Annotated in this window: 48 protein-coding genes and 1 pseudogene (1 of these 49 running past the window's edge); 27 read left to right on the top strand and 22 right to left on the bottom strand. The window is 59.1% G+C overall.

Annotation, left to right across the window (positions count from 1 at the left end):
• A protein-coding gene (locus APH34_RS15905) for a DUF6279 family lipoprotein (protein ID WP_054901986.1) crosses the window boundary here: on the bottom strand, positions 1-646 show its 5' portion. Its footprint begins 215 nt before the window's first position; 646 of the gene's 861 nt are visible here — the first part of the coding sequence; the start codon lies at positions 644-646; its stop codon lies off the left edge, out of view.
• 130 nt (positions 647-776) lie between these two features.
• Between APH34_RS15905 and APH34_RS15900 the strand changes: the two genes are divergently transcribed.
• Positions 777-1,613 (top strand): S1 RNA-binding domain-containing protein, encoded by an 837-nt coding sequence (locus tag APH34_RS15900; protein WP_054901985.1) that lies wholly within the window; start codon positions 777-779, stop codon positions 1,611-1,613.
• Between the two features lie 2 nt (positions 1,614-1,615).
• Here the strand turns inward: APH34_RS15900 and APH34_RS15895 are convergent, their stop codons facing one another.
• Entirely contained in the window at positions 1,616-1,996 is a 381-nt protein-coding gene (locus APH34_RS15895; RefSeq protein WP_054901984.1) for a hypothetical protein, read from the bottom strand.
• Between the two features lie 176 nt (positions 1,997-2,172).
• Positions 2,173-3,642, bottom strand: coding sequence for a nitrous oxide reductase family maturation protein NosD (locus tag APH34_RS15890; protein ID WP_054901983.1), 1,470 nt, complete (start codon positions 3,640-3,642; stop codon positions 2,173-2,175).
• Positions 3,643-3,885: 243 nt separating this feature from the next.
• On the opposite strand from APH34_RS15890, the gene APH34_RS15885 reads away from it, so the two are divergent.
• The 3 genes from APH34_RS15885 to def all read left to right on the top strand — a co-directional run bounded on the left by APH34_RS15885 (position 3,886) and on the right by def (position 5,732).
• Positions 3,886-4,077 (top strand): CsbD family protein, encoded by a 192-nt coding sequence (locus APH34_RS15885; protein ID WP_054901982.1) that lies wholly within the window; start codon positions 3,886-3,888, stop codon positions 4,075-4,077.
• Between the two features lie 168 nt (positions 4,078-4,245).
• Positions 4,246-5,199: a YihY/virulence factor BrkB family protein gene (locus APH34_RS15880; protein WP_054901981.1), complete on the top strand. Its 954-nt coding sequence runs from the start codon at positions 4,246-4,248 to the stop codon at positions 5,197-5,199.
• A complete protein-coding gene (gene def, locus APH34_RS15875) occupies positions 5,196-5,732 on the top strand; it encodes a peptide deformylase (RefSeq protein WP_054901980.1) in 537 nt (178 codons plus the stop codon). The genes APH34_RS15880 and def overlap by 4 nt, the downstream gene beginning before the upstream one ends.
• Here the strand turns inward: def and APH34_RS15870 are convergent.
• The gene (locus APH34_RS15870; RefSeq protein WP_054902052.1) at positions 5,687-6,055 is read right to left on the bottom strand and encodes a GNAT family N-acetyltransferase; all 369 of its coding nucleotides are present in this window, start codon (positions 6,053-6,055) and stop codon (positions 5,687-5,689) included. The genes def and APH34_RS15870 overlap by 46 nt on opposite strands.
• A gap of 354 nt (positions 6,056-6,409) precedes the next feature.
• Between APH34_RS15870 and APH34_RS15865 the strand changes: the two genes are divergently transcribed.
• Positions 6,410-6,667 (top strand): DUF2790 domain-containing protein, encoded by a 258-nt coding sequence (locus APH34_RS15865; RefSeq protein ID WP_054901979.1) that lies wholly within the window; start codon positions 6,410-6,412, stop codon positions 6,665-6,667.
• 83 nt (positions 6,668-6,750) lie between these two features.
• Here APH34_RS15865 and APH34_RS15860 read toward each other — a convergent pair whose 3' ends face one another.
• Positions 6,751-8,133, bottom strand: coding sequence for a PLP-dependent aminotransferase family protein (locus APH34_RS15860; protein WP_371263310.1), 1,383 nt, complete (start codon positions 8,131-8,133; stop codon positions 6,751-6,753).
• A 54-nt stretch (positions 8,134-8,187) separates the two neighbouring features.
• On the opposite strand from APH34_RS15860, the gene APH34_RS15855 reads away from it, so the two are divergent.
• The 5 genes from APH34_RS15855 (at position 8,188) to APH34_RS15835 (ending at position 11,916) form a co-directional block, all read left to right on the top strand.
• Positions 8,188-9,150: a threonine dehydratase gene (locus APH34_RS15855; RefSeq protein WP_054901978.1), complete on the top strand. Its 963-nt coding sequence runs from the start codon at positions 8,188-8,190 to the stop codon at positions 9,148-9,150.
• A 207-nt stretch (positions 9,151-9,357) separates the two neighbouring features.
• Entirely contained in the window at positions 9,358-9,783 is a 426-nt protein-coding gene (locus APH34_RS15850; RefSeq protein ID WP_054901977.1) for a nuclear transport factor 2 family protein, read from the top strand.
• A gap of 43 nt (positions 9,784-9,826) precedes the next feature.
• Positions 9,827-10,171, top strand: a complete 345-nt coding sequence (locus APH34_RS15845; protein ID WP_054901976.1) for a YciI family protein — start codon at positions 9,827-9,829, stop codon at positions 10,169-10,171.
• Between the two features lie 21 nt (positions 10,172-10,192).
• The gene (locus APH34_RS15840; RefSeq protein WP_054901975.1) at positions 10,193-10,678 is read left to right on the top strand and encodes an SRPBCC family protein; all 486 of its coding nucleotides are present in this window, start codon (positions 10,193-10,195) and stop codon (positions 10,676-10,678) included.
• Entirely contained in the window at positions 10,678-11,916 is a 1,239-nt protein-coding gene (locus APH34_RS15835) for an RNA polymerase sigma factor (RefSeq protein ID WP_054901974.1), read from the top strand. The genes APH34_RS15840 and APH34_RS15835 overlap by 1 nt, the downstream gene beginning before the upstream one ends.
• Positions 11,917-11,973: 57 nt before the next feature.
• On the opposite strand, the gene APH34_RS15830 is transcribed toward APH34_RS15835, so the two are convergent.
• Both APH34_RS15830 and APH34_RS15825 read right to left on the bottom strand, forming a co-directional pair.
• Positions 11,974-12,444, bottom strand: coding sequence for a MaoC family dehydratase (locus tag APH34_RS15830; RefSeq protein ID WP_054901973.1), 471 nt, complete (start codon positions 12,442-12,444; stop codon positions 11,974-11,976).
• Between the two features lie 33 nt (positions 12,445-12,477).
• Positions 12,478-13,422, bottom strand: a complete 945-nt coding sequence (locus APH34_RS15825) for an alpha/beta hydrolase (protein ID WP_054901972.1) — start codon at positions 13,420-13,422, stop codon at positions 12,478-12,480.
• 216 nt (positions 13,423-13,638) lie between these two features.
• On the opposite strand from APH34_RS15825, the gene fadD2 reads away from it, so the two are divergent.
• On the top strand, positions 13,639-15,327 hold the full coding sequence (gene fadD2, locus APH34_RS15820) for a long-chain-fatty-acid--CoA ligase FadD2 (RefSeq protein ID WP_054901971.1): 1,689 nt from the start codon (positions 13,639-13,641) through the stop codon (positions 15,325-15,327).
• Between the two features lie 283 nt (positions 15,328-15,610).
• Positions 15,611-17,308 carry a long-chain-fatty-acid--CoA ligase FadD1 gene (fadD1, locus tag APH34_RS15815; RefSeq protein WP_054901970.1) on the top strand — a complete coding sequence of 566 codons (1,698 nt, stop codon included), beginning with the start codon at positions 15,611-15,613 and terminating at the stop codon, positions 17,306-17,308.
• A 110-nt stretch (positions 17,309-17,418) separates the two neighbouring features.
• Here the strand turns inward: fadD1 and APH34_RS15810 are convergent, their stop codons facing one another.
• Positions 17,419-18,726 (bottom strand): FAD-binding oxidoreductase, encoded by a 1,308-nt coding sequence (locus tag APH34_RS15810; RefSeq protein ID WP_054901969.1) that lies wholly within the window; start codon positions 18,724-18,726, stop codon positions 17,419-17,421.
• A gap of 30 nt (positions 18,727-18,756) precedes the next feature.
• On the bottom strand, positions 18,757-20,121 hold the full coding sequence (locus APH34_RS15805) for a glutamine synthetase family protein (RefSeq protein ID WP_054902050.1): 1,365 nt from the start codon (positions 20,119-20,121) through the stop codon (positions 18,757-18,759).
• A 456-nt stretch (positions 20,122-20,577) separates the two neighbouring features.
• Here APH34_RS15805 and hrpA point away from each other — a divergent pair, with 456 nt between their 5' ends.
• On the top strand, positions 20,578-24,483 hold the full coding sequence (hrpA, locus tag APH34_RS15800) for an ATP-dependent RNA helicase HrpA (protein WP_054901968.1): 3,906 nt from the start codon (positions 20,578-20,580) through the stop codon (positions 24,481-24,483).
• Positions 24,484-24,657: 174 nt separating this feature from the next.
• On the top strand, positions 24,658-25,779 hold the full coding sequence (locus APH34_RS15795; RefSeq protein ID WP_054901967.1) for a beta-ketoacyl-ACP synthase III: 1,122 nt from the start codon (positions 24,658-24,660) through the stop codon (positions 25,777-25,779).
• A gap of 104 nt (positions 25,780-25,883) precedes the next feature.
• Here the strand turns inward: APH34_RS15795 and APH34_RS15790 are convergent, their stop codons facing one another.
• Positions 25,884-27,128, bottom strand: a complete 1,245-nt coding sequence (locus tag APH34_RS15790) for a putative porin (RefSeq protein ID WP_054901966.1) — start codon at positions 27,126-27,128, stop codon at positions 25,884-25,886.
• Between the two features lie 261 nt (positions 27,129-27,389).
• Between APH34_RS15790 and APH34_RS15785 the strand changes: the two genes are divergently transcribed.
• Positions 27,390-28,517 (top strand): GNAT family N-acetyltransferase, encoded by a 1,128-nt coding sequence (locus tag APH34_RS15785; protein WP_054902049.1) that lies wholly within the window; start codon positions 27,390-27,392, stop codon positions 28,515-28,517.
• Between the two features lie 83 nt (positions 28,518-28,600).
• On the opposite strand, the gene APH34_RS15780 is transcribed toward APH34_RS15785, so the two are convergent.
• The 4 genes from APH34_RS15780 to APH34_RS15765 form a co-directional block, all read right to left on the bottom strand.
• Complete coding sequence (locus tag APH34_RS15780) at positions 28,601-30,433, bottom strand: ABC transporter ATP-binding protein (protein ID WP_054901965.1); 1,833 nt, start codon at positions 30,431-30,433, stop codon at positions 28,601-28,603.
• Positions 30,434-30,495: 62 nt separating this feature from the next.
• Positions 30,496-31,053: a peptidylprolyl isomerase gene (locus APH34_RS15775; RefSeq protein WP_054901964.1), complete on the bottom strand. Its 558-nt coding sequence runs from the start codon at positions 31,051-31,053 to the stop codon at positions 30,496-30,498.
• On the bottom strand, positions 31,047-31,859 hold the full coding sequence (locus APH34_RS15770) for an alpha/beta fold hydrolase (protein WP_054901963.1): 813 nt from the start codon (positions 31,857-31,859) through the stop codon (positions 31,047-31,049). Before APH34_RS15770 ends, APH34_RS15775 begins: the two co-directional genes overlap by 7 nt.
• Positions 31,860-31,872: 13 nt before the next feature.
• The gene (locus APH34_RS15765) at positions 31,873-32,796 is read right to left on the bottom strand and encodes a LysR family transcriptional regulator (protein WP_054901962.1); all 924 of its coding nucleotides are present in this window, start codon (positions 32,794-32,796) and stop codon (positions 31,873-31,875) included.
• 48 nt (positions 32,797-32,844) lie between these two features.
• Here APH34_RS15765 and APH34_RS15760 point away from each other — a divergent pair, with 48 nt between their 5' ends.
• From APH34_RS15760 to APH34_RS15745, 4 genes are all read left to right on the top strand, one after another.
• Positions 32,845-33,159, top strand: coding sequence for a hypothetical protein (locus APH34_RS15760; protein ID WP_054901961.1), 315 nt, complete (start codon positions 32,845-32,847; stop codon positions 33,157-33,159).
• Between the two features lie 108 nt (positions 33,160-33,267).
• Positions 33,268-33,867, top strand: a complete 600-nt coding sequence (locus tag APH34_RS15755; protein ID WP_054901960.1) for an FMN-dependent NADH-azoreductase — start codon at positions 33,268-33,270, stop codon at positions 33,865-33,867.
• A gap of 162 nt (positions 33,868-34,029) precedes the next feature.
• Positions 34,030-34,905, top strand: coding sequence for a carboxylate/amino acid/amine transporter (locus APH34_RS15750; RefSeq protein ID WP_054901959.1), 876 nt, complete (start codon positions 34,030-34,032; stop codon positions 34,903-34,905).
• A gap of 1 nt (position 34,906) precedes the next feature.
• Positions 34,907-35,842, top strand: a complete 936-nt coding sequence (locus tag APH34_RS15745) for an AEC family transporter (protein ID WP_054901958.1) — start codon at positions 34,907-34,909, stop codon at positions 35,840-35,842.
• Positions 35,843-36,041: 199 nt separating this feature from the next.
• Here the strand turns inward: APH34_RS15745 and APH34_RS15740 are convergent.
• Positions 36,042-36,566: pseudogene (locus APH34_RS15740) on the bottom strand (mechanosensitive ion channel family protein); the annotation flags it as partial.
• A gap of 153 nt (positions 36,567-36,719) precedes the next feature.
• Here APH34_RS15740 and gmtY point away from each other — a divergent pair.
• The 3 genes from gmtY to gmtX all read left to right on the top strand — a co-directional run bounded on the left by gmtY (position 36,720) and on the right by gmtX (position 44,088).
• Positions 36,720-38,084 (top strand): gamma-mobile-trio recombinase GmtY, encoded by a 1,365-nt coding sequence (gene gmtY, locus APH34_RS15735; RefSeq protein WP_245353425.1) that lies wholly within the window; start codon positions 36,720-36,722, stop codon positions 38,082-38,084.
• A 1,059-nt stretch (positions 38,085-39,143) separates the two neighbouring features.
• Positions 39,144-43,445, top strand: coding sequence for a VPA1269 family protein (locus tag APH34_RS28720; protein WP_172455967.1), 4,302 nt, complete (start codon positions 39,144-39,146; stop codon positions 43,443-43,445).
• Between the two features lie 19 nt (positions 43,446-43,464).
• On the top strand, positions 43,465-44,088 hold the full coding sequence (gene gmtX / locus APH34_RS15720) for a gamma-mobile-trio protein GmtX (protein WP_256215676.1): 624 nt from the start codon (positions 43,465-43,467) through the stop codon (positions 44,086-44,088).
• A 149-nt stretch (positions 44,089-44,237) separates the two neighbouring features.
• Here gmtX and APH34_RS15715 read toward each other — a convergent pair whose 3' ends face one another.
• From APH34_RS15715 to APH34_RS15700, 5 genes are all read right to left on the bottom strand, one after another.
• The gene (locus tag APH34_RS15715) at positions 44,238-45,185 is read right to left on the bottom strand and encodes an HNH endonuclease (protein ID WP_082422826.1); all 948 of its coding nucleotides are present in this window, start codon (positions 45,183-45,185) and stop codon (positions 44,238-44,240) included.
• 172 nt (positions 45,186-45,357) lie between these two features.
• On the bottom strand, positions 45,358-46,062 hold the full coding sequence (locus APH34_RS29245; protein WP_146024568.1) for a hypothetical protein: 705 nt from the start codon (positions 46,060-46,062) through the stop codon (positions 45,358-45,360).
• 190 nt (positions 46,063-46,252) lie between these two features.
• Positions 46,253-47,536, bottom strand: a complete 1,284-nt coding sequence (locus APH34_RS15710; RefSeq protein ID WP_054901955.1) for a nucleotidyltransferase — start codon at positions 47,534-47,536, stop codon at positions 46,253-46,255.
• Positions 47,529-48,149: an SLATT domain-containing protein gene (locus APH34_RS15705; RefSeq protein ID WP_054901954.1), complete on the bottom strand. Its 621-nt coding sequence runs from the start codon at positions 48,147-48,149 to the stop codon at positions 47,529-47,531. The genes APH34_RS15710 and APH34_RS15705 overlap by 8 nt, the downstream gene beginning before the upstream one ends.
• A gap of 127 nt (positions 48,150-48,276) precedes the next feature.
• Positions 48,277-48,555: a DUF3892 domain-containing protein gene (locus APH34_RS15700; protein WP_054901953.1), complete on the bottom strand. Its 279-nt coding sequence runs from the start codon at positions 48,553-48,555 to the stop codon at positions 48,277-48,279.
• Positions 48,556-49,005: 450 nt separating this feature from the next.
• Here APH34_RS15700 and APH34_RS15695 point away from each other — a divergent pair, with 450 nt between their 5' ends.
• The 4 genes from APH34_RS15695 to APH34_RS15680 all read left to right on the top strand — a co-directional run bounded on the left by APH34_RS15695 (position 49,006) and on the right by APH34_RS15680 (position 53,945).
• On the top strand, positions 49,006-50,961 hold the full coding sequence (locus APH34_RS15695; protein ID WP_054901952.1) for an ATP-dependent endonuclease: 1,956 nt from the start codon (positions 49,006-49,008) through the stop codon (positions 50,959-50,961).
• Entirely contained in the window at positions 50,958-52,622 is a 1,665-nt protein-coding gene (locus APH34_RS15690; RefSeq protein WP_054901951.1) for a UvrD-helicase domain-containing protein, read from the top strand. The genes APH34_RS15695 and APH34_RS15690 overlap by 4 nt, the downstream gene beginning before the upstream one ends.
• Positions 52,623-52,864: 242 nt before the next feature.
• Positions 52,865-53,122: a hypothetical protein gene (locus APH34_RS15685; RefSeq protein WP_054901950.1), complete on the top strand. Its 258-nt coding sequence runs from the start codon at positions 52,865-52,867 to the stop codon at positions 53,120-53,122.
• A gap of 85 nt (positions 53,123-53,207) precedes the next feature.
• Positions 53,208-53,945, top strand: coding sequence for a hypothetical protein (locus tag APH34_RS15680; protein ID WP_054901949.1), 738 nt, complete (start codon positions 53,208-53,210; stop codon positions 53,943-53,945).
• 566 nt (positions 53,946-54,511) lie between these two features.
• On the opposite strand, the gene APH34_RS15675 is transcribed toward APH34_RS15680, so the two are convergent.
• Positions 54,512-55,543: a hypothetical protein gene (locus APH34_RS15675; RefSeq protein WP_054901948.1), complete on the bottom strand. Its 1,032-nt coding sequence runs from the start codon at positions 55,541-55,543 to the stop codon at positions 54,512-54,514.
• Between the two features lie 149 nt (positions 55,544-55,692).
• Here APH34_RS15675 and APH34_RS15670 point away from each other — a divergent pair, with 149 nt between their 5' ends.
• Positions 55,693-56,187, top strand: coding sequence for a hypothetical protein (locus tag APH34_RS15670; protein WP_054901947.1), 495 nt, complete (start codon positions 55,693-55,695; stop codon positions 56,185-56,187).
• A 366-nt stretch (positions 56,188-56,553) separates the two neighbouring features.
• Here the strand turns inward: APH34_RS15670 and APH34_RS15665 are convergent.
• Positions 56,554-57,671 (bottom strand): TIGR04141 family sporadically distributed protein (locus APH34_RS15665; RefSeq protein ID WP_054901946.1); only part of this gene is annotated, 1,118 nt, incomplete at its 5' end.

The following is a 57,671-nucleotide window of genomic DNA, read 5'->3' as shown; positions in this document are numbered from 1 at the left end:
CATCAGCGCGCTGGTTCATGGCCAGCAGTAGCTGTTGCTGCCAGTGCGCACGGTTGGCGATCCATTGGCGGTTCTGGTCACCCAGCGCCTGCGACCAGGTTTGCACGCGCAAACGTTGGCTGGCGTTGAGTTCGCCGAACCAGGGGGCAAGGCGCTTTTCCATGCGTTCGGCACGGCGAGCGATCTGTTTGGGCAATGGCGTGTCGACGTACTGCTTCTGGCGCTCGCTGATGTCGTCACGGAAGGCATCGCGCATTTGCGCGACCTGGGCATCGTTCATGCCACGCAACAGTTCGGTGGCGGAGGGGGTGATGGCCTCGGCGACGCGGCCGATGGCCTGTCGGGCTTCAAGCGTGCGTTGTTGCAGCGCCTGGTCGGTCACTTGGTCGTCGGCGACCATGCTGCGCACGCGGTCGAGCCAGTCGAGGTAGCCGGGCAGTTGGGTTTTGCAATGCCAGGCCAACTGCTGTTTGAGCCGGTCGTCGAGCAGCGCTTTCTGCTCGCGGTTCATGGCCAGGTAGTCGTTCAGCGACCAGGGCACCAGCCGGTCAAGGTTGCGGTAGGCCAGGTCTATCCGGCTGCAGGCTGCCAGTGCCAGGGCGAACGCAAGTGCGGTGAGCAGGCTTTTCGACAGGCGTAAGAGCATGTGCTGATCCTTGCAATGGCGGGCCACTCGGTAGACGCAAGGGCACCACGACGGTTCCGCCGAATCAGCGGTCGGGCGGCGCGCTGGGTTCAGGTGTAGAATAGCCGCCTTGTCTTGAGGAACATCGGAAATGGCTCTGCTTGGGCGTTACAACAGTTTGCAAATCGTGAAACACGTGGAATTCGGCCTGTACCTGGATGGCGGCGCCGATGGCGAGATCCTGCTGCCCGGGCGCTATATCCCGAAGGACGCCGAAACCGAGGTCGACGACTGGCTGAACGTGTTCATCTACCTGGACAGCGAAGACCAACTGATTGCCACCACCGAAAAGCCCAAGGTGCAGGTTGGCGAGTTCGCCAGCCTCAAGGTCAAGGACATCAACGGTGCAGGCATCTTCCTCGACTGGGGCCTGCCCAAGGACCTGCTGATGCCTTACTCGGAAGAGGCACGGCCACTGAAGATCGGCGACTACTGCGTGGTGCACGTCTACCTCGACAAGCGTACGCGCCGCATCACCGCCACTTCGCGTCTGGACCGTTACCTTGACCGCACACCGGTCGAGTATCAGGTCGGTCAGCCGGTGGAGCTGCTGGTGGCCGGGCAGACGCCCCTGGGCTTCAAGGCGATCATCAACAACCGCCACTGGGGCCTGATCCACAAGAACGAGGTGTTCAAGTTCCTGCGTTCGGGGATGCACGAGAAGGGTTACATCAAGGAAATACGCCCGGACGGCAAGATTGCGCTGAGCCTGCAACCGGTTGGCCAGGCCCTGGCCGAGGGGCTGCATGAGCAGATCATGGCGCGCTTGGAGGCAGAGGGCGGTGTGTTGCCGGTGTGCGACAAGAGTGACCCTGAAGTGATCAGCCGCATGTTCAATGTCAGCAAGGGCAACTTCAAGAAGGCCATTGGCGCGCTGTTCAAGCAGGGCCGGATCGTCATCCATGACGATCGCATCGAGCGGGCCTGAAGTCAGGCCTGTACGAAAGGCTGGAAGTCGAGTTGCTCGCCACCCGGGCGGGTGTCGCGCAGCAGCGAATCGCGGTCGGCGCTCAGGGCCAGGCTGATGGTCGAGCGACGCTTGCCGGCGTTGCGCACTTCCAAATGCTCCAGGTGGGCCTTGAGGAAGTTGGTGGGCACTTTCAGGTGCTGCAATGCATCGGTGTCGGGGGTGTGCAGCAGCAGGTTGACCCAGTCGGGCTGGCCCTTGCGCAGCAGCCCTACCGGCACCTCGAACCACCACAGGTTGCGTTTGCGGTCCAGGATGGCGAACAGGGTATTGGCGCTGGTAAGAACCGGCTTGGCCAGCGCTTCGTTACGCCGGGCAATGGCGGCGGGTTTGTCGAGTTTCATGCAGGTTCCTGCGGGTTGACGCTAGAAAGGCCTGCATTGTGAGGGGTGGCGGTTAGCGGGGCAAGGTTTGCTGGCCCCAATCGCTGGCAGCCGGGTTCGCACAGGGACAGCACCGATTCTGAATCCTGTGCACCGCTGTGAGCCACTGCTGCTGGCCGGCGATTGGGCCGCTTGCCTCAGCGGCGAACCGGCAGGCTCAACTCGGATGTTGCCCCATCGGCGGTGGTCACCGTCGCGGTAAAGCTGCGTAACCCTTCAGCACCCTGCAAAGGTTGGGCAAACCGCGCCTGCCCTTGATTATCGCTGTTCACCAGGACGTGCCCCAGATAGTGCTCGGCCTCGGTGCCGTCAGCCTCGGCATTGCCAAACACCTCGACCCGCAACAGGCTCGATACCGGCCCCTGCACCTTGCCACGCAGTACATTGCCTTCCAGCGCCAGCAGCCGAGGTGCCGGCTGATTGTGGTTGGGCAGTGGCTGGCACGGCTTGGGCTCGCCCTGGCCATCGCAGATGATCGCCTGGTCCTTTTTCGGCACATCCGCGCCTACACCGCGGGAGCCGACATACAGGGCGTGGGCCTGGGCCGGCACGCCAAAGATGATGGCCCCGGTGCGCTGATTGGCCACGCACGCGCCCCCGGCCTCGCAGCGACGGATATCCTGGCTGTTTCCCCAGATTCGATTGCCCGTCAGCCGCGTGGCGGTGATGTCTGGCTCCGGACGCAGGGCTACGCCGATGCGGTTGCCGTGGATCAGGTTGCCATCGAGCATGTTGCCTTCCCCCGTCACGCTGATGCCGATCGAGTTGCCAGTGAAGGTATTGGCTCCCAGGTAATTACGTTTGCCCCAGTTGATCTGCACGCCATCCGAATACTGCTCGAAGCGGTTGCGTACCACCGTGTTGTCGTTGCCCAGCAGGATCTCGATGCCTTGGGAGGGCTCAGGGTTGGCCGCGGTCGAGCGGAACAGGTTATCGGCCACCAGGTTGAACGCGGCGCCACGGGTGAGCTCCAGGCCATCACCATTGTCGATCAGCTGGTTGCGCAGCACCTTGTTGTTGAGTGTGGTGGTCGCCGTGGGGTTGCCGGCCCCGTCATCGCCGGTGAGCATGATGCCGGCCCCGCCTTTGTTGGCGACGATGCGGTTGTCTTCAATGACATTGCCGCTGGCGCGGTTGACCAGGATGCCGATGCAGAAATTGCGCACTTCCAGGCCACTGAGGTGTACGCCCTGTGTGTCGCGCAGCACCAGGCCAGGGTGGGTGGTGGTGCGCACATTGGTGCCGAACTGGCCGGGCAGGGCGCCGGGGCAGGTGCGCACGCCCTGGTCCTTGATGTAGCCAGCGCCATCGATTGCGATGTACTGGCCATCGCGTGCCCAGGGTAGGCCGGTGATACGCACCGGGCCTTTGATGGCTGGCAGGGCGTGGGTCGGGCGGATGACATAGGGCGGTTGGCCGACGGCGACAATTTCGATGCGGTAGCGGCCTGGGTCTTGGTTGCTGGTGTCGATTGCCCAGCGCAAGGTCCCGGGCTGACCGTCGTCGGCGTAGCGGTCGACCCGCAAGGTTTCAGTGGCCGATGCAGCGGCGAAGGTGGGCAGGGCAAGCATCGGCAGCAACGCTGCCAGCAGGGGTATCAGGCGCATGGTGCGGGTTTCCGGGAACGATTGTTTTTATAAGCTGGCAACCTGCGTCGGGTTGCCGTTTGCCGGCGATTCTAGGGGAGGCAGCCGCTCTAACACAGCGCCTGGCGGATGATTCGGTGCGGTATTCGCCCGCAGATTTACCGTTCGGCTTGAACGTGCAAATTTATTGAAACTCTCGGCGAAGGTGGCCAGTCCACCCCATGTCGACACGGTACACGTGTCTCCATTTGCAGGAGTTTTGCCATGAGCGGCACTAAAGACAAAGCAAAAGGCTTGGCCAACGAAGCGATTGGTAACGTCAAACAGAGCGTCGGCAAAGTGACCGGCAACGACAAGCTGCGTGCCGAAGGCAAGAGCCAGGAACTCAAGGGCGAGGCACAGCAGGTCAAGGGCGACGTCAAGGATGCCGTCAAGGATTCGGTGAAAAAGCCTTGATGCCTGTCTGAACTGTACTGGCCTCTTCGCGGTAGGCGCGCCGATCAAGGGTGCGCCTACCGCGAAAATGCCGCTACATCGACTTTAAGTCTGGCAGGGAGCAGCACACCAGTCGCGTGGTCTATTAGACTTCCCTGATGTACTGATCAAGCGGCGAAAGGAGACGCTATGATTTTTCCCGACCTGGGTGGCCTGCCCCTACACCGCGTACTGGTGCGCACCGTCAAGGAATTCATCGATGACGAGATGTCCACCTACGCGTCTGCATTGGCCTACCAGATGCTGTTTTCGCTGTTCCCCTTCCTGCTGTTCCTCATTGCCCTGATCGGCTTCTTGCACCTGCCCGACTTTTTCACCTGGCTGCGCCTGCAGTCCGAGCTGGTGCTGCCACCCCAGGCCTTGGAGCAGGTAAACCCGGTGATCGACCAGTTGCAGCAGTCCAAGGGCGGGTTGTTGTCGGTGGGTATCGTCATCGCGCTGTGGACCGCCTCGGCCGGCGTGCGCCTGATGATGAGCGCCATGAACGCGGCCTACGACGTGCCCGAAGGCCGCCCGGTATGGAAGCGCATTCCGCTGTCGATCTTCTACACCATTGGTATCGCTGGCATGTTGCTGGTGGCGGCGGCGCTGATGGTGCTGGGCCCGCAGGTGATGGAGTGGATTGCCGCCCAGATCGGCATGCAGGAGGTGATTGTCACCGTCTGGACCATCCTGCGATGGCCAGCGATCATCATCCTGATGATGGTGGCGGTCGCACTGATGTACTACGTGATGCCCGATGTGAAGCAGAAGTTTCGCTTCATCACCCCCGGTTCCGTGCTGGCGGTGGTGGTGTGGATCATTGCCTCCCTTGGTTTTGCGTACTACGTGAAGACGTTCGCCGACTACAACGCCATGTACGGCAGTATCGGTGCGATCATCGTGCTGTTACTGTATTTTTATATTTCCGGCGCCGTGTTGTTGCTGGGCGCGGAAATGAATGCAGTGATCGAGCACATGTCGGCCGAGGGCAAGGACCCGGGCGAGAAGGATTTCGAGGGTGCCGAAGCCAAGCCACCCCTGACCGTGCTGGGCCATGAGCACCCGAGCGAGCCCCAACCCACCGAGTCGAACCCGCGATGATCCGTGACATCCTGAAGATGGGTGACGAGCGCTTGCTGCGCATCGCCCCGCCCGTGCCCGAGCACCTGATCGGCAGCGCTGAGCTGCAGCAGTTGATCGCTGACATGTTCGACACCATGCACCATGTCGGCGGTGTGGGGTTGGCCGCGCCGCAGGTGGGTATCGACCTGCAACTGGTGATCTTCGGGTTCGAACGCAGCGAGCGCTACCCGGACGCCGAACCGGTACCCCAGACCATCCTGATCAACCCGGTGATCACACCGTTGTCCACCGAGGTCGAGGAGGGCTGGGAAGGCTGCCTTTCAGTGCCCGGGCTGCGCGGTGTGGTGCCGCGCTACAAGCACATCAGCTACGAAGGGATCGACCCGCAGGGCAACCCGATCAACCGCTTCGCCGATGGCTTTCATGCACGGGTGGTACAGCACGAGTGCGATCACTTGATCGGCCGCCTGTATCCGTCGCGTATCCAGGACTTCGCCAAGTTCGGTTATACCGAGGTGTTGTTCCCAGGTCTGGATGCCAGCGACGACTGATCACGTACCAGAGCGACCAGGCGTTTGCTGCGCTGGTAGCGCGCCAGGCGTGCCGCCAGCGCGTCGGGCAGCGCGTCAGCCTCGGTGAAATGCAGGCGCTGGTAGAACGTTGTCAGGTCCGGGTGGCAAAACAGCCAGACAGGCCCGCACGTGTCGGCAAGCGCTGCCTCGACCAGCCGCGCTGCCACGCGTTGGTTGCGTAGGGGCGGGGCAACGAATAGGCCGGTTAGCCAGTGGCCGTTGGCCACTGCCGTCAAGCTCAAGCCGGCAACGATGCCGTCAGCCCGCGCCACCCATAAACGGCCGTCGCTGGCCGCACGCATGCGTGAGCCGTGCTGCCGGTAAAAATGGTCGAGCAGGCGCCGTTGCGGGCCGGCCAGGGGTAAGCAGTGCAGGGTGTTCATGTGGTTTCCTGGCGCGGCAGCTCTAACGCGATACATTCAGGTGTTTTTGCCGCTTCGTTTTGTCGCAGATTGTTGCAAAGCCTGCAAGGGTGAATGTCCGAGTTCGGGGTTCAACAATGGCAATCGGGGAGTAGAATTTCACTCATCCCCCAGGCAGTAGACGAAGCGGGATCGGTACTTCGTGTCATCTTCGCAGTCGATGACAACTTCTCCGCGCCAATGACGGCATATGAAGTCAGTCGATCAGCTTGATTGCTTTGAAGGTCAAACATCATGAAACCATTACTGATTCTTGCACTGGTCGGTATGTCCTCGCTTGCCCTGGCGGATGAGGGCAAGCCCGCCGCCACCGAGCCTGTGGCCCAGCAGTACGACTACTCCATGAACCTGGATATCAAACGGGTGATCAACCTGTCGACTATCCCTAATGTGTGTGAAGTCGTGCCTGCGACCATGACCTATGAAGACCATCAGGGCCAGGTGCATACCATTCAGTATCGGGCCATGGGCGAGGGTTGCCAACAGGGTTGAGGGTACACCGCCTGCTGTGCGCTGTGCTAAAGCCTACCTCCACGGGCCTCTGCCTTGCCTGACAGAGCAGCGGGCCTGTGGGATCACTCGTCACACAGCACCTGGCGCACCACTTCCAGCCCCCGCTTGAGCGCTGCCCGGCTAGCTGCCGCCGACAGGCTGATACGCACGGCCTGCACTTCGTTCGCGCCAATGGCGAAGACACCTGCCGGCACAACTTCCACACCCTCCTGCCGACACCGGGCCACTACTGCGTCCGCACCTTTTGCAGCGGCCACCCACACATGGGGTGATGGCTGACCGCCGGTGTGCAACGCATCCCCCAACACACCACACGCCAAGCGCCAGCGCCAGGCAATTTCCTGGCGTTGCCAGGCCAACCGCCGTGCCGCCGTGCCGTCTTCAATCCATTGGCAGGCAATGCGCAGGTTCAGCGGCGACAGCGGCCAGTGGCTGGCCTGGGCATGGGGATCTATCTGCGCCAGCAGTGTTGGCGCGGCGGCGATCCAGCCCAGGCGCAGCCCGGCGGCCACGGTCTTGGACAGGCTGCTGATGAAAATGCCTTGTTCGCCCAGCAGTGGGTAGAGCGGCGGGCAGTCGGTGAGCGCGCCATAGACGTCGTCCTCGATCACCCGCAACCCCAGGCGCTTGACCACCGTTGCGAGTGCCCTGCGCCGGGTTTCGTCCATGCAGGCGCCTGTGGGGTTGTGCAAGGTCGCCGTGGTCACCAGCACGCGTGCCCCGCTGGCACGGGCCACCCGGTCCAGGTCGTCAGGTCGCAGGCCGTGGGCATCCAGGGCCACGCCGTGCACCGGCAGGCGCAATTGCCGGCAGGCCGCCTTGATACCAGGGGCGCAGAGGGCTTCGAGCATCACAGGCTCGCCGCCCTGGCAGAGCGACTGCAGCACCAGCGTCAGTGCCTGCTGGGCGCCCCCGCACAGCAGCAGTTCGTCTGCCGCCAGGTTCACGCCACGGTGGGCAAGCCAGCGCGCGCCCTGGATTCGGCCCTGCAGCAACTGCTCGGGGCCCAGGTAATGGTCGAGCAGGCCGTTGTCGTTGCTCTCCAGCAGCCTGCGCAGGCTATCGCGCAGGTCGTGATTGTGCGGGTCGGCCACGGGCACATTGGTGGAAAGGTCGATCAGCAGATCTGGCCCATCGTATTGCTTGAGGCGAAACAGCGTGGCTTCCTTGCTGCCAGCCAGCACGTAGGTGCCGCGGCCCACTTCGCCGGCAACCAAGTGGCGAGCGGCAGCCTCGCGGTAGGCCTGCTGGGTGGTGCTGGGGTTCAGCCCCAGTTTCCAGGCCAGGCGCCGTTGCGGGGGCAAGCGGTCACCGACCTTGAGCGCCCCACATTCGATGGCACTGGCAATGGCATTGACCAACGCCAGGTAACGTGGCTGGCCATCGTCGACGAGCTCGGGGATCCACACGAAATTGCTGCCCATGCAATATAAGGTTGTACCCATACAATGCCCGGCGCTTAGGATCGGATCAACCTCGTACCGAAAAGGATGATCCTCATGTTCGACCTGGCCGCCTTGCGTGAAGCTGCAGCGTTCGTTCACCAGCATGTACCTGCCACGCCTCAGTATGCCTGGCCCTTGCTGGCTGAGCGGTTGGGGTGTCAGGTGTGGGTAAAGCACGAGAACCATGCACCCACCGGTGCGTTCAAGGTTCGCGGTGGGTTGGTCTATGTGCGCTCGCTATTGGACGAGGGCACGCCACCGCGTGGGTTGGTCACTGCCACCCGTGGCAATCATGGTCAGAGCATGGCACTGGCAGCGCGCCAGGCCGGTCTGCCGCTGGTGATCGTGGTGCCTGAGGGCAACGCCACAGAGAAAAACGCCGCCATGCGTGCCCTGGGGGCGGAGCTGGTCGAGCACGGCGCCGATTTCGACGTGGCTCGCGAGGAAGCGGCACGGCTGGCCGCGCAACTGGGCTATGACATGGTGCCTTCGTTCCACCCTGAACTGGTACGAGGCGTGGCCACTTACGCCTTGGAGCTGTTCGAGGCGGTGGCGGATCTGGATTGTGTGTACGTGCCGATCGGCATGGGGTCGGGAATTTGCGGGCTGATCCAGGCGCGCAACCTGCTGGGGTTGAAGACCGAGATCGTGGGTGTCGTTTCCAGTGCTGCCGATGCCTACGCGCAAAGTTTCGAGCAAGGCCGCATCGTCACCACCGCTACGGCGAACACCTTTGCCGACGGCATGGCGTGCCGGGTGCCGCACCCTGATGCCTTCGCCCTGGTCCGTGAAAACGCTGCGCGGATCGTGCGCGTGGACGATGCTGAAGTCGCCGCCGCCATGCGGCTTTATCACGAAGCCACGCACAACACTGCCGAGGGCGCCGGTGCCGCTGCACTGGCGGCGCTATGGCAAGAGCGGGAACAACAGACAGGCAAGCGAGTGGCGGTGGTGCTGAGCGGCGCCAATATCGATCGAGCCCGCTACGCCCAAGTGCTGACGGCGGTAAACGGCTGAAGCATTTTGGGCAGGTGGTACCTGATCGAACGCCTCCCGGCTATCGTGAGTTCAGTCTGGTCAGCCCTGCCGTGCCTTCAGGCGAAGGGCAATGGTATTGGCGACGCTGGCATGGCCTGTCGATTTTCTCGGCCACCGTTCGACCATGAGATGAAGGCACCGCTAACGCGGTGCCTGAACTCTCTTGAACGACCGGAGGAGCAGCCGATGAACACCCATGCCGAAAGCGAAATCCGCCAATTGATCGAGCGCTGGATGCAGGCCGTGCGCGACCGTGACATCCAAGGCATCGTCGCCCCCTATACCGATGACATCGTGGCCTTCGACGCCATCAAGGCACTGCAATTCAAGGGCAAGGCCGTCTACCAGGCGCATTGGGAGATGTGCATGGGCTTTTGCACCGGCCCGATGATTTTCGAACTCGCCGAGCTCACGGTGCAGGCCGATGGCGGCCTGGGCGTGGCCCACTGGCTTAACCGCTGCGGCCCGTCGGAGGACGAAAGCCAATGCGGCTTCATGCGTGCCACTGTTGCCTACCGCAAAGAAGGCGGGCAATGGCGGGTGTTTCATGAACACTGGTCGGCACCCTTCGACATGGAAACCCAGAAAGCACTGTTCGATCTCAAGCCCTGATCGGCTATCGCCAAACGCACTTTGCAAAGCCGTGGAGATGATCATGAAATACCTGTGCCTGGTCTATTGTGACGAAGGGCTGCTGCACAGCCTGCCCGACAGCCCGGCAGACGCCGAATGCATGGCTTACGCCCAGGCGCTGCACGGCACCGGGCGCATGCTCGCGGCCGAGGCGCTGAAACCGGTGCAAACGGCCACCACGGTGCGTATGCGTAGCGGCCATATGAGCCTGACAGACGGCCCGTTCGCCGAAACCAAAGAGCAGCTTGCGGGCTTTTATCTGGTTGACGCCCGCGACCTCAACGAGGCACTCACCATCGCCAAAGGCATCCCCGCCGCACGTGTCGGCAGCGTTGAAGTAAGGCCCGTGCGCGAACTGCAACCCTGACAGCAACGGAGAACAATAAGCATGAGCCTTGCCCAACCTGCGCAAGCGCAGCACGAGTTGTCCATCAGCCGGTTGATCGACGCCCCGCCCACCAAAGTGTTCCGTGCCTGGACCGAGCCGCAGTGGCTGATGCAATGGTGGGGGCCGCACGGCATGACCACCCCGCAATGCGAGATGCAATTGTGGGTTGGCGGGCTGTTCCGGACCTTGATGCGTGCGCCGGATGGCACCGAGTACCCCACCCAAGGCGTATTCCTGGAGATCGCCGCACCGCGCCGACTGGTGTTCACCGATGCCTTTGGGCCAGGTTGGGTCCCCTCGGCCAAGGCCTTCATGACCGCCGTGGTGACCTTTGACGAAGAACACGGCAAGACCCGCTACACCGCCCGTGCCTGGCACTGGAACGCGACGGACAGCCGGGCCCATGAAGAAATGGGCTTTCACCAGGGCTGGGGAGAAAGCCTGGACCGCCTGGTGGAGGTCGTGACCCAGCGGATGCCGGACTGATGGCAGACCTGGCGCAGGTGCGGGCACAGGTCGAGGCCGTCTACCGACGAGACTCACGGCGCATCCTGGCGACGCTGATTCGCTTGCTGGGGGATTTCGACCTGGCCGAGGAGGCCATGCACGATGCGTTCTTCATTGCCGTCGAGCGTTGGCAGCGTGATGGTGTGCCGCACAACCCCCGGGCGTGGCTGGTCTCCACCGGTCGCTTCAAGGCCATCGACGCAGTGCGTCGACGGGCGCGTTTCGACCGCTCGCAGGCGGACTTGATCATGCTCCTCGAGGGCCAGGGGCAGGACCCCAGCGAGGACGAACTGCTCGCTGACGACCGCCTGCGCTTGATCTTCACCTGCTGCCACCCGGCCCTGGCGGCCGATGCCCAGGTGCCGCTCACCTTGCGTGAGGTCTGCGACCTGACCACCGAGCAGATTGCCCGGGCCTTCCTGCAAAGCCCGGCGACCATCGCCCAGCGTATCGTGCGGGCCAAGGCCAAGATCCGCGACGCCCGCATCCCCTACCAGGTGCCGGAGCTGCATGAGTTGCCTGTGCGCCTGGCGAGTGTGTTGCGGGTCATCTACCTGGTGTTCAACGAGGGCTACTCGGCGTCGTCCGGCGAGGTGCTGTTGCAGCAAGCGCTGAGCGACGAGGCGATTCGTCTTGGTCGTTTGCTGGTGCAACTGTTGCCGGACCCGGAGGCAGTCGGGCTGCTCGCATTGATGTTGCTGCAGGCCTCGAGGCAGCGCGCCCGCAGCGATGCCGACGGTGATCTGGTACTGCTCGAGCAGCAGGATCGCAGTTTGTGGGATCGCGAGCAGATTACCGAGGGTTGTGAGCTGGTGCGGCGGGCATTACGCAGCCGAGGCTTTGGCGCCTATACCGTGCAGGCGGCGATTGCTGCGGTGCACGCCGAGGCCGCCACGGCAGAAGAAACCGACTGGGCGCAGATCGTTGGCTTGTACGACGTGTTGCAGCGGCATTGGCCGAGCGCAGTGGTGGTGTTGAACCGGGCCGTGGCGTTGGCCAAGCGCGACGGGCCCCAGGCGGGGTTGGTGGAGGTCGAAGCGCTTTTGGCGGCCGGTGAGTTGCGCGACTATCACCTGGCGCATGCGACTCGGGCGCAATTGCATCAGCAACTAGGCAACATCGATGAAGCCCGCGAGGCCTGGCGACAGGCGCTGGAGTTGACCCGGCAGAAACCTGAGCGCCGGCATATCGAACGGCAGTTGCAGGCGTTGGGATGAAGAGTCAGTACCGGCCCTGCCGGCGACGTGCCAACCACAGGGCCGGTACCGAGTCCATCAGCTCGCCACGAAATTCGGCGGCGATACCAGCTCGACGGTCTGCTGCTTGCGCGGTGCCAGGATCTCGGCTTCACCTTCGACCACCAGCTCATCGTGCTGGTTGTAAACGTTGGTGGCAATGCGCACCTTGAACTTGGGCAGTTTTTCAAGGATTTCCAGGCGCACGGTCAGGGTGTCGCCGATCTTCACCGGCTTCTGGAAGCTCATCTTCTGGCCCAGGTAGATGGTGCCGGGGCCTGGCAGGGTGCAAGCCACGGCGGCGCTGATCAGCGCACCGCTGAACATGCCATGGGCAATGCGCTCGCGGAACATGCTCTTGGCCGCGAACTCGGCATCCAGGTGCACCGGGTTGTGGTCACCGGACATCGCGGCGAACAGCTGGATGTCGCGTTCTTCCACAGACTTTTCGTAACTGGCCTTCTGGCCGACTTCTAGAGCTTCGTAGGGCGTATTGGTGACCTGGGTCATTGGCGCTTCCTTGATGGACGGGCGAGGCCGCTATCATTCACTGCGGGCAGGGCGGCCAAGGGCCAGCGCCTGCTCCAGCCATGCGAGGATATCGGCGGTGACCTCGTCCCGATTGAGTTCGTTGAGCACTTCGTGTCGCGCCTGAGGGTAGACGCGCAACTGTACATGTCGGTTGCCGGTCGCGCGCAGGGCGTCGGCCAGATGAGTGAGACGCTTGCCGGCACTCACCGGATCACATTCGCCGCCAATCACCAGCATTGGCAGGTTCGGATCAATCTGCGCGAGGTTGCCTGGCAGGCTGATCTGCACCAGGCCCTGCAGCAGGTCGAGCCACAGCTGGTTGCTACAGCGAAAGCCGCACAGCGGGTCGTTGAGGTACTTGTCCACTTCCTCCGGGTCGCGGCTCAACCAGTCAAACGCGGTGCGGGTGGGCTTGAAGGCTTTATTGAACGCGCCGAACGACAGCCAGTCGATCAACGCGCTCTTGCCCAGCGGGCCCTGGCGCCAGGCCTCCAGGCGAGCGATCAGGCGCGCCGCGCGATACAGCGCCGGCGGCTGGAAGTTGGAACCGCTGAGAATCGCCCCGTGAACGCTGCCACTGTGGTGCATCAGATAGGCCTGGGCGATGTAGCTGCCCATGCTGTGGCCGAACAGGAACAGCGGCGTGCAGGGGAACTGCTGGCCGATGTGCTGGGCGAGCAGGCCCAGGTCGTTGACCACAGCATTCCAGCCATGATGCCGGGCGAACAGGCCGAGGCTGCCCAGCTGCGCAGTACGTCCATGGCCGCGCAGGTCGGCAGCCAGCAGCGCATAGCCAACATTGCTCAAGGCGTGGCCTAGGCGCTGATAGCGCCCGGCATGCTCGGCCATGCCATGCGCCAGCAGCACCACCGCCTTGACCGGCGTGGCCGGCAGCCATTGGTGCACGTACAGGCTGCAATGCTCGCTGGCGGGCAGCCAGAAGGCGTCATGGGGCATGGGGAGTCCTTTGCGCAGGGTACGAGCACAGTGTATGCGCAACCGGCCGGATTGCAGGAAGGGCACAAATAAGATTCACAATGTTAATGGCGGCACCTGGCGTATAGGCCACCTGGGGCTTACCTGCTAACGTCGGTTCAACACCTTTTTGCCACTCGGCAAAGGGGACAAGGGATGACAGGCTCACAGCGGGTCCAGGCAGAGGAACAATAATAAATGCAAGCCGACTTCTGGAATGACAAACGCCCGGCGGGCGTACCTTCCACCCTCGACATACAGGCGTATACCTCGGTGGTCGAGGTTTTCGAGCGCTCCTGCAAGCGCTTTGCCGACCGCCCGGCATTCAGCAACCTGGGCGTGACCCTCAGCTACGCCGAGCTTGAGCGCTATTCCGCGGCCTTCGCCGCCTGGCTGCAGCAGCATACCGACCTGGTGCCGGGTGACCGCATCGCGGTGCAGATGCCCAACGTGCTGCAGTATCCCATCGCGGTGTTCGGTGCCTTGCGCGCCGGGCTGATCGTGGTCAATACCAACCCGCTGTATACCGAGCGCGAGATGCGCCATCAGTTCAAGGACTCGGGGGCCCGCGCCCTGGTGTACCTGAACATGTTCGGCAAGCGTGTTCAAGACGTGCTGCCCGATACCAGCCTCGAGTACCTGATCGAGGCGAAGATGGGCGACCTGTTGCCCACCGCCAAGGGCTGGTTGGTGAACACCGTGGTCGACAAGGTGAAGAAGATGGTCCCGGCCTACCATCTGCCGCAGGCGCTGTCGTTCAAGCAGGTATTGCGCGAGGGCCGCAGCCTGACGCACAAGCCGGTGTCGCTGACCCTCGACGATATCGCCGTGCTGCAGTACACCGGCGGCACCACCGGGTTGGCCAAGGGGGCGATGCTCACCCATGGCAACCTGGTGGCCAACATGCTGCAGGTGCTGGCCTGCTTCTCCCAGCATGGCCCGGACGGGCAGAAGCTGATCAAGGAAGGCCAGGAGGTGATGATTGCACCGCTGCCGCTGTATCACATCTATGCCTTCACCGCGAACTGCATGTGCATGATGGTCACGGGCAACCATAACGTGCTGATCACCAACCCGCGGGACATTGCCGGTTTCATCAAGGAGCTGGGCAAGTGGCGGTTCTCTGCGTTGCTGGGGCTCAATACGCTGTTTGTCGCGCTGATGGACCACCCAGGCTTTCGGCAACTGGACTTCTCGGCCCTCAAGGTCACCAACTCGGGTGGAACGGCACTGGTCAAGGCCACCGCCGAGCGCTGGGAAAGCCTTACGGGCTGCCGCATCGTCGAGGGTTACGGCCTGACCGAGACTTCCCCGGTAGCCAGCACCAACCCCTATGGCCAGCTTGCGCGCCTGGGCACGGTGGGCATTCCGGTGGTGGGTACGGCGTTCAAGGTGATCGACGACGAGGGTAACGAATTGCCACTGGGCGAGCGGGGCGAGCTGTGCATCAAGGGCCCGCAGGTGATGAAAGGCTACTGGCAGCAACCCGATGCCACTGCCCAGACGCTGGATGCCGATGGCTGGCTGAAAACGGGTGATATCGCGGTAATCGACCCTGATGGCTTTACCCGAATCGTCGATCGCAAGAAGGACATGATCATCGTCTCGGGTTTCAACGTGTATCCCAATGAAATCGAAGACGTGATCATGGGCCACCCACAGGTCGCCAACTGTGCCGCCATCGGCGTCCCGGACGAGCGCTCCGGCGAGGCCGTGAAACTGTTCGTGGTGGCGCGGGACGCGGGGCTCAGCGTCGATGAGCTCAAGGCCTACTGCAAGGCCAATCTCACCGGCTACAAGGTGCCCAAGCACATCGTGCTGCGCGAATCGCTGCCGATGACGCCGGTGGGCAAGATTCTGCGGCGTGAGTTGCGCGAAATGGCGTGAGCCCAAAAGCCGATGGCCAGAGCGTCGCGCGGCGCTCTGGCTTGCGGTTTTCGGCGTGGAATTTGGCGCTTTAAGCTAAATACTCTAAAAATGACTTGTATTGTTCATTGAGTCATTTTTGTGACCGCAAGGCCCGTTTTGGCCTCTAGGCGACCCCTGGCAAAGCTGTTACTCTCGGCCCGCTTTCAGATGATTCGGTTTGCAATGAGCCGGCATCTCATATCAATAATAAACGCATCGACGCGTGAATCGAACTTCGCTGTTGCTGAAGGAGTGGGCTTCCATGATCGAACATTTTTGGAAGGATAAATACCCAGCCGGGATTACGGCGGAAATCAATCCTGACGAATTCCCCAATATCCAGGCTGTACTTAAGCAATCCTGCCAACGTTTTTCCGACAAACCGGCCTTTAGCAACCTGGGCAAGACCATCACCTACGGCGAGTTGTATGCCCTGTCGGGGGCGTTTGCCGCCTGGCTGCAGCAGCATACCGACCTCAAGCCGGGTGATCGCATTGCCGTGCAACTGCCCAATGTCCTGCAATACCCGGTTGCTGTATTCGGTGCCCTGCGCGCCGGCTTGATCGTGGTCAACACCAACCCGTTGTACACCACACGGGAAATGGAGCACCAGTTCAACGACTCCGGTGCCAAGGCGCTGGTATGCCTGGCGAACATGGCGCACCTGGCCGAAAAAGTCGTGCCCAAGACCCAGGTCAAACACATCATCGTCACCGAAGTGGCCGACTTGTTGCCGCCGCTCAAGCGCCTGCTGATCAACAGCGTGATCAAGTACGTGAAGAAAATGGTACCGGCCTACAACCTGCCCACCGCCATACGCTTCAACGATACCCTGGCGCTGGGCAAGGGGCAGCCGGTGACCGAGGCCAACCCCCACGCCAATGATGTTGCCGTGCTGCAATACACTGGCGGCACCACCGGTGTGGCCAAGGGCGCGATGCTCACCCACCGCAACCTGGTGGCCAATATGCTGCAGTGCCGGGCGCTGATGGGCTCGAACCTGCAGGAAGGCTGCGAGATCCTCATCACGCCGCTGCCGCTGTACCACATCTACGCGTTCACCTTCCATTGCATGGCGATGATGCTGATCGGCAGCCACAACGTGCTGATCAGCAACCCGCGTGACTTGCCTGCGATGGTCAAGGAGCTGAGCAAGTGGAAGTTCAGCGGCTTCGTCGGCCTCAACACCCTGTTCGTTGCCCTGTGCAACAACGAAGCGTTCCGTGCGCTGGACTTCTCTGCGCTGAAAATCACGCTCTCGGGTGGTATGGCCCTGCAACTGAGCGTGGCCGAGCGCTGGAAGGCCGTCACCGGTTGCGCCATCTGCGAAGGCTACGGCATGACCGAAACCAGCCCGGTGGCGGCGGTCAACCCTGCCGAAGCGAACCAGGTCGGGACCATTGGCATTCCCATGCCTTCGACCCTGTGCAAGATCATCGACGACAATGGCAACGAACTTCCCTTGGGCGAAGTGGGTGAGCTGTGCGTCAAGGGGCCACAGGTGATGAAGGGCTACTGGCAGCGTGAAGAGGCCACCACCGAGATTCTCGACAGTGAAGGCTGGCTGAAGACAGGTGACATCGCCCTGATCCAGCCGGACGGCTACATGCGCATCGTTGACCGCAAGAAGGACATGATCCTGGTCTCGGGTTTCAACGTGTACCCCAACGAGCTGGAAGACGTGCTCGCCGCGTTGCCGGGGGTGCTTCAGTGCGCGGCGATCGGCGTGCCGGACGAGAAGTCGGGCGAGCTGATCAAGGTGTTCATCGTGGTCAAACCGGGCATGACCCTGACCAAAGAGCAGGTGATGGAGCACATGCGTGCCAACGTCACTGGCTACAAGGTGCCGCGTTTCATCGAGTTCCGCGATGCCCTGCCGACGACCAACGTGGGCAAGATCCTGCGTCGCGAATTGCGTGATGAAGAGTTGAAGAAGCAGGGGCTGAAGAAAATCGCCTGATCGACCTTGCCGGCGTCATCGGCGGCGGGTCGGCTCCCACAGGTCATGCGCAGTTTTCAAGGACTGTGCGTTGCCTGGGGAGCGGGCTTAGCGGCGGTGAGGCCGTACTGTCAGCGCAGTTTTTCCAGCATCTGGTAGTACCACATCCCCGCTGCCAACAGCGGGTTCCCCAGCACGTCCCCCATCGGCACCTTGATGTGTTTGCACGCCGCAAAGGTATCGAACTTCTCCAGCGTCCCAGTCAACGCCTCGGCCATGATCTCGCCCATGATGTGGCTGGTGGCAATACCATGCCCCGAATACCCCTGGCAGTACCAGACGTTGTCCGAAAGCTTGCCCAGTTGTGGAATGCGGTTGACCACGATGCCCATCGCGCAGCTCCACTTGAACTCGATCGGCACACCCTTGAGCGCCGGGAAGGTACGCTCGATGCACGGCCGCAGTTCACCTTCGATATCCCGTGAGTCCTTGCCCGAATAGTTGGCGCCGCCGCCGAACAGCAGGCGTTTGTCGGCAGTGAGGCGGTAGTAGTCGAGCACGAAGCGGCAGTCGTATACCGCCAGGTCATGGGGGTTGATCTGCTCTGCCAGCTCGCCCAGAGGCGCCGTGGTGACGATGCCGCCCATGGCCGGGAAGATCTTGCCCTTGAGCTGGCGCTTTTCGAGCGTGTGGTAGACATCGCCGGCCAGCATCACCTGGCGCGCCTCGATCCGGCCCTGGGCGGTGACCACGGCTGGGCGCGGGCCATGGACGATGTCCAGCACTTGCGAGTTCTCGAAGATCAGGGCGCCCAGGGAGTGAGCGGCCCGTGCTTCGCCCAGGCACAGGTTCAGGGGGTGCAGGTGCAGGTTGCGCTGGTTCTTCAACGCGCCCAGGTACAACGGGCTTTGCAGGTGCTGGGCGACGGCACTGCGGTCGAGCAGCTGGACCTGGTCGCCCATGCCACGGCGCTCTGCCTCCTCCTGGAAGCCGCGCAGTTCTTTCATGTGCGAAGGCTTCATCGCCGCGTGCAGGTGGCCGTGCTTGAGGTCGCAGTCGATGCCGTAGCGTTCAACCCGCTGCTCGATGATCTGGTGGCCGCGCCAGCGCAGCTGCCAGATGAAATCGTCCACGTCGTTGCCCAGGCGGTTGCGCATCTGGGTGCGCATGGCCTCGTCACCGGAGAGGCTGCCGGTGACCTGGCCACCATTTCGGCCGCTGGCGCCCCAACCGATGCGGTGGGTTTCGACCACCGCCACCTTGAGCCCGCGCTCGGCCAGCTCCACCGCCGTGGCCACACCGGTGAAGCCACCGCCGATGATCGCCACGTCGACCTGCACGGTGCCCTTGAGCTGCGGGTAGTGTGTAGGGTCGTTGAGGGTGGCGCTGTAATAGGACGGCGCGCGCGCGGCCGGGCCGTTGTTCTGTGCTGCGTTCATGGGTGTTCCTTGTTGTAAATAGGGTAGGGCTCAGGCCTGGTGCAGGTACCAGCGCCAGTCCTGCTCGCTGACTTCAGCCATGAACTGGCGGTATTCGGCACGCTTGACCTTCAGGTACACGCCGAGGAATGCCTCGCCAAGGGCTTCCCTGGCCCATTCCGAGCGCTCCAGGGCGTCGAGGGCGGTCAGCCAGTCGGTAGGCAGGTGCTCGGTGGCCTGGGCGTAGCCGTTACCCTCGACCGGGGCGCCGGGGTCGAGCTGCTCGCGAATGCCGCGGTGGCTGGCAGCCAGAATGGCGGCGGCGGCCAGGTAGGGGTTGGCATCGGCGCCGCAGATACGGTGTTCGACATGGCGGCTGTTGGCCGGCCCGCCGGGCACGCGCAGGCTGACCGTGCGGTTGTCGACGCCCCAGGTCGGGGCCAGCGGTGCATAGCTGTTGGCCTGGAAGCGGCGGAACGAGTTGGCGTTGGGGCAGAACAGCAACAACGAATCGCGCAGGTGACGCAGCATGCCCGCCACGGCCTGGCGCAGCAGCGGTGTGCCGGCTTTGTCCTCGCTGGCGAACAGGTTGTTGCCCGCGCTGTCGGCCAGGCTCAGGTGCATGTGCATGCCGGTGCCGGCCAGTTGCGCGAACGGTTTGGCCATGAAACAGGCCTGCATGCCATGGGCATGCGCTACGCCTTTGACCAGGCGCTTGTAGCGGACCGCCTGGTCCATGGCGGCCAGGGCATCGCCATGCTCCAGGGTGATTTCCACCTGGCCCGGCGCGTATTCGGAAATGGCGGTACGCGCAGGGATGCCTTGGGCCTTGCAGGCGGCGTAAAGGTCGGCAAGGAACGGCTCGATCTGCTCCAGTTCGCGCAGGCCATAGACCTGAGTGCTGCGGGGGCGGCCGCCATCGTTATCCAGTGCCGGTTGCGGGCGGCCCTGGGCGTCCCGCTGCTGGTCAAGCAGGTAAAACTCCAGCTCGCAGGCCATCACCGGGTGGTAGCCGTCGGCCTTGAGTGCCTCGATGGTACGCAGCAGCACATGACGCGGGTCGGCAACGCTGGCTGGCAAACCTTCGCTAGGGTGCATGCTGACCTGCACGGCAGCGGTCGGCACGCGGCGCCACGGCAGGCGCACCAGGCTGTCTGCAAGCGGGTACGCGCGGCAGTCGATGTCGCCGACGTCCCACACCAGGCCGGAGTTTTCCACGTCATCGCCGTTGAGGGTCAGGCCCAGGATGGTGCTGGGCAGGGGCCGACCGCTCTGGTACACCGCCAGCAGCTCGTCGCGGTGCAGCAGCTTGCCGCGAGGGACGCCGTTGGCGTCGAGGATGAACAGTTCGAACAGCTCGATATCGGGGTTTTCAGCGAGGAAACGGCTGGCGTGTTCTACGGGGGCAAAGTGCATGGTGAATTCGCTCATAAGCGCACAGGACCGCCGCACAGGCGTGCGGTCCAAACTGAGTCAATCGGCCGAGGGGCGGCCGCGTCTGGTCACAGCGGCGAGAGCGAAATATCCGGTGGGCGGGCGTGTCGGCAGTGCCACAAGGCCCAGAAGGCGAGGATTACATGGACCAGCGGATTTTCGCCGGCGCGGGTCCGGGCCTTCGGTAGCGAAGGGCGGGACAGCGGCGGGGCGATGGGCTGGGCGGGGGTCATGCCTGGATACTCACATGCGGCGTAAGGTCGATTAAAGCAGTGAATGGCAACCTTTACATCGTTGTTGGCTAAACATTGCAATGGGTGTGACTGCCCGCGAACAGGCCAGTACAGACAGCAAAGTACCCGCGAATCTGCGACAATCGCGCATCCTTCGAATGCCGATCATGAAAAAGCAGGCCCACCTGCATCATTAAAAAGCCCCATGACTGACCACGCCATCGACAAACTGCTGCAAAACCTCGACCACGCCATGATCGCCGACCGCCATCGCCTGCGCCGGCAACTGCATGAGCTGCGCAAGCGCCCCGACGAGGCCAAGCTTGCGCAGTGGGTCGAGAAGGTCCAGGCGTCCTGCGCCCAGGTCACCGCCCGCCAACAGCGCGTGCCGCACATCCGCTACGACGACAGCCTGCCGATTGCCGCCAAGCGCGACGAGATCAAGAAGGCCCTGGCCGAGCACCAGGTGCTGGTGATCGCCGGCGAAACCGGCTCGGGCAAGACCACCCAGTTGCCGAAGATCTGCCTGGAGCTGGGCCGTGGCAGCCACGGCCTGATTGCCCACACCCAGCCCCGCCGCATCGCGGCCCGCAGCGTTGCGGCGCGTGTGGCCGAGGAACTGGGCACCCCGCTGGGCGGGCTGGTGGGCTACCAGGTGCGGTTCGAGGACCAGAGCGACGCCAATACCCTGGTCAAACTGATGACCGACGGCATCCTGCTGGCTGAAACCCAGCACGACCGCTTCCTCGAACGCTACGACACGATCATCGTCGACGAAGCCCACGAGCGCAGCCTGAACATCGATTTCCTGCTCGGCTACCTGAAGACGCTGCTGCATCGCCGGCCGGACCTGAAGCTGATCATCACCTCGGCGACCATCGACCTGGAGCGTTTCTCCCAGCACTTCGATGGCGCGCCGATCATCGAGGTGTCCGGCCGCACCTTCCCGGTCGACACCTGGTACCGCCCGCTGACCAGTGAGCAGGACGAAGAGGGCAACCAGGTCGAGGACGACCTCACCGTCGACCAGGCCATCCTCGCCACCCTCGACGAAATTGCCCACCACGAGCGCAGTGTGGGCAAAGGCCCCGGCGACGTGCTGGTGTTCTTGCCGGGTGAGCGCGAAATTCGCGATGCCGCCGAGATTCTGCGCAAGGCGCAGTTGCGCCACACCGAGATTCTGCCGCTGTATGCGCGCTTGTCACCGGCCGAGCAGCAGCGCATCTTCCAGTCGCACGCCGGGCGCCGCGTGGTGCTGGCCACCAACGTTGCGGAAACCTCGCTGACCGTGCCCGGTATCCGCTATGTGATCGATACCGGCACCGCACGTATCAGCCGCTACAGCTACCGTGCCAAGGTTCAGCGCCTGCCAATCGAAGCCGTGTCGCAGGCCAGCGCCAACCAGCGTAAAGGCCGCTGCGGCCGGGTCGAGCCGGGCATCTGCATCCGCTTGTACAGTGAAGAGGATTTCAACGGCCGACCAGCATTTACCGACCCGGAGATCCTGCGCACCAACCTGGCGGCGGTGATCCTGCAGATGCTGCACCTGCGCCTGGGCGCCATTGATGCCTTCCCGTTCATCGAGCCGCCGGATGGCAAGGCCATCAGCGACGGTTTCAACCTGCTGCAGGAGCTGTCGGCGGTCAACCGCGAAAACCAGCTGACGCCCCTGGGCCGCCAGTTGGCCCGCTTGCCGATCGACCCGCGGCTGGGCCGGATGCTGCTTGAAGGCGCCCGCCAGGGCAGCCTGCAGGAGGTGCTGATCGTCACCAGTGCGCTGTCGGTGCAGGACCCCCGTGAGCGCCCGCCGGAGCGCCAGCAGGCCGCCGACCAGGCGCATGCCCAGTGGAAGGACGTCGATTCGGACTTCGCCGCGCTGGTCAACCTGTGGCGGGGTTTCGAGGAGCAGCGCCAAGCGCTGACCGCCAACCCGCTGCGCAACTGGTGCCGCAAGCACTTCCTCAACTACTTGCGCCTGCGCGAGTGGCGCGATGCGCACCGTCAGCTGGCACTCATCTGCCGTGACCTGCAGTTGACGGTGAACAAGGAACCGTCCGACTACGCGAAGATGCACAAGGCCATCCTCAGCGGCTTGCTCAGCCAGATCGGCCACAAGACCGAGGACGGCGACTACCAGGGCGCCCGGCAGCGGCGCTTCTGGGTTCACCCGTCGTCGGGCCTGGGCCGCAAGCGCCCGCAGTGGCTGATGGCCGCCGAGCTGGTCGAAACCACCAAGCTGTACGCCCGCATGGTCGCCAGAATCGAGCCTGACTGGATCGAGCCGTTGGCCACCCATCTGGTCAAGAAGAACCACTTCGAACCGCACTGGGAGAAAAAGCGCGGCCAGGTGGTGGCCTACGAGCAGATCACCCTGTACGGGCTGATCCTGGTTGGCCGCCGTCCGGTGCACTTCGGCCCGATCGACCCGGTTACCTCGCGTGAACTGTTCATCCGTGAAGGGCTGGTGGGTGGCGAAATCCAGTCGCGGGCCAAGTGCCTGGCGGCCAACAAGCGCCTGCTCGAAGAGCTCGACGAACTGGAGGCCAAGGCCCGTCGGCGCGACATTCTCGCCGATGAAGAAACCCTCTACGCCTTCTATGAAGCGCGGCTGCCCGCCGAGATCCACCAGACCGCGACGTTCGACAGCTGGTACCGCATGGGCAGCCAGAAGGACGCCAACCTGCTGATCATGCGCGAGGAAGACGTGCTGGCCCGTGAGGCCAGCGAAGTCACCGCGGCGCAATACCCCGACAGCCTGCAGGTGGGGCCGTTGCGCCTGCCGCTGAGCTACCACTTCGAACCCGGTCACCCGCGTGATGGCGTTACCGTGCGGGTGCCGGCACCGTTGTTGCCGAGCCTGCCGGGTGAACGCCTGGAGTGGCTGGTGCCGGGCTTGCTCGAAGCCAAGTGCGTGGCCTTGGTGCGCAACCTGCCCAAGGCCCTGCGCAAGAACTTCGTGCCGGTGCCGGACTTCGTCAAGGCCTCGCTGGCGCGCATGACGTTCGGCCAGGGGGCATTGCCCCAGGCCTTGGGCCAGGAGCTGCTGCGCATGACCGGCGCCCGGGTGCCTGACGAAGCCTGGGAGGAGTCCGTCGGCCTGGTCGAAGGGCACCTGCGCATGAACATCGAGGTGGTCGATGGGCAGGGCAAATTCCTGGGTGAGGGCCGCGACCTGGCGCAGTTGACCGCCCGCTTCGCGGCTGCCAGCCAGGCGGCGCTGGCCGTGCCACGCAATGAAAAAAGCGAGCAGCCGGTGCAGGCCAAGGCTTTCAGTGAGGTCAAGCAGACCGCCCAGCAGAAGATCGCCGGCCTGTCGATGACGGTTTATCCGGCATTGGTGGAGGAAAACGGCACCGTGCGGGAAGGGCGCTTCTCGACCCAGGCCGAGGCGGCGTTCCAGCATCGCCGCGCCTTGCAGCGCCTGTTGCTGCAGCAGTTGGCAGAGCCGGCCAAGTTCCTGCGTAGCAAATTGCCGGGGCTGACCGAACTGGGCTTGCTGTACCGCGAACTGGGCCGTGTCGAGGCACTGGTCGAGGACATTCTGCTGGCCAGCCTGGACACTTGCATCCTCGAAGGGGAAGCCACGCTGCCACGTGATGGCGCGGCACTGGCCGGGCTGGCCGAGCGCAAGCGCGGCAGCTGGGCCGAGCATGCCGAGCGCCTGGCGCGTCAGACGCTGGAGGTGCTCAAGCTATGGCACGGCCTGCAGAAGCGCTTCAAGGGCAAGATCGACCTGAGCCAGGCAGTGGCCTTGAACGATATCAAGCAGCAGCTGGCCAACCTGGTCTATCCGGGCTTTGTACGCGAAACCCCAAGCGCCTGGTTCAAGGAGTTGCCGCGCTATCTCAAGGCGGTGGAGCTGCGCCTCGAGAAGCTCGGCGCCCAGGTGCAGAAGGACCGGGTATGGAGTGGCGAGCTGGGTAACCTGTGGGCGCAATACAAGGCCCGTGCCGACAAGCACGCCCAAGAGGGCAAGCGCGATGAGCAACTGACCCTGTACCGCTGGTTGCTGGAGGAATATCGGGTCTCGCTGTTTGCTCAGCAGCTGGGCACCAAGGTACCGATTTCTGACAAGCGTCTGAGCAAACAGTGGTCGCAGGTGGAAGCCTAAACACCCGAAGTTGTGGCAATATTGAGGCAATTTGGGGTCGCCTGGCGGCCCTTGTGGGGGCGGGTCACCCGCCCCCGAAGGGCACAGCCTTCGCCCGAGAATTGGCACTAAAGTGCCATTATGCATTTTCCAGCCAACGCCCCGTGGCGGTGGCCTTTGACCAGAGGAACGACCGTGCATAACGTCGTGATCAGCGGCACCGGCCTGTATACCCCGGCCCAGAGCATTTCCAACGAAGAACTGGTGCAATCCTTCAACACCTGGTCGCAGCAGTTCAACCGCGACAATGCCGCGGCCATCGAGCGCGGCGAGGTCGAGCCAGCACCGCTGTCCGATGCGGCGTTCATCGAAAAGGCCTCGGGCATCAAGAGCCGTTTCGTCATGGACAAGGCCGGCATCCTCGACCCACAGCGCATGAAACCGCGCCTGCCCGAGCGTTCCAACGACGAGCAGTCGATCCTGTGCGAAATGGGCGTGGCCGCTGCGCGCCAGGCGCTGGAGCGCGCGGGCCGCACGCCAGCTGATGTCGATGGGGTGATCGTCGCCTGCTCCAACCTGCAGCGCCCGTATCCGGCCATTGCCATCGAAGTGCAGCAGGCCTTGGGCATCCAGGGTTTTGCTTTCGACATGAACGTTGCGTGCTCTTCGGCCACGTTCGGCATCCAGACGGCCGCCAACAGCGTGCAACTGGGCCAGGCCCGTGCACTGCTGGTGGTGAGCCCGGAAATTTGCACCGGCCACCTGAACTTCCGTGACCGCGACAGCCACTTCATTTTCGGTGATGCGGCCACCGCTGTGCTGGTCGAACGCGCCGACCAGGCCACATCGGCGCATCAGTTCGACATCCTGGGGACCAAGCTGCAGACCGCGTTCTCCAACAACATCCGCAACAACTTTGGCTTCCTCAACCGTGCGGCGGAAGAAGGCATCGGTACGCGGGACAAGCTGTTCGTGCAGGAAGGCCGCAAGGTGTTCAAGGAAGTCTGCCCGATGGTCGCCGAGCTGATCGGCAAGCACCTGGCCGAAAACGACCTGCAACCGTCCGACGTCAAGCGCTTCTGGCTGCACCAGGCCAACCTGAGCATGAACCACCTGATCGTCAAGAAGCTGTTGGGGCGTGAAGTGGCCGAAGAGGATGCACCGGTTATTCTCGACCGTTATGCCAACACCAGTTCGGCGGGCTCGGTGATCGCCTTCCACCTCTACCAGGATGACCTGGCCAAGGGTTCGCTGGGTGTGTTGAGCTCGTTTGGCGCGGGGTATTCGATCGGCAGTGTGATCCTGCGTAAACGTTGAGATTGCCGGGGCCGCGCGGCCCCTGTTTTTTCGCAGACAAAAAAAGGCAGGAAATGCCGGATGGGGTCGGCATTTCCCGCCTGGGTAAAGCACAGCGGTATTGCTTAGAACTTGGCTTCCAGGTCCACCTGCAGCGTATCGACGTCAGCATTGCTGTTCGGCAGGTTCGAGTAGTCGGTCTTGGCCATCAGGTAAGCCGCGCCGAGGGAGAAGTTCTTGTCGATTTCATAACCGACCTTGAACTTGTGACCGCGTGAACCGGTGAAGCCGTTACCGAAGTCCGAATCGGTGAACAGGCTGACCACACCGTTCCGCTGTACGTCGCGGTAGTTGTAGTCCAGGCTCCAGGCGCCCACTTTGGTTTTCAGGCCGGCCAGCCAGGCCTTGTCCTTGCCATCGGTGCTTTCGGTGTTCTTGACGAACTGGCCGTAGGCCGACAGCGGGATGGCGAAGCCGGTGAAGTCCACCTGACCGAAGCCTTCCACCAGGTTGAACTCGTCGGTGGTGTTGCCCAGCGAGCGCAGGGCAGCAGAGGCCTTGTCGTTGTCGAAGCCGTAGATGCTGCCACCGACGGTGAGCTTGACGGTATCGGCGACGTTGAACTTGGTGCCCAACTGGCCGTGGTACAGCTGTGCATCGTGCTTGAACTGCACGCCGTCGCCGTCGACGTTGTCCTTCAGGTTGTAGTGACCGACGCTGCCGAACACTTCAGCCGCACCGAGGTTGGTCTTGTAGGTGACGGCCACGCCTTCGGGGTTGATGTCGCTGTCCCAGATGATGTCGCCCATGCTTACCCACGGCTGGTTCATCTTGCCGCCGATCAAATGCAGGTTCGGCACGGCAGTCGGGTGCCAGTCGAGGTAGGCCAGGTCGACCCACAGCGATTTCTTCTCGAAGTAGTTGTCCAGGCTCTGGTTGGTCGAGCGGGCATCGGCGCTGCTGCCGGTGGCCACACGCACGCCGGCGTCCACTTGCGGGTTGATCTCGCTGTAGAAACCGACGCGAGCACGCACGCGCTCACGGTCCTGGTTGCCACTGCGGGAGATCGGGTTGTCGACGTTGACGTCTTCGTAGCGCAGACGCACATCACCCTTGATCTGGGTCTTGGCGGCCCATGCCACTTTTTGTTCGAAAGAGCTCATACGTTCGGACTGAGCTTTCTGGTCGGCCTTTTCCTTGGTTTCTTTTGCCAGGTCGCCTTGCAGTTCGTTGTACTGCGCCTGGTTGATCGAGCCATTGGCGCGGAGCATTTCGAGCAGCTTGGCGTCGACAGCAGCACTGGCCGGAGTACTCAGAGCCAGCATCATGCCGGTGAGGCTCACTCCGGTAAGTGTAGAAACAAGACGCATAAGGTTCTCCCTACTGAAAAAAATTGGGGAGGCTCAGCGCCCGCCCCCATGTTGGCATGTCTTCGGAAAGGGCCTGAATAGACAGGTTCTGGGGTTCCGGAAAACAGGCGCAAGTATTGCGAGGGCGAATGACAGAATAATGTCTAATTGGTGGCACTGTTGTTAAGTAATTGAAGCTAAAAGGGCTGGTCAGGTAATCGTCATTTGAGTGACATGCCGCTGTTCCCTGATACTTATGGCTCCCCACCGCGAGTCGAAACCGTGACCAGCCTCTACAGCCTTGCCCATTTGCGTGACCTGCCAGCGGCGACCTGGGACGCCCTGGTGCCTGCCGGCCAACCGTTCTTGCAGCATGCGTTTCTCAGCGCCCTGGAAGACAGCGGCAGTGTCGCGCCGGCCACTGGCTGGGCGGCCGAGCACCTGGTGCTGGAGCGCGACGGGCAGGTGCGTGCGCTGTTGCCCGCCTACCGCAAGTGGCATTCGTTCGGTGAGTACGTGTTCGATCACGGCTGGGCCGATGCCTGCGAGCGCGCCGGTATCGCCTATTACCCCAAGCTGCTCGGCGCGGTGCCGTTCAGCCCGGTCAGCGGCCCACGCCTGCTGGCGACCGACCCTGCCGACGCGCTGCTCGTGCTCCAGGCCCTGCCCGAATACCTTGGCAAAGGCGGGCTCTCCGGGGCCCATATCAACTTCACCGACCCGGGCCTGGATGCACAGATGACCCAATCGCCGGGCTGGATGGAGCGTTTGGGGTGCCAGTTCCACTGGCGCAACCAAGGCTACCGCGACTTCCAGGACTTTCTCGACACCTTGAGCTCACGCAAGCGCAAGCAGATGCGCAAGGAGCGTGAGCAGGTGGCCGGGCAGGGCATCGATTTTCGCTGGTACCGGGGCGATGAACTGGATGAGGCGCAGTGGGATTTCGTCTACCTGTGCTATGCCAACACCTACGCGGTGCGCAGGCGCACGCCGTACCTGACCCGCGAGTTCTTCAGCCTGCTGGCCGAGCGCATGCCCCAGGCGCTGCGGGTGGTGATGGCTCGGCAGGGTGGACGAGCGGTGGCCATGGCCTTGAGCCTGGTGGGGGGCGACAGCCTGTTTGGCCGTTACTGGGGCAGCCTGGACGCGTTCGACCGGCTGCACTTCGAAACCTGCTTCTACCAGGGCATGGACTTTGCGATTGCTGAACGATTGCAGCGTTTCGATGCCGGCGCGCAGGGTGAGCACAAGTTGATTCGCGGGTTCGAGCCCGTGCTCACGCGGTCGTGGCATTACCTGCTGCACCCGGGGCTGCGGCGCGCGGTGGAGGCCTTTCTGCATCAGGAACGGGAAGGGGTTAGGGCGTATGCCGAAGAGGCGCGGGGGATGTTGCCTTACCGTCGGGATTGAGAGCCTGTTTGCGTGTTGGCCCCTTCGCAGGTGGCCCCCCACACCACTGCCGTTGAGGGCAGCGGTGTGGGGCCGGTGACGTGTCAGTCGACGCCGACGAAGCCGCCGGTCTGGTGATGCCACAACCGGGCATACAGCCCTTGCTGAGCCAGCAGTTCGCTGTGGCTGCCGCTCTCCACGATGTGGCCCTTGTCCAGCACCACCAGCCGGTCCATGCGGGCGATGGTCGAGAGGCGGTGGGCGATGGCGATCACTGTCTTGCCCTGCATCAGCGTCTCCAGGCTCTCCTGGATCGCTGCTTCCACCTCCGAATCCAGCGCTGAGGTGGCCTCGTCCATGATCAGGATCGGTGCGTTCTTGAGCAGCACCCGGGCGATGGCGATGCGCTGGCGCTGGCCGCCCGAGAGCTTGACCCCGCGCTCGCCGACATGGGCATCGAAACCGGTGCGCCCCTGGGCATCGGACAGCTGCGGGATGAACTCATCGGCCCGTGCACGGCGTACTGCTTCATGCAGCGCCGCCTCGCTGGCATCGGGCCGGCCGTACAGCAGGTTGTCGCGGATCGAGCGGTGCAGCAGCGATGTGTCCTGGGTGATCATGCCGATCTGCGCTCGCAGGCTGGCCTGGCTCACTTCGGCGATGTTCTGCCCATCGATCAGGATGCGCCCGCCCTGTACGTCATAGAGGCGCAGCAACAGGTTGACCAGGGTCGACTTGCCAGCGCCGGATGGGCCGATCAGGCCGATCTTCTCCCCTGGGCGTATGTCCAGGTTCAGCCCCTCGATCACGTTGCCGCCTTTTCCGTAATGGAAGTCCACATCATCGAAACGCACGGCGCCGCGGCTCACCTTGAGCGCTGGGGCCTGGGGTGGGTCGGTGACAGTCACCGGCTGGGCAATGGTCTGCAAACCGTCCTGGACCATGCCGATGTTCTCGAAGATGCCGTTGACCACCCACATGATCCAGCCGGACATGTTGACGATACGGATCACCAGGCCAGTGGCCAGGGCGATGGCACCCACGGTGATCATCGACTGGGTCCACAACCACAGCGCCAGGCCCGTGGTACCCACCACCAGCAGGCCGTTGAGCGTGGTGATGACCACGTCCATGCTGGTGATCACCCGCGAGGCCAGCTGGGTTTTTTCGGTCTGTTCGCTGATCGCCTCACGGGCATACTGCTGCTCGTAGTCGGTGTGGGCGAACAGCTTGAGCGTCGCGATGTTGGTGTAGCCATCGACGATGCGCCCCATCAGTTTGGAGCGGGCGTCGGACGAGATCACCGAGCGCTCCTTCACCCGTGGCACGAAGTAGAACAGCGCGGCGATGTAGCAGACGATCCAGGCCAGCAGCGGCAGCATCAGGCGCCAGTCGGCCTCGGCGAACAGCACCAGCGAGGTGATGGCGTAGATCAGCACATGCCACAACGCATCCACCGCCTGCACTGCGGAATCACGCAGGGAGTTGCCAGTCTGCATGATGCGCTGGGCGATTCGCCCGGCAAAATCGCTCTGGAAGAAGTTCAGGCTCTGCTTGAGCACGTAGCTGTGGTTCTGCCAGCGGATCAGGCTGGTCATGCCGGGGTTGATGGTCTGGTGCACCAGCAGGTCGTGCAGGCCAAAGAATATCGGCCGCAGCAACAGGACCACCACCAGCATCCAGATCAGCTCGCCGCTGTGTTCGCTGAAAAAGTTGGCATTCGGGGTGCCCTGGGCCAGGTCGATGATGCGGCTCAGGTAGCTGAACATCGCCACCTCGATCAACGAGGCAACCAGGCCAACCACCAGCAAGGCGAGAAAGCTCGGCCAGACCTGACGCAGGTAATACAGGTAGAACGGCCACACCTGGGTGGGCGGCGACTCGCTGGGCGCGTCGCGGAAGATATCGATCAGTTGCTCGAAACGGCGGTAAAGCATGGGTGACAACACTCCTGTTCTACCCGGCCCCAGGCGGACTCACATCCCTGTGCAGCCTGCGGTCAGTCGATACGTTTGGCAGACTTGATGAACACCGGGTCGGCGGGTACATCGCGCATGCCTTTCTTGATGGTGGTTGGCGAGTTGACGATCTGGTCGACCACCTCCATGCCCTTGGTCACTTTGCCGAATACCGCGTAACCGGCATCGCGGCCTGGGTTGAGGAAGTCGTTGTCGGCCACGTTGATGAAGAACTGGCTGGTGGCCGAGTTCGGGTTGGACGTGCGCGCCATGGACAAGGTGCCGCGGGTGTTCTGCAGGCCATTGCTGGCCTCGTTGCGGATCGGCGCCTTGGTGTCTTTCTGCACCATCTGCTCAGTGAAGCCTCCGCCCTGGACCATGAAGCCTGGGATCACGCGGTGGAAAATGGTGTTGTTGTAGAAACCGCTGTCGACGTACGCGAGGAAGTTCTGGGTACTGATCGGCGCCTTCTCGGCATTGAGCTCGATTTCGACCTGACCAAAGCTGGTGTCCAGCAGCACGTGAGGGGTCTTGTCGGACGCCATGACGCTGGTGGCGAAGGCGACCGAGCAGGCGGTGAGCAGAAGTTTTTTCAGCATGGGCTCAAAGATCCTTGAGAGGTGGATGCGGCTGCGAGGAATTGCAACAACGTCTGGTTGAAGACCTCGGGTTGATCGAGGGGTGTAGCGTGCCGGGAATCGTCGATGACTACCAGCCTTGCCTGGGGCATCAGGGCAACATAACGCGCTTTGAGTTGTACCGGCGTGTAATCGTGGTCGGCGGCAATCACCAGCGTGGGACAGCGAATCTGCCCGATGCGTTCCTGCACGCCCCAGTCGACAATGGCGTCGAAGCTTCTGAGGTAGGCGCGCTTGTCATTGCGTGCCCAGCGCTGCGCCATCTTTTGCCGCAGTTCGGTTTGCTCAGGCTTGGGGAACAGCCGCTCGGCCAGGCCCTTGCCGACCGTTTCGACACTGAGGATACGCGCCAGGCCCCAGCGTTTGGCCCACCAGAGCCAGTCGCTGCGGCTGCGGCGCTTGACCTCGGGCGCGCTGTTGACGATGCACAGACTGCGCAGCCATTGCGGATGATCGACGGCGAACTGAAAACCGACCATGCCGCCCATGGACAGCCCGACCAGGTGCACCGGGCCGGTTTGCAGGTGCTCCAGCAGGGCCAGCAGGTCCTCGCTGAAAGTGGCGATGTGGTAACCGTCGCGAGGCTTGTCGGAGCGGCCGTGGCCGCGGATGTCCATGAGGATCACCCGGTAATGGCGGCTCAGTTCGGGTAGCTGCAGCTCCCAGTCCTGGCTGCTCGAACCCAGGCCGTGCAGCAGCACAACGGGTTCGCCGTGGCCGTATTCCTGATAATGCAGTGAGCATCCTTCATGTTCGAAATAGGCCATGGGCGCGGTCCTCTCAGGCTTGTGGGGGGGCTGCGAAGGGCACGTCCAGTGGCGCGGTGTCGAAATTGCGCAGCAGGTCGATGAGAATCTGCGTGGCCGGGCCCAGGGTCTTCTCTTTGCTGGAGTAAAGGTAGAACAGGGGATGGCGGCTGCCACCCTGATCCAGCGGCAGTGGCTTGAGCACACCCTCGCGCAGCTCGCGTTCGATCATGTGCCGCGGTAGCCAGGCGAAGCCCAGCCCGCTGCTGACGAAGGTGGTGGCGGTGCCCAGGCTGCCGACTGTCCAGCGTTGTTCGGCGCCGAGCCAGCCGACATCGCGTGGCTGGGCGCGCCCGGAATCACGGATCACTACCTGCAACTGGCTTTCCAGGTCCTGGAAAGTGATCTCCCGGCCCAGGCGGTGCAGGCTGTGCTCGGGGTGAGCGACGGCGACGAATTCCACCGCGCTCAGTTCGCTGCCCAGGTAGCCGCCGATGCTGTAACTGCTGATGGCAAGGTCGGCGATGCCTTCGTGCATCACCTCCTCGACACCGGACAATACCTCTTCACGCAAACGCACCCGGCACCCGCGACTCTGCGGCATGAACGCGGCCAGGGCGCGCACCAGGCGGGCGCTGGGGTAGGCGGCATCGACCACCACGCGCACCTCGGCCTCCCAGCCTTGCTCCATGTGGTGGGCCAGGTCCTCGAGCTGGCTGGCCTGCTTGACCAGGTGGCGCGAGCGACGCAGCAGCACGTTACCCGCCTCGGTCAGCACCGCCTTGCGGCCATCGATGCGCAGCAACGGTACGCCCAGTTGCTCCTGCATCCGCGCTACGGTGTAGCTGACCGACGACTGCGACCGGTGCAGGGCCTCGGCGGCCTGGGCAAACCCCCCGTGATCGACCACTGCCTGCAGGGTTCGCCACTGATCCAGGGTTACGCGCGGCGCTTTCATCTTTGGCTCCTGTTGTCCTAAGCTGCGCTCTTTCAAGGAGAGCGCCCCATGAAGAAATGTTGTGCGGCAATACTGATGTGCCTGCCCCTGGGAGCCATGGCTTACCCCATCGATGTGCAGAAGGAACTGGCCGGGGTCAAGCTGGACTACACCGCCTACGACACCGCTTACGATATCGGTGCCATTACCCTGAACAACTATGGGCAAGTGCCGGCGGCCTGCAAGGTGACGTTCCGCAACGGCCCCGAGGCGCCACGGGTACGCCGGGTGAACGTACCGGCTGGTAAAAGCGTGGACGTGACGGCCAAGTTCAACCGGCAAATCATCAAGCTGCGTATCGCCCTCGATTGCAAAGCCGTTTAAAACGAATTAATCGATAGATTGAACCCACTTTTTACGCTTTTTTATCGATAGGTCAAGCCTTAATCTCACCTCCATCGAATCGCACCCTATTTGCCGATGGAGGCACCCATGTCCCGCGTACTGATCATCGAAAGCAGCGCACGCCAGCAGGATTCCGTATCCCGTCAGTTGACCCGAGACTTCATCGAGCAATGGCGCGCGGCGCACCCCGACGATGAAATTACCGTGCGCGACCTCGCTGTGACGCCTGTACCGCACCTGGATGCCCACCTGCTGGGCGGCTGGATGAAACCGCAAGCGCAGCGCAGTGCTGCCGAACGGGATGCTCTGGCCCGCTCCAACGAATTGACCGATGAGCTGCTGGCGGCCGATGTGTTGGTGATGGCAGCGCCGATGTACAACTTCACCATTCCGAGCACGCTCAAGGCCTGGTTGGACCATGTGCTACGGGCCGGCATTACCTTCAAGTACACGCCCACCGGACCGCAAGGCCTGCTGACCGGAAAGCGCGCCATTGTGCTGACTGCCCGTGGCGGCATCCATGCGGGCGCCACCAGCGACCATCAGGAACCGTACCTGCGCCAGGTAATGGCCTTCATCGGCATTCACGATGTGAATTTCATCCACGCCGAAGGCCTGAACATGAGCGGTGATTTCCATGAGAAAGGCCTGAACCAGGCCAAGGCCAAGCTGGCCGCAGTGGCCTGAGCCCAAACCAATTCCCAACCCTGACACCTGTTGCTCCTTTGGGTGTACCTGCCCGGCCTCGATGGCCGGGTTTTTTTTGCCTGTGTGGCCGCACATTCCTCATGGTTGAACAGATTGCCCGCAACCCGCTAAGGTCGCGGCCTTGTTTTACGAGAGACAACCATGGGCTACCTGATAATCGTCGCGCTGATCCAGGCGTTTTCCTTCAGCCTGATCGGCGAGTACCTGGCGGGCCACGTCGACAGCTACTTTGCCGTGCTCGCACGGGTGCTGCTGGCGGGCCTGGTGTTCCTGCCACTGACGCGCTGGCGCCAGGTCGAACCGCGCTTCATGCGCTCGATGCTGCTGATCGGCGCACTGCAATACGGCATAACCTACGTCTGCCTGTACCTGAGCTTCCGTGTGCTGACGGTACCGGAGGTGCTGTTGTTCACCATCCTCACACCTTTGCATGTAACCCTTATCGAAGATGCCTTGAACCGCCGCTTCAACCCTTGGGCGCTGCTCGCCGCACTGGTCGCGGTAGCGGGTGCGGCGGTGATCCGTTTTGACAGCATCAGCGGTGACTTCTTCATCGGCTTCCTGCTGCTGCAACTGGCCAACTTCACCTATGCCGCCGGGCAGGTGCTGTACCGCCATCTGGTCGCGCGCAACCCCAGCGACCTGCCGCACTACACGCGCTTTGGCTACTTCTACCTGGGGGCGTTGCTGGTCGTACTGCCGGCCTTCCTGCTGTTCGGCAACACCCAGCACCTGCCGAGCACCGAGGTACAGTGGCTGGTGTTGCTGTTCCTTGGCTTGTGCCCGACGGCGCTGGGGTTGTACTGGTGGAACAAGGGCGCCTGCCTGGTATCCGGCGGCACGCTGGCGGTGATGAACAACCTGCATGTGCCGGTGGGCTTGCTGCTCAACCTGCTGATCTGGAACCAGCACGAGCCATTGGGGCGGCTGTTCATCGGCGGGGCGATCATCCTGTGCTCGGTGTGGTTGAGCCGTCTCGGTAGCCGTACTGAAGCACCGCTGACCCACAAGGCTTGATATGCACACCATTTTCGTCATCGTTGCCCCGATCTTCGCCTTGATCCTGGTCGGTTACCTGTGCCGCCGGGCCAACAAGCTCGGTGACAAGGCTGCTGCCGAGATCAACAAGATGGTGGTCTGGCTGTGCCTGCCGGCCTTGTTGTTCAAGGTAACGGCCACCGCGACCTGGAGCGAGGTCTGGCATCCGGGGTTCATCGTGGCGTTTGGAGTGGGGGCGCTGGCGATGTTCGTGGTCACCCTGGCCTGGCGGCTGTTCAGTGGCCATGGCCTGGTGGCGGCGAGCATCGACGGGCTCAGCGCGGGTTATGCCAACACCGGCTATATCGGTATTCCCCTGTGCCTGCTGCTGTTCGGCCAACCGGGGCTGCAGCCGGCGTTGATTTCGTCGTTGATCGTGGTGTGCCTGGTGTTCGCGATTTCGCTGACGTTGATCGAGATCGGCTTGCAAGAGGAGCGGCAGATAGGCCGTGCGGTGCTGGTCGTGAGCAAGGCGCTGGCGAAGAACCCGTTGGTCATTTCACCGGTGGTGGGGGCTGCCTGGGCCATGTTCGGGTTGGGGCTGGCCGAGCCGGTGCTGCATTTTCTCGACATGCTGGCGGTGGCCACCACGCCCTGCGCGTTGATCTCGCTGGGCGCTTTCCTGGCAGAGAAGCGCCCTGGCGCCCAGGCCAGCCCCTGGCCATTGGTGGCGTTGAAGCTGGTGGGGCAGCCGGCGCTGACATGGGTGCTGGCGTTCAAGGTGTTCAGTTTGCCGACGATGTGGGCGGCCTCGGCGGTGCTGCTGGCGGCGCTGCCGACGGGGACCGGGCCGTTCATGTTGGCGGAGTACTACAACCGAGAGGCGGGGCTGATTTCGCGGACCATCCTGTTGTCGACGGTGGCTTCGCTGGTGACCTTGACCGGTTTGTTGTACCTGCTGGGTTATGCGGGGTAGGTGAGGGCCCATTCGCGGGGCAAGCCCGCTCCCACAGGTTCTCTGCCGGGCCCCCCCCTGTGGGAGCGGGCTTGCCCCGCGAATGGGCCGCAAAGCGGCCCCGGCAATCTCAACCTCGCTCAATCCTTCCCCAGGTAGGGCACCCCCCTGTGGGAGCGGGCTTGCCCCGCGAACGGGCCGCAAAGCGGCCCCAGCACTCTCAAACCTCGCTCAATTCTTCCAAACGGTGCGGCACGCGCCCCGCCAACCCCACCCGCATGTCATTGCCACTCGGCTGCTGATACAAGCTCAAGCCAAACTCCGGCAACACCGCCAGCAGGTAATCGAAGATATCCCCCTGAATCCGTTCGTAATCCGCCCATACCGTGGTGGTGGTAAAGCAGTAGACCTCCAGCGGAACCCCTTCGGCCGTGGTCTGCATCTGCCGAACCATGCAGGTCATGCCCGAATGGACATCAGGGTGATTCTTCAGGTACGCCAGGGCAAAGGCACGGAAGGTGCCGATGTTGGTCAGCTTGCGGCGGTTGGCCGCCAGCTCCGGCACCGGCCCCAGCGCCTCGTTCCAGGCCTGCAGCTCCTGGCGCTTGGTCGCCAGGTAGTCGCCCAGCAGGCGCACCTGGCTTAGGCGCTGTTCTTCCTCGCGGGTCAAAAAGCGCACGCCCGCGGCGTCGATGAACAGGCTGCGCTTGATGCGTCGCCCGCCCGACTGCTGCATGCCGCGGTATTATAACCGATGACCAAAAACATACTATCAACGCAAAACTACTCCCTGATACCCCCAAAAATCCCCCCTCCAATCAGCCTTCCCTGACCCGCTCACCTAAGCTAAAATTAGATATGTCCGCATACTATATACTATATAACAGGTGCGATTCTGATGGCCTACGTCCTGAAAATCAACACGCTTTACCAGAATGACAAGACTGGCCGTGAGGTCATGCTCCCCGCCCTGATCACTCAAGATGGCATCCTGATCTCTTTGCTGCGATTCCTTTCCCAAGCCAAAAAGAGTGCGTCTTGGATGGAGCGGTGCGTCTACGCGGTGCAGCATCTCATCCAGTTCATCAATGCCAACGAGGGCAAGTTCACGAAGGTGACAGAGCTTCTCCAGGCGTTCGTCAATGCTTTGGAGTTGGGCACCATTGACGTTGAGACCTCGACAGATCCCACGGGTTTGTACTGGGTACCGAGGAAGGTGAAGGACTCATCGTTCCTGTTGTATCTCATTACTGTCTACAGCGATTGGCTAGCCGAACAGGACGGTCATAGTGGCGCCCGGGCAAACCCGTTCCGCAAGGCAACCCGGGTTGAGGAGCGAATAAATTGGTGCGCTTACCACCATAAAGAACAGAACATATTCCTGCGCCATTTGATCAAGGATCGCAGTAAGGCAAGTAATGCACACTTTGTTCGTCAGGTTCGTGCTGGCAATGCACCGTCGGCTAATAGAAAAATAACAAAACGATTTCCGGAAAGCGAAATAGATAATCTGTTGGTTAATGGTTGGGTTCGAACTTGTAATGATCCTGGCGCAACAGAGCATGATTTCATTGACTACAAAGGGCGTGCTATCACTATATTGATGCATTACGGTGGCTTGCGTAAGTCTGAACCTTTCCATTGGTATTTGGGGGATTTAGTACTTGACAAGAAAAAGGGAGAGGGCATTGTTCGTATATGGCATCCATCGAATGGGCGATCCCCGGAAAAGGGCTACCGTAATCGTAGAGACTACCTGCAGCGGCGTTATCGTCTTCTTCCGAGAACAGATTATGTGGTTCAAAGAGCTCTCTATGCAGGTTGGAAAGCGCCTAAGCTTATCGATGGTGATGATGGTTATATTGAGATTTACTTCTCCCCGGTCGAAAAGGCGAAGGAGTTTTATGCGAACTACATGAACTATCTGAAATACCAACGGGTCGACCCACCGCCTGAGTTCGATCACCCGTATGCATTTACCAATAGCTCTGGGCATCCTGAAACGATCAAAAATTTCAGCCAGCAACATCGAGCTGCTGTCGAGCGTATCGGCCTTCCTCATAAGAAGGCATTCGGCACTACTGAGCATGGGCACCGCCACGCCTATGGCTTCAGGCTCGCTGCGTACGGTTTCTCCGGCGTGTTCATATCCAAAGCTATGCACCATAAAAATCTGAATTCGCACCTCGTGTACATCGAGCCAAGCAGTGAGGACATCCGGGATGAGATGGAGCGGGTAGAAGGAAAGCAAGTTGAGGTCTGATTCCTGTACATACGGGCCTTACAGAGACCATCGTATCGATCTTCCCGACCTGTTCGATACCGACCCTGTAAAGGCCTGATATGGGGGGCTGATAGAAGCGTGGATCGACTCCCCCCTCTCGCCCTATGGTTCAAGCGATCATCGCTGCAGGCCGCGCTTCCCCAGTCATTGTCGACCTGGGCAGTGCGGGCACGCTAAGCGCTCCTCGGCAGTGATTGCCTCACATGGCCTGCTTCTCAAGTCTTTCCATATAGCCCTACCTAGGCTTCGTACGAAAAGTGCCTGTGGCGATCATGCTGCATTGAAAACAGCCTCGGAATGCTCATTCAACCCGTAACCTTCGCTTCCTCTGCAGTTTTCGCCTCGCCTGACGCTCGTCTCAAGACCTTTGAAGCTGAAGCCTAGCTAACACCCCCTTAGCGCAAGCGCTTCCAGATGGCTCGGCATTGAAAAAAGATGCGACAAATTGTCGCATGACTGCTCAGAGAATCTCCTTCCTCTCCAATTCAGAATTGGAGCCGACTGGCTTCTCAATTTTAAAATGAGGTCGACCGTGCAGGTCTCGATGGTGGTCGAAAGCACGTCCTGTCAGGCGTTGTGCGCCGGCGCGACGCCCCCAGGGCGCGCGGTTTTTAATTCGAAATCATGCCTCAGCCAGCCCATTTAAAAATTGAAACTCCTCCCCTTCATGGAAACGACCAGGCTGAGAGCCCCAAGTTTTGCCATGTGCAGGGAAGTGGCTGCGCTTTGCCAAATAAAATTTTAAAATCATTTTTTAATTTTTCAGTCGTTTAGAAAATAATTAAATTCAATATACGGCTAATTCATTAGGCCGGCCTGGTGGCATCAGATCTACTGCTGAGGTCTCAATTCTAAAATTTGACAAGCGGTAGTTGGCCGGCCAGCTCTACGCATTTGAAGGCTTAGGGCCAGTCGTAAGTACTGCCTGCTAACTTTTGCGCTCTTGCAATGTGGTTTCAAAGATGGTTGCATCTATCCGGTGTTGACTTTCACTTGAGAAGTCAAATCAATTTATGGTTAATTCGTCGGGGTCTTTACGTGAATATTGAAGCAGGGCAAATCGAATTTTTGGGGTTCTATACTGACTATGAAGAGTGCCGTGCGGTGGTCTATCGCATGGGTATCTTGACAGCTAAGCAATATGAGTCTCGTCGTCATGCAGATCCGAGACTTCCCCCCGATCCATCTCTCATTTACAAAGAGTTCAAAGGTTGGAAATCTTTTTGCGAACAAAAGGAAAGATACAACACATTTGAAGAGTGTAAGGTGGCCGCTCGTGCCCTGAATATCACTACACAACGCGAATATTTGAGAAGACGGCGTGAAGACCCGAAACTTCCACAAAACCCTGAGCAGATCTTCAGCGAAGAGTTCCTGGGGTGGGAGGAGTTCCTGGGTATCGGTGGAGTGCCCTATGAAACATATGAAGAGGCATCAGCCGCTGCGGTGCGCCTTGGATGCACGAATAAAGCGTACTATCGCCAACGACGCAAGGAAGACCCTCGCCTAGTGGCAAGTCCAATGGCGCATTACTCCCAACATTGGAAGGGCTGGGATCACTTTCTCAAGCGTGGGGCTTATGCCGAAGTGAGGGTGCATGTCTCTGCTTTAGACGCAGTGACCGAATTCAATGACGTCCGTGCACCGATTGGAAAAGCTACCCGAACGCCAGTCCCACGGCTCAGACCAGGTCTGGTGGCAATCGAATTCATGAGTCTGAATGATGCAAAGAGGCTCATGAAAGAAAGAGGCGTAGTGCTGCAAAGAGAATATCGAGAGCTACTTGCTGAGTTCCCTAATCTCCCGCCTGACCCAATGACCCATTACGGCGATGCCTTTGTGAACTGGGACGTCTTCTTGGGTCGGCCAGAGATATATAAGACTTTCGAGGAATGCCAGAAAGCAGCGCAAGCGCTGGGGATTGTAGGTTGGCGAGATTATATGTTACGCCGGCACGAAGACCCACGGCTACCATCGGAGCCCCAGCAGTTTCCTGAATTTCTCACGTGGGAACATTTTTTGGGAAAGGCCGATATTCCCTATCCCACATATGAAGAGGCTTCGACGGCAGCTCGGAATTTGGGGATCACGAGTCGTGATATTTATACGCGCCGTCGAAAGGAAGATCCACGCTTGGTCGCTAGCCCGCAACGCCAATATCCCAATGAATGGAAAGGTTGGGGAGAGTTCTTGCAGGCGACTGTGAAGCGTAAACCAAAATCAGCTGCGCTTTTCGCACAATATTACGCAACCTATGAAGAGTTCGTTGTAGCGGCTAGGAAGCATGATTTTCGTAATCAAGCAGATTACAAAAAGCGATGCGTAATTGATCCTAAACTACCTAAAAACCCGGTATGCGTTTATGCAGATAAGTGGGTTGGTTGGGGGCTGGCATTAAAGGGGGAGGAGGGTTTCAAACCGCTTGATTGGAAGGTATGTAAAAAAATTGCGCTGGCATATAGGTTCACTGGCCCTACAGATTATGCAGAACGCTACAAGGTTGACCCTCGTCTGCCGGCCGATCCCGTCAAAAAATACCCTGGGTTTCCCGGATGGAAGGTATTTCTTTTGCCTGAAGAAATCGTCAGCCTAGATGATCTCAAGCATGCAGTGAAGGTGTTGAAGCTTAAAAGTCGCGATGAATACATTGAGGCTTGTAAAACTATTTCTATTCTACCAGGGGATCCCGAAGTTGTATTTGCGCTAGCGTGGGTCGATTGGTACGACCTACTGGGGAAAATCACCCCTTACAGCTACGACGAAGTCCAACAAATTTTTCAGGCGAGTGGATGTAAAACTTGGGATGACGTCTCAAAGCGGGTTCGCGAGTTGAATGATCCTCGGATCCCTAACGTTAACCATTTTCCCAAAATTTATAGCCAATGGTCGAACGTTTACGATTTTCTAGGAGGAGAACTCCCCTACACACTTGAGTATGTGACTAAAGCGACGGCTGGCTGGGTTGAGGACGTCAAGCGCTTTATTAAACACAAACAAAAAAAAGGAACTGTTGAATCCTCAATTTGTAGATTCCTTCGTCATTTCGTTGAGCCACATGGTCTGGGTAGCAATGTCATTGAGTTCATGCTGCTGGACAAGATTAATGTCCGTCAGTACGAAGAGTTTCTTTGCAGTATGCAAAGTCCAAATACGGCTCGCTTGGTTTGGAGCTATGTGCATGAATTTTTGGAGGATGCACTGCGCGTTCATTTCACTGAAGAGGACGAGGATACTGGGGATGTTTATCGAGTAGTGGGTGCTGCTAACCCCTTGGCAGCGGCGGAATTTGACGGGTATAAAAGCTCTCCTAGTGAAAGTGTTAAACCAGTACTTGCTTTCCATTTTGTAAATTCGATCCGTGACTGGATTGTACCAGAGGGCGCAAAGACGCTGGGAGATCTCAAGGCACTTCATGGCTTTGACAGTGATTATCATAAAGTGCCTGCGTCTGTAATCGACTTTGATGACCCTAATTGCGTGTGGCGCAAAACTGGCAATGATTATTACCTCTGGTATCCGGGGCATTGGATAGCGCTACTTGCTCTTGTTTCCGTGCCAGCCCGTGGTCGGCAGATCATGTACAACGACTCTGGGGAGGCGGATGAGTATATCGCTGAGCTTGTCGATGGGAAGTTGGTTTGGACGCTCAATACGAGACCCATGGCTACTCCAGGTGTCCAGCAGGCGTTTGTCACAAACACGGACGGTGGATGGGGAATGCATTTCACATCCAATAAGACCGATGCAAACGGTGAAGGGTATAGCGTCCCCTGGATTCCGGAGCAGTTGGCCTACTGGCTGGTTGTCTTAAGGCGTTGGCAGGAAAAGTACAACCCAGTAACGGCCCCTACAAAATGGACTGAGTGTCAGAGCCGATGCAATTTTTCGCATGCAGATTTGGCGAAAAAGGGACAGAACGTATTCCTATTCAGGGCTCTTAACGAAAATCAGCCACCCTTGTTCAACGATCATATGAAGAAGCGGCTCTGGGCCGCGCTTTATCACATTCAGCCTGACGATCTGGAGCTTGCTCAATACCGAGGGAATCCTGAGAATCCTCAGGAGCGTATTGTTCTGGGTCGATACAGTTCGAAATTTACGCCGCATAGCATGCGAGTGAGCCTGATCACCGCCTACATCATGGATGGTGGGATGGATCCAACGGTGTTGATGAAGGTTGTAGGCCACGCCTCGATAGTGATGACAATCTACTATGCGAAGCTCACGACTGCTCATGTCCGACACATTATGACGGAGGTTGAAAAGCGTGCCCAACTGAACGAGGCTCGTGATCTTCAAATCATGATCGAGCAACGTGAAGTGGAGAAGCTTCGTCCTTTGCTGGTTTCTAGTACCGCTGAAGCATTGGATATGTTGCTGTCGGAACGGGCTGGCACGCAGCTTGTGCGGGACTATGGAATTTGCCCCTATGCTGGTTCCCGCTGCCATGACGGCGGTGCAGCCCATAAAGGTAAATACTGGCTGCCTGTCGCAAGTGGTCATCTGGGTGAGCAGAATTGCCCACGCTGCAGGCATCTCGTCACTGGCCCAGTATTCCTCGGCGGGATGACAGCCTTGTGGAACGAACTGTCGTTGAACGTTCGGCTTCAATACGATCAGTATGCCGATTTGGAGCGCAGGATTGCGAAATACCGACAGCGGTTGGATGAGATTCGGTATGAGCGTTTTGATCAGATTGGGGTCAAGGACTTTGATGATACTGAGAAGAACCGCATAGGTGTGGCGATGCGTAAGCTTGCCTCCGAAGTCGAGACCGTCGCAAAAAAAATGGACATGTACCTGTGCGACATGCAGGCACTGACGAAGCTTATCGAAAAATCTCGTATCGTGCTGAACAGCCAAGCTGAGGCGGAAGGAGCCTCCGAGGGTCAGGGCCTCCAACTCATCGTCAGTGATAAAAGCGAGGTGCAGGTTGGGTTTGAGGAAACATCCTTGTTCCAACAGCTCCATGAGGTTTGTGTCAATGCCACTATTTACGATTCAGTATCGGCGGTCATGGCCACGCCTCGCCGCTCACAGATGATCGACCGCATGACCTTGAGCAACGGTATTCGACCAGTGATGTTTGAGCTCAGCGAGGATGAGCAACTGAAGCTAGGTAACCAGATCGTCGAGTTTTTCAAGCGCCGCTTGAGCAGCTCCGAACGTATAGATCAACTCATCAACGGTGACATCAAGCTGGAAGATCTGCATGGCTTGGAGGAGATCACCCACAGAGAGTACGCGGACTTGCTTTCATCTGAGCCATTGCTGGGATTGTCATACGCTGGGCCGACGGCTGTTCCAAGTGGGGCTTTCGATGTTGAAGTCCTGGTATGATCACAGGCATGCTTGACGAGTGGAAGAACTGTGGATTGAGATGATGTCACCCGAAGAAATGCTCGCACACTTGTGCAACAAATCGCCGAAGCAAAAGGACTACCTGCAGGCTGTATATGCGGTCTGCAAGGAGCACGCCGAATCGGGTAGCACTGACTTTTCTGTGGCCACGATCGCGCGCATTGGCGCCGAGCGTGGCGTTCCAAAAGCCCAGAGCATCAGGAATAAGACCGGCGAAAACTACCGCGCTTTGATTTCAACCTTCGCCACTTCCGATGAAGCGCGCAAGCGACCTCCCAGGCCGCGTAGATCCGACGCCTGGGCCGATGAGATCGAAGACGTCAAGCAGCGCCTGCTGACTCAGCAAGTCCTTGCGGAGCTTGCTCAAGCTCAGCGCACCATCAAAGAGTTTATCCCACCTGGTATGGTGATTCGTGTCGACGACCGAAAGCACACAGGTGCGCCGGAGTTCAAGCTGACGCCGTTTGAACGTGAGGCCCTGGAGCACTTGCTTTCGGATGAGTTTCTGCAGCGATGGCGGCTGCAGCGGGGCAAGCGCGGGGATGTCTTGGACGGTAAAGGTACCCCGTTGTTCATGCCAGGCACTCTCCAGGCGTTGGAGAAGGCTCTCAAGCATCTCTAGGCGATCGCCGATGCTCGGCCCTCATGTTCACCTAGGGTCGAGCTGTATCGTGGGGCTGAGAGCTTTCCGCTGCACCTACAGGTGTCCTCCATCGGTGGAGGAGGGATGATGTATTTGGCATCACCAGCTCTTCGATAAATCTTGTGTCCTCAAGCCTCATCATGCATCTGCAGGCTGTCTAAGGCCTGCAGGTCGCAGACCCCTTTGAGCTCAGTAAAATCAATGTAGATATCTTGTTCACCTTCAGCATACGAAGCGATGCGGTACTCTGGGAAGATGAATAGCATTCCATACGTGAGGATGGTGAAGAGGGAGAAGTTTTCTTCGGTCGGTTTTGTGCCCAAATTCAGCGAAAACTCTTCGTATCTACCCGTAGCGGCAAGACGGTTGCGAATGAAGTCTGCCAGTGTGGGTAACCGCTGCAGATCTCCCAGGAGGTACTCCAGAGTTACAGGGCGGAAGGGCGAAAGTGTGTAGTTAAGCACCCGGGTTTCGCGGGCCCCATGGGCGGCCCCGGGATGGTAGGTGTCGATTGCATACCGGATGCTTATGACCCGCTCATCACGTCGCACTATCTCATAGCTGCCCTTGAGACTTGCAGGCCAATTGCGGAGGTGTTCGGGGAGGCTCCCGGGATCTTTTTCCCATTCGGCTTGGCCAGACTGGAACTCTGCCAAAAGCTCAAGACCCCAGGCCTCAATGTTTCGAGACACAATGCGTTCAAGTGGATTTGGGAAATCCGGAAAATCGAACTGAAAACGGAAGCCTGGCGAAGATCGATTTATCTCTTTCAAGCGTCGTTTGATTTCAACGGCTTCTGCTTGAAAGGTGCCGTTATCATGACGCCCGAATTCCTTGGCCAGGTTTTCCTTGTAAATAAGCAGCGACTTCCGGTCGATGTCACCTTGGTGTGCCCGGCGGTGGCAGATAGGGCAGAGTGCGATCAGGTTGGAATATTCGTGCTTCTGGCAATCAGCCCAAGGAACAATGTGGTGGACGTCGAGCTCGGTTTGATTGCACCGAGGAATGGCGCAGCGGTGGCCAGCCTCCACCAGCACGGCTCGTCGGATGTCAGCAGGAATGTCTGGTCGGCTCAATGAATGATCTCCAAGCCTTGATACTTAACTGGTTAAGATTATGGGTGGCAGACGACAGGTTTGCGAGGTCAGAAGAGTGAGAGCGCGGCCCGCGGTGTGAAGGCCGGCCTGTTCTTTAGCCCACTTCCAGCTCCGAATAGGGAGGTAAGACAGGGTGTTTCCTTGTGGTGTGCTAATTTGATCGCTCATCTCCATACATCTCTGAAACTTTTTCAAGATTAGAGACGTAGATCTGTGATTTCAACCATAGTCCTGCCTTCACCATCGGATCATTCGATTCTTTGTATCCTTGAAATATATTATCAAAACCCCTTACCACCAAGTATACTCCAGCGGTTAATAAAACAACATATAAGTCAAAGTTCATGGAGCTAAACCAATTTTCTGCTCCGAAAGAGCGGTATGAGGCAATGCTTACCCCAGCCACTATTTCCGACAAACCGTAGGAGACGCGCCAAAATGTTCGGACTGCGAAAAATATCACTCCAACAATAAATGTTAATAGTCCGACAAGTAAAGAGGATTTATAGGTTTGGGCGATATGGCTGGACGCATACTCCCAGAGCTCAGTCAATGAAAAAATGCTACCCAAAATAATGCTAAAAAGTACTGTGCCAAATAAGATTGTTCCAGCTGCGGCCCGCACCCCCGATAGCAACCTTCGTCCCATGCTAAGTTTGGAGCCGGCAGCGATTGAGAGAAAAAATGAAAATATAGAAAAAATGAGTGATATAGTCAGCGGGAGTTTGAAGAACTGCCATCCGCGGACAGTGACAGCATAACCAAGGCACATGACTATCACTAAACTAAAAGCAACCCCCAAAGGCCCTTCTATTTTTAAGGCCCAATCCTTGCCTTTAGAAGTTATCAGGCTCACATCTCCCCCCATGAACAATTTCCCCTACAAATTATTGATTTATGTCAAGTGTAAGTTGGATTCGCCATGCGCACCTCTCGCACGCTACCACCCAGACTGCAAAGTTTGATGCCTCAGGATTTATTGTCAATCTGTAGATTAGGGTAAAAATTTGGCAGGTTTGTGTGGGACTCTACACCCCCTGCAGCAGTCAGATCGGGACGACGATCCGGCTTCGAGCCACGCATACGTTCTCTTTGACGGCATAGCACTCCACGTAGTGGTCGCCCTGGAAGGTAGAGTGTTCAGTGATCTGTCGGTAACCGCTGTCGATGCGAATCTGGCCGCGGATCATGTCGCGCTCAATAGCCTGAGGCCCGACGTTCTTCACCTTCCAGTAAATTTTGTATGGTGGTGGAACATCGATCTCGGAGACCCAGAACGTCAATTCACGCTGCCTGGGAATACGATACGCGATGACGCGTGACATGAGGTTGCGCAGCCGGTCGCCCTCATTTTTGACCGAGCAATCGATGCGCAGGGTGTACTGGATGTCGAGACTGAATTTTTGACCGATGAACTGCTCGGCGTTTTTGACGCGGTTCTCTGCGATTGCCTGTTTCTTTTCCTGCTCGACATATTCTGGGAAGTGCTCGCCGAACACAGTGCTCCACCGCTCATGGGCAACCTCGGCATCATCCAGCGCCTCCTGTAAGCGTCTCAGGGCCTTCTTGGCCTTGGGATGAAAGTTGCCTGATTTGGTGACGATGGAGCCACTGCCGGGTGCACGCCATTGCTCCTTCTCTTCATCGATATCAACCAGGTAGGCGAAGAAGTCACGGGTCATTTCGCTGTAGGCGGCATAGGACTTGGTGTCGTAGTCCGTCGTCTCCTTGAGGAACTGGTAGCAAAGGGTATCGATCAGCATTCCCTTCAATGGCACACCATGGTCGTTTTTCCAAGCTCGCACCATTTTGCATAGACGCTTGAGATTATGATTTTTGTCCTGGTTCAGCGCGTTGATCTCATCGATTTCAGCGACTGGGTTACAGGTTTTCCAGCTGCCTCCGTCATTGGCATCGGGGTAGGTATAGCTGCCATCTTCATGCTCGAATGCCGGAAGCACCTCGACCACGTAGTCCGAGAAATTTATCGATACTACCTGCTGCTGGGCCCTCACCTCATGGTTCGGGAAGCGTTCTTTCAGAGCCAGGCGAATCTCACCGAGCAGTGACGATTGCTTGTTGTTCTCGTAGCGCTGAAAACGGTCGTACACCGACCACGGGAGCACGAAGGCCATGTCCAGATCGCTCACGCCATGGACTGCGGTATGTCGACCGTACGATCCGACCTGGCGGCAGTGAAGTGTCTCTGAGGTGCTGTCGTAGTATTTTTCGTTGAGCTTCTCGGTAATCTGCCGGTAGCTTTTGGAGATCTCGTCGGCATTTTTGACCGCCAGGTTTCTACGAAACTGCTCGAAAAGCTCTTTACTCATGGGTGCAGGCTTCCTTCAGCGAGAGGAGAAGTTCCGGATGCGTGGCAAGCCATGACCCGCCGGCAAGAGCGATCAGAACCACTACGATCAGGGCGTATACGGAAAACGGGATCTTGTCCCTGAAAAACCTAAATTCACGGTGCTCAGCGATCCAATCGATCTGGTGATCCCAAAAGAATTTTTTGTGTGCCAGCCAGCCCGAGAACAGGATGTGTTTCCTCAGGCAGGCCGCCCCGAAATCAGCGGTGATTCGATCCAGTTCGGCTTGATCGGTGGCGGTGAATTGCTGGCTAGATTTACATCGCGCAGACATTACTCTCAGCTGATCAAGCAACTGCGTCAGCTTGTTTCCCGCTTGGAAATATTGCTCTTTGGTGTCCGCGTAGTAGGTGATGTAAAGGCTGCAAATGCCGATCACCGTAATGAGCGCTGAGACATGTTTTGCCGCCAAGAAATCGATGTAGAGCGCTAGTACGCCGATTACCAAGGAGATCAGACCGATCCGCCCAGGGGCATTCTCCACAATGTCGTAGGTGGAGAAGTGAAGCTTGGCGGAGTAACCGACGTCGTAGGCCTTTTCGGCGATCAACTTCAGCGCAACCTGCTGATCCATGTAGCGTACCTGCAGTAAGTCTCATGAGATCGCCTGACTGCCGCAGATGAGCGGTAGGCCGGCGTGTCTGGCTTCTGAGCAGGCGAGAGAGCGGCGTCACCTCCTCGCCTTGAAAGCCGCGGAAGAATCAGATCTGTGGCAAGTTTCTGAGGTTGTCTTTAGCGGTGCGGTTGGGGTTAGCCCTCAGGTAGATGCTTTCATAGACTTCAACATCCGCACCGGTATGCCAGTCCTTGCCGTCGTGATAGCGCGATTTGAATGACACCCCGGTTTGGATGAGTTGAGCAACGAATTTGCGCGGCACTATGAAGTTTTCCTTAGAGACCGATTTTCGAACTCGAACGTATTCGATGTGCTCTTCGGTTTCGTCAAGCTTAATACCATTGATGAAATAAACGTCTGCCATGGGGGGCTCCGATGTAGGGGTGGGTTATCCAGATCTCGGGGCGCAAGTTGCCAATTCAAGGCATGTTTTGGATTTATTTTTTTGGCAAAAAGTTGACGTGAGTTAAGTCAATAAAATGTCATTTATGACATTCGTTTGAATGTGCAGGTTTGTCTTCATGAATCTAGTTGGGGGCTTTTTCTCCAGGAACGGGGACTGGCCTCGCCAGGTGGCACGGCGGAGGCTATCAGGCGCTCAGTCGGAGGGGTAAGTTGGCGATCTGAATTTGTTCGCTGAGCTGCCCTGGCTGCCAATGATTGGTGAGTGTGATGTGAGAAATTTTCTGAGCCACTATTTGGCTACCACGTAACGATGGGCTGGGCTAGGATTGGCCAGCTGCAGCGTTATTCAATCAGAGCGTGCCTGAGTGCGTGGGCCGCCGGTCATGGTTAGCCAGAAGGGATTCGAGCGTTGATACTCAAGCAGATGCGCGTGTGTGGTTTTCAATCGTTTGGTGCGAAACCGGTCACTGTCGATTTCAGAAAACTGACGTTCCTGATTGGCCCCAACGGTTCCGGTAAAACAGCAACGCTGCAGGCGCTCTGCCGACTGTTCTCGATTGATCCTAATCAGCGACGCCTGCGCAAGTCTGACTTCTTCGTTGCGCATGACGAAGAACATAGGCCGGATGAGCGCACGCTGTGGATCGAGGCGGATTTCTACTTCCCAGAGATCGCCGACGAGACCCAGGAACACCCGACCATCCCGTGCAACTTTGGGCATATGCGGTTGGATAACATCAACGGTGTGCCCCGTGTGCGTTACCGCCTGGATGCCTCGCTCGGGCTCGACGATGAGATCGAGCAGAGCCTGCGCTACGTGTCGGAAGTCGACGAAGACGGCAATCCAGTTGCTACGTCCCCGGTACCGCGCGATGAACGTAATCAGATCCAGGTGCACTACTTGCCCGCGCGACGTGATCCGGCTGAACACATCACCTACGGGACAAATGCGCTTCTTGGTCGCTTACTCCGGGCCGTGAACTGGGCGGAGCAGCGCGAAAAGATCAGCCAGCTGTCCGCCGATATCTCCGAGAGCCTCAGCACCAACCCATCAGTGATCAACCTCGGTGATGGGATCGCCAATGCCTGGGGCAGGCTACACAAAGGTAAGTTTTTTAAAGACCCAAGCCTGACGTTCGTCACTCATGAAATCGAGGCATTGCTTAGGCATCTCTCGGTATCCTTTACCCCCGGCCACGGCGAGCAGCAAGTCGATTTCTCTCGTCTGAGCGATGGGCAAAAATCGATGCTCTATCTGACCTTGGTGCTCACCTCCCAGGCCATCGGAAGGGCAGTGCTTAAAGGCGATGATGACTCATTCGACATGGATAAGCTCAAGCCTGCCGTGTTCACCCTCATCGCTCTGGAAGAGCCCGAGAACAGCCTGTCCCCACATTATCTGGGCCGGATCGTATCGTCACTGAAGGATCTGGTGCTCGGTAGAGGAAATTCAGACGCTCAGGCAATGATCGCGACGCATGCTCCATCCATGTTGCGACGCGTCGAACCTGAGCAGATCCGTTACCTCAGACTTGATGAGTCACGCTGCACGGTCGTGACCAGGATCAAGATGCCACCGGACAAGCATGGCGAAGCCTACAAATTTGTCAGAGAAGCCGTTCAGGCGTTTCCTGAAATCTATTTCTCAAGGTTAGTGGTGCTAGGAGAGGGTGATAGCGAGGAGATTGTGTTGCCTCGTTTACTCGCTGCAGAGGGACTTATGGTGGATGAGGCCGCGGTGTGCATTGCACCGCTAGGTGGCCGCCACGTGAACCACTTCTGGCGTCTCCTGAGCGAGCTGAAGATTCCTTACGTGACATTGCTGGATCTCGATGTGGCGCGGCATGGCGGAGGGTGGGGGAGGATCAAATATGTGGCAACACAGCTCAATCTCCATCAGCCCAGTCGGAGCTACATCTCCGCGGAAAAGCTGGATGAAATTCCTGCATGGAACAGCAAGGACTACAAGATTCTCAAGGTTGAGAAGAGCCGTGAATACCCGTCATACATCGCAGGGCTGGAACCTTATGACGTGTTCTTCTCAAGTCCTATGGACTTGGATTTCGCCATGCTCTGCGCTTTTCCAGCAGCGTTCGGTATCGAGGCCAAGCACCTTGTGACACCGAAGGTAGGCCAACTCAGGTCTGTCTTGGGCGACAGCTTCTACGATGAGAAGCAGTACAGCGTTTCTGAGCGACAGTACTTCGCTGCCTACCACAAGCTCTTCAAGGTAGATAGCAAGCCTAAATCGCACATTGAGGCGCTCTCAAGGCTCACGGATGAAGACCTGCGGCAAGGCATGCCGTCATCTCTCAAACGGCTCGTCAAGCATGTGATCAAAATGGCTGGGGAGCTCCACGAATGATCAGGGTCGAGGAGTGGACGCCATCGGACGGAATCGTGCTTGAGCCTAATGCAGATACCGCAGCAAGGGAGCAGATACGCTGTGTAGCGTTGACGGCAGGCCCAGGCTCAGGGAAGTCCGAACTTCTCGCTCAGCGGGCCGACTTCCTGCTCACAACCGGTGTATGCCGTTACCCAAAGCGTATCTTGGCAATCGCCTTCAAAGTTGATGCCAGCAATAACCTGAAGGAACGTGTTTGGCGTCGGTGCGGCGCCGTTTATGCGGGTCGCTTCGACAGCTATACCTTCCATGGTTTGGCCAAGAGAATTGTCGAGCGGTTCCGACCTGTGTTGACAGGCACCGATGCGCTGAACCCGAGCTTCAAGGTTGTTGCCAAGGGCAAGGCTCATCCCGTGCAGACCGAGTTCAAAGAACTCATCCCACTCGCCATCAAGATTCTTGACGCCTATCCGCCGGCGATCAACGCGATACGCCAAACGTACAGCGATGTCTTCCTGGACGAATTCCAGGACTGCACGGATGAACAATACAAGCTCGTGACTAGGCTCTTCGTAGGGTCTGGTCGCCGCGTGACTGCGGTAGGGGATGTGAAGCAGAAGATCATGGGATGGGCGGGTGCCTTGGATGGTGTGTTCGCTAGGTTCGTCGAAGACTTCGATGCGCGACACCTCAATATCTACCGCAACTTCCGGTCACTGCCTCACCTGCTTAGGCTTCAGAACGACATCATCAAAGTGCTCGATCCTGCATCGGAAATGCCTGGGAGTTTGCTCACTGGCCAAGGGGGTGAGATTCATTTGCTGCGCTATGCCGATTGCGAAGATGAGGCCCGTGACCTCGCCGAGCGAATTTCGCATTGGGTCAACGTTGAGGGAATCGCACCCGCAAAGATCGCGATACTTACGCGTGCTCAGCCCGAGGCCTACTGCGTGCGTTTGACTTCCGAGCTGGAGAGCTGGGGTATCAGCTATCGGAACGAAAACAAGGCACAGGACATCTCCACTGAGCCTATTGCCCAGGTCATCGTGGATTACCTGCTTTGTATCTATGGCCTGCGAGAGCCCAAGGCTTGGACGCGTCTAACTCGCCGGATCATTCCTTCGGAGGACGACGCCGACGGTAAGCTCAAGAGCAATTGGAGTCGTTATGTCAAAGAGGCGCGCAAGTCGGCCGCGGCTGATATGGTTGGCAAGACGTATGCTCAGCGGTGGGAGCTCCTGGAAGAGTTTCTGACGATGGTGGGGCAGACGTTACTGGCCGGCCTGTCTCATGATTACCAGTCCCGAGAGCATCTACGCGAGCTCATCGAGAGCGTCAAAACCTACATTGACGAAGCCATGGTCAGAGAACCCGACCTTCTTCAAGCGCTGGCTCAGCTCTCAAATGACCAGTCGATACGAATACTCACCGTGCACAAGAGCAAAGGCTTGGAGTTCGACACAGTCGTATTGCTTGGCGTAGAAAGTCAGGCCTACTTCGGTGACCTCCATGAGAGCCGATGCACATTTTTTGTCGGCGTATCACGTGCAGAGCGACGACTTGTGGTGACAACGGCGGAGCATCGGGACAATCTCGGGCAGGTCAACCACTGGAAGGTATCCCGCACAGCCCAAGCTGAATTCCTAGGGTACGTGAGTCCTTGGATCACCCATTCTAACTGATCATGGAAAACGATCGGCAAACCGCGCAGCGCCATCCCAACCTACGCAGGTGTTGGTTGATCGTTGCCGTGAAACGGCTAGCTGCCTGAAAATTCCGCCTGAGAAAGATCCGGGGCTTTCAATTCCTACAAGCGCTTCTCAAGGTCTATGCCTCAACCCCCACATCCGGGCAGTGCTGGCACCTATGACGAGGTTCGGCAATCGCTGGAGGACTACCTCGCGCCGTTCAAAGGTGAGGCCTAATGTGGTGCTCCTGGGGTGATTACGATGCCAAGCAATTAGCCATGGATGCCGACCGGAAGATCTGCGAACCCATGCTTGCCGGCCTGGCACACACGAACGCCAAAAAGTGGCACTGGAAAGTGCTGAACTGCCGTGCAATGGCCCTCCGGCCTGCAGTTGAAGACTGGGGCATCGAGTGGTCAGGCCAGTATCACAGAGGTATCGATGCCGCTCGAAACTTGGGCGTGCTGGTAGGTGAGATCCTGCGAGCTGGCTGATCCGGCTGGGCTGGCAGTATCATGTCAGTTTGAGTGCAAATGGGCCCTGCGGGGCCCTTTTCTTTGGGTGAAGGAAGAAACGGCAATGCTGGATTGGTGGGACAAATATCGGGACAAGGCATTGCTGGTCGCATTCGGGGTGGCTTTTGTACTGCTTGTGTTGGTGAAGGTGAAGCTGGACGTCCCGGCTTTTATGAAAGGGCCGGGCTGGAAAACCTGGATCGATTTTTTCCAATCAGATGCCTTCGAAGATATAGCTGGCGATACCCTTACTGGCTTGATAAGCGGCTATATTTTTTATGTCTTGGTACAGTGGATGCCAAGGGTCAACGCTGAGCGAAAAGCCAAAAAACTGTTGAATTCGCTGGTTTCCGGACACGTTGAAAGCTTCCAAAAAGCAGAGATTTTCGGTCATTCACGATCTCTGGCAGAATTTGATGAGCTAAAAATTGGTGATATTGAGGGCAACCTCCAAACGCTCCAAGGGGAGACTGAGGTGTCTAGCTTGCTGGCGATTTCCTACATGAGCAAGTGGAGCCATCAAATGATGTCGGATTCGCTGCAGGTAGCTCTGATGCTAGGAATTCCACAAGCACAGCTTTGGATGGAGCTGACTTCCAGGGTGGCTAAGATCAAGTACCTGTCCGAGGAGGCTGATAAGGGTGGGGTTCTTGGGCGACAGCGCCAAGCAGTGGACACGATAGGCGCCGTAGTAATCGGGAAAGAGGCTTGTGAGGCGGATCAGAAATGGCACGAGGAAATAAAGTCTCAGTCCACGAAATTCTTCGAGTTGGCAAAGAAATGGGAGAAGATCAACAGCTAAGCAAGGTGGATTGAATAATTATACTCATGCAGCGCTGCACTTTACTATCGAGGTGCAGGATTGCTTCTAATTGAATTATTGAATAGAACGAAAAATCTATTGAGAGCTAACTTCCTTTCGGTGTGCTTCAGACCTAAACTCAGACCCAAATGGGCACACGTAAATGCCAGATGCTGGGCCCATCGTGTTTAAGAAGCCAGAGCATTGCGATAGTAGAGCAAATATTTGCTTTTCTCGACAGTTTGTTGTGGGGCTGCTAATCGCTTCTTGGTGTTGGCTGGAAAGCCTGATGAAACAAGTAGTGCAATTATCACCGATACCCCATCCAATACTATTCACCCAATATTCCTACTCTCCCCCTACCCAAACACCCCAAACCCCCTCAACCCGAGCCCCCATAAACCCCTTTTGTCCCCGTCAAATTACCAAATCACCGCATACTATCTACTCACTACTACTACCTCTTCGGGTGCTTTGCCCACGAGCTTTGCAAGCAAAGACACCCCAGCTAGCCCTCCTGGAGAGCCAAGAAAAACATACGCAGAGGGCAGCAGGGTAGGGTGCGATCACGCAGCAGGAGGCCTGACCAGAACCAGAGATTCGTCGTCCTGTTCGTACACTTCAGGTATGGCTTCCTCACCAGGAAACTCCATTGCCACCAGAGCTTTCGCTTGGTTGAACGCTCGGTGGATAGAGTGACCAAATCCGATAGCTGAGTAGAACTGTGCAGCGAAGAAGCGAGCGGGCAGATCGCCAACATCGCGGTTCATGCCTATCGCTGCTGGTACGTGCCGGATACATGCTGCGGCTTGGTTAAACGAAAAACAGGTGTTGAAGAAGACGAGCTTCAGGTTGTCGGAGCCGATTGCCATGGCGCTCACGATACCCTCCAGTGGGACATGCTTTGCGTTCCCCTGGTCATCCTGGAGTACCAGCGTGTCAGCACTTGTGCCGTGGCCGCTGAAGTGGACAATGGTCGGTTTAAGCTCGTTTATGGCTTGGAACACATCCATGGGCCTAACCGCCCAGCGGGTATGAAATTCAAGCACGTCCCGATGTGCGGATGCCCTGATCTTCTCGCCAATCAGACGCGCTTCCTCATCCAGCAGTAGCCTGTTGCTTTTATCGCTACCGGGGTCAGCTGCGAAGAACACCACCGTGATTTTCTCAGGCAGTGCTTTTAGCTTCTCGATCTCTCTGGCAGTTTGATCGTGCAGTTCTTCATGACGGGTCAATCCATCGTTGATCTCCCTCAAGCGCTGCTCCTGTGCAGCATCCAGGCGCTGCTGTTCACGCTTGAGCGCCTGGGCCAGACGCTGTTCACTCTGGGCTAGCCGCTTCTGAGCTTCGAGGATCTTCTTCTCTAGTTGGCTGACATCAGAAAGCGCTTTGGTCTGTTCGCTCTGGTAGCGTTGGGCATCACGTAGCTTAGATTTCACCGTACTAGCGGAAGAGGTCTTGCTGGCTGCGGCGCTTGCATCGGCGCTTTTCTTGCCGGCATTCGCCGCCGCCTTGACCTTCTTTACTTTGTCGCCCTGTAGCCTGGCGATGGTGCGTTGATGCTGCTCCACTTGGGTGCGATAGAGGCTGATGCTCACCGGTAGGATCCTTTCTGTAGGCGCAGGGTGCCCAGCAGGGCGCTGGAGGCGCTATCATAGTGCCACTCCCGCATGTGCGATCGCTACAGCTAGCCATCACAGCCAAGCCTTGCCGCACGACGCACTGCCAGCAATCTTTGGATGGTCTTATGGACGAAACCATTTCCTACCTGAAAGACAGGTTCAAGGATGAGCAAGACCGCTTCAATCACGTCGAGAACAAGAGCGCGCGATTCTTCACGGCGGTCTCGATTCTAATTGCAGGCCTCAGCGCAATCGCAGGCCTCAAGAACGGGGTCATTTTTCAGCTTGGATCGCCGCTGGCCATCCTGACCTTCATTGCCTTCATCGTGGCTGCGTTCGCCATTGCCTGTGCGTGGGGGCACGCCCTGAGCGCACTTCGCATCAAGGACTACCCGAACCTCCCGTCCTCCCGCGCCACTGGCGAGTATTTGATTGCCGTGGATGACGAAGGGCAGAAGAAGCACATCTACAACTGCTACATCGATACGCTTGAGGCGCTTAAGGTCACCGTAGCGGAGAAGACCAAGCCCCTGGATCTCGCATACCAGGAAATCACTATCGGAGCGGGTGCCTTCGCAGCGCTCGCTGTTCTAGTCACCTTGAGGGAGCTAATTGCGTGACCGACCAGAAGAAACCAAGCAATAGCGAGCAAACGCGTGTTCCGCCACCGCCGCCTACAACTGAATACCAACGGCGCGCTGAGGAGCCTCCTGTTAACCGTCAAGGCACAACAGACCGTCGTCGCTGAGCCGTCACTCCAGCCGAGGGGCAAGCCAACCAGGTCAGGTAGACCCACAAGCTATGTAGGTCAACCAGGCCTGGTAAGCTCATCAATATCATCAATCCCTCGACTCTCAAGGGGGAGCGATTGCCCTTCATCGAGAAGGGATTAGTACAGCTGCAAACAACAATGCGACGTAGGGCAATCAATGCTCGTGTCATCACAACAAACAATCTAGGCATTGTTTTGGGTAAACGTCAGCGAGTTAATTGCCAATTCGGCACACCTCGACCTGGTAGCCCATCGCACCAAGCCTTTGTGCAAATTGCCTGAAGTTCACCTTCGAGAAAAACGGCATGTGCAGTTCTGCATTGGGTTGCATGATGGCGAACACGATTTTGTTGCGCGGCTGTGTGCCTGGGTTGAAAGCGAATTGGAACCCTCCCAGATCTGCGAGGTGTGCGTTCACCTGGGTAACAACGTCCGGGGAGTTGATCAGAGCCTCAGCAGACACGTAAGCCTGAGAGAAGAGGTGGCTGAGCACGCTAGACGACGAGTACTTTTTGACGTGGATGATGTGGTGATCCGGTGTGAGCAAATCACAGAACTCGAACGGGCCGCCTGCGCCTGTAAGTCTTACCAGCTTCTGGTCGAGCAGATAGAAATTTACGTTATCGGCAATGCGCCTCAGGTAGGCGCCTTCGTGGTCAGTGCGATAGGAGGGGAACTCCAGGTTGCACGGAGTTGCAGCCTCAAAAAAGCGATTCACTTGCTCGGTATAGTCGCGATCGATCTGATACCAGTCACCTTCGCTGAGTAGGTAGATTTTGCCTTCGTGCTCAATTTCCGCCTCAAGACACATGTACAAAGGCCAGGTGGCAAGTCGTTGCTCGTCAGCCCCGTAGAGGTAGATGCGCTCAGAATCCAGCGCTGGGCGGGTGACGCCGCCCAGTAAGTGCTTGGCGAGCAGCGCTTGTCTAAGATCCAGGTCAAATGAGATCACTGGGCCATTGTGCGAACGCGCACTACGTTTGACATAGCTAAAGCCGCTGACATCATTTCCGAGCATTTCAGGTGCAGCTGCGCGGACGCAGTCAAACCGCTCGGCATTCATCGCTTCCACGAGCACACGATCTAAATGTCCTTCGAGTGCCGCATCTCGCACCGGGACGATGAAGTCCATCCAGGGATATTTTTCCTTGCAGTGATCATCTTCGTAAGCCGTCAACAAACGAAGCGCGATTTCTGGGAAGTCTTCAAGCTTGACGTCGGAATGTAAGGCCAATGAGTCCGAGCCGCTGACGTACTCGCCTTCATCTTGATCGTTCTCCACGATCCCGGTCAGCGACTTGAGGATCTCCGAATCGAACTTGAAGTCGAATG

The organism is Pseudomonas sp. NBRC 111131, assembly GCF_001320525.1.
Lineage (GTDB): Bacteria > Pseudomonadota > Gammaproteobacteria > Pseudomonadales > Pseudomonadaceae > Aquipseudomonas > Aquipseudomonas ceruminis.
The sequence above is the reverse complement of the archived record's forward strand: the minus strand, read 5'-3'. Positions and strand labels throughout refer to the sequence as shown.

Excerpts from the sequence above, each read along its gene's own strand:
- APH34_RS15900 (WP_054901985.1), top strand. The coding sequence starts at position 777 with ATGGCTCTGCTTGGGCGTTACAACAGTTTGCAAATCGTGAAACACGTG.
- APH34_RS15895 (WP_054901984.1), bottom strand. The coding sequence starts at position 1,996 with ATGAAACTCGACAAACCCGCCGCCATTGCCCGGCGTAACGAAGCGCTG.
- APH34_RS15890 (WP_054901983.1), bottom strand. The coding sequence starts at position 3,642 with ATGCGCCTGATACCCCTGCTGGCAGCGTTGCTGCCGATGCTTGCCCTG.
- APH34_RS15885 (WP_054901982.1), top strand. The coding sequence starts at position 3,886 with ATGAGCGGCACTAAAGACAAAGCAAAAGGCTTGGCCAACGAAGCGATT.
- APH34_RS15880 (WP_054901981.1), top strand. The coding sequence starts at position 4,246 with ATGATTTTTCCCGACCTGGGTGGCCTGCCCCTACACCGCGTACTGGTG.
- def (WP_054901980.1), top strand. The coding sequence starts at position 5,196 with ATGATCCGTGACATCCTGAAGATGGGTGACGAGCGCTTGCTGCGCATC.
- APH34_RS15870 (WP_054902052.1), bottom strand. The coding sequence starts at position 6,055 with ATGCGTGCGGCCAGCGACGGCCGTTTATGGGTGGCGCGGGCTGACGGC.
- APH34_RS15865 (WP_054901979.1), top strand. The coding sequence starts at position 6,410 with ATGAAACCATTACTGATTCTTGCACTGGTCGGTATGTCCTCGCTTGCC.
- APH34_RS15860 (WP_371263310.1), bottom strand. The coding sequence starts at position 8,133 with ATGGGTACAACCTTATATTGCATGGGCAGCAATTTCGTGTGGATCCCC.
- APH34_RS15855 (WP_054901978.1), top strand. The coding sequence starts at position 8,188 with ATGTTCGACCTGGCCGCCTTGCGTGAAGCTGCAGCGTTCGTTCACCAG.
- APH34_RS15850 (WP_054901977.1), top strand. The coding sequence starts at position 9,358 with ATGAACACCCATGCCGAAAGCGAAATCCGCCAATTGATCGAGCGCTGG.
- APH34_RS15845 (WP_054901976.1), top strand. The coding sequence starts at position 9,827 with ATGAAATACCTGTGCCTGGTCTATTGTGACGAAGGGCTGCTGCACAGC.
- APH34_RS15840 (WP_054901975.1), top strand. The coding sequence starts at position 10,193 with ATGAGCCTTGCCCAACCTGCGCAAGCGCAGCACGAGTTGTCCATCAGC.
- APH34_RS15835 (WP_054901974.1), top strand. The coding sequence starts at position 10,678 with ATGGCAGACCTGGCGCAGGTGCGGGCACAGGTCGAGGCCGTCTACCGA.
- APH34_RS15830 (WP_054901973.1), bottom strand. The coding sequence starts at position 12,444 with ATGACCCAGGTCACCAATACGCCCTACGAAGCTCTAGAAGTCGGCCAG.
- APH34_RS15825 (WP_054901972.1), bottom strand. The coding sequence starts at position 13,422 with ATGCCCCATGACGCCTTCTGGCTGCCCGCCAGCGAGCATTGCAGCCTG.
- fadD2 (WP_054901971.1), top strand. The coding sequence starts at position 13,639 with ATGCAAGCCGACTTCTGGAATGACAAACGCCCGGCGGGCGTACCTTCC.
- fadD1 (WP_054901970.1), top strand. The coding sequence starts at position 15,611 with ATGATCGAACATTTTTGGAAGGATAAATACCCAGCCGGGATTACGGCG.
- APH34_RS15810 (WP_054901969.1), bottom strand. The coding sequence starts at position 18,726 with ATGAACGCAGCACAGAACAACGGCCCGGCCGCGCGCGCGCCGTCCTAT.
- APH34_RS15805 (WP_054902050.1), bottom strand. The coding sequence starts at position 20,121 with ATGCACTTTGCCCCCGTAGAACACGCCAGCCGTTTCCTCGCTGAAAAC.
- hrpA (WP_054901968.1), top strand. The coding sequence starts at position 20,578 with ATGACTGACCACGCCATCGACAAACTGCTGCAAAACCTCGACCACGCC.
- APH34_RS15790 (WP_054901966.1), bottom strand. The coding sequence starts at position 27,128 with ATGCGTCTTGTTTCTACACTTACCGGAGTGAGCCTCACCGGCATGATG.
- APH34_RS15780 (WP_054901965.1), bottom strand. The coding sequence starts at position 30,433 with ATGCTTTACCGCCGTTTCGAGCAACTGATCGATATCTTCCGCGACGCG.
- APH34_RS15775 (WP_054901964.1), bottom strand. The coding sequence starts at position 31,053 with ATGCTGAAAAAACTTCTGCTCACCGCCTGCTCGGTCGCCTTCGCCACC.
- APH34_RS15770 (WP_054901963.1), bottom strand. The coding sequence starts at position 31,859 with ATGGCCTATTTCGAACATGAAGGATGCTCACTGCATTATCAGGAATAC.
- APH34_RS15765 (WP_054901962.1), bottom strand. The coding sequence starts at position 32,796 with ATGAAAGCGCCGCGCGTAACCCTGGATCAGTGGCGAACCCTGCAGGCA.
- APH34_RS15760 (WP_054901961.1), top strand. The coding sequence starts at position 32,845 with ATGAAGAAATGTTGTGCGGCAATACTGATGTGCCTGCCCCTGGGAGCC.
- APH34_RS15755 (WP_054901960.1), top strand. The coding sequence starts at position 33,268 with ATGTCCCGCGTACTGATCATCGAAAGCAGCGCACGCCAGCAGGATTCC.
- APH34_RS15750 (WP_054901959.1), top strand. The coding sequence starts at position 34,030 with ATGGGCTACCTGATAATCGTCGCGCTGATCCAGGCGTTTTCCTTCAGC.
- APH34_RS15745 (WP_054901958.1), top strand. The coding sequence starts at position 34,907 with ATGCACACCATTTTCGTCATCGTTGCCCCGATCTTCGCCTTGATCCTG.
- gmtY (WP_245353425.1), top strand. The coding sequence starts at position 36,720 with ATGGCCTACGTCCTGAAAATCAACACGCTTTACCAGAATGACAAGACT.
- APH34_RS15710 (WP_054901955.1), bottom strand. The coding sequence starts at position 47,536 with ATGAGTAAAGAGCTTTTCGAGCAGTTTCGTAGAAACCTGGCGGTCAAA.
- APH34_RS15705 (WP_054901954.1), bottom strand. The coding sequence starts at position 48,149 with ATGGATCAGCAGGTTGCGCTGAAGTTGATCGCCGAAAAGGCCTACGAC.
- APH34_RS15700 (WP_054901953.1), bottom strand. The coding sequence starts at position 48,555 with ATGGCAGACGTTTATTTCATCAATGGTATTAAGCTTGACGAAACCGAA.
- APH34_RS15690 (WP_054901951.1), top strand. The coding sequence starts at position 50,958 with ATGATCAGGGTCGAGGAGTGGACGCCATCGGACGGAATCGTGCTTGAG.
- APH34_RS15685 (WP_054901950.1), top strand. The coding sequence starts at position 52,865 with ATGTGGTGCTCCTGGGGTGATTACGATGCCAAGCAATTAGCCATGGAT.
- APH34_RS15680 (WP_054901949.1), top strand. The coding sequence starts at position 53,208 with ATGCTGGATTGGTGGGACAAATATCGGGACAAGGCATTGCTGGTCGCA.
- APH34_RS15670 (WP_054901947.1), top strand. The coding sequence starts at position 55,693 with ATGGACGAAACCATTTCCTACCTGAAAGACAGGTTCAAGGATGAGCAA.